Below are 57671 nucleotides of genomic sequence, written 5' to 3' on the forward strand. Positions count from 1 at the left end.
CAGAGCAGCAATAATACTTGCAAAAAACTGTCATACTCACACAATAAATTGTGAGCGTGACAGTTTTTCTTTTAGGAATGGCACATGTTGCCGATAAATGATATAGAGTGATAAAAGGGAGTAACATATGAAAACTATTAAAGAGATTACTACAGCATTGAAAACGGCCGAGGACTGGCACGAATGGATGACTGAGATTGCAACCGATGAACGTGCAGGTGTGCAAAAGGCTTGGCTAAGTTGGAAAAAGTGTCAGCACAAAAAACAACAGCTATTACTGGCACATCAAGCAAAAATAGACTTCGATCAAAGTTATGGCGAGGCAGATGCTTTGATTGCTGGTGTTGATGAGGCAGGGCGTGGGCCGCTAGCAGGGCCAGTTGTAACAGCAGCCGTTATTTTGCCAAAAGACTGTGAAGAACTTGTTGGTTTAAATGATTCAAAACAGTTATCGAAGGATAAACGCAATGCCTTTGCAGCACTTGTGAAAAAGCATGCTATCAGTTACTCTATTCATTTTCAATCAACGGAAAAAATTGATGCTTTAAATATTTATGAAGCTACAAAACAATCCATGAAGACGAGTGTGGAAACGTTGTCTGTAAAGCCAAATTATGTACTTGTTGATGCGATGACATTACCGATTGCTATTCCACAAGATGCCATTATTAAAGGAGATGCAAAAAGCCTAGCAATTGCAGCAGCCTCCATTTTAGCGAAAACTGCACGAGATGAGTATATGGAACTATTGGACAAGGAATTTCCTATGTACGGCTTTGCGCAACATGCAGGATATGGAACGAAGCAACATCTAGAAGCGCTTGTAACATACGGACCGACGATACATCATCGCAAGTCGTTTGAACCCATAAAATCAATGTAAGAAAGGAGTATCAATATGACAGCCACATCATTTAATCCGATACAAATGCAACAAACTGCATTAACGCCAGCTAACCAGCCCCTAGCATTAAAGCAAGGGCAAGTGTTTCATGGCACCATTAAACAACTATTCCCAGATCAAATGGCAGAGATACAAGTGGGCAACCAGAAACTAATTGCAAAACTTGAAGTACCTCTTAAAGCTGGTGATGCTCATTTCTTTCAAGTGACAGGTACAAGCTCTCAAACAGAGCTGAAGGTTGTCACAGGTCCCATGGCACAAACAACCTCTCCGACACAACAGATGAATCAGTTACTTGAATCGATGAATTTACCTAAAACAACTGAAATGCAGCAAGTGTTAGCGCATTTTATGAAGGCACAAATACCGATTTCTAAGGAACAACTTATACAAGCAGAGATGTGGCTAAAAGCATTGCCAGAAGGCATATCGAAGGCAGACGCATTACTAGCTTTGCAAAAAATGGTCGAGCTTAAAATGCCCATGACCAATGACATATTTCAAGCACTTGTCAGCGGGCAAAAAACAGCGGGAATGTCGGCTACAATGGATGCCTTTGCACAGTTGTTAGCTAAGGATACAATGTTAGCGGAAAACCTAAAGCAAAATTTAATGCAACAAGTACAAGCAATTGCCAAGCCGTTTGAAGTGGAAACTGGCAGCTTAATGCTTGCAAAATCTATACAAATAGTGAGTAATGATGCTGGCTCAATGAGTGAGCGCTTACAAGCTTTGCATGTTTTGAAAGATGCTGGCGTGCTACCACAGCAAGCGACATTACAAAATTGGTCTACGCTAATGGCAAACAATTCAAAGACACAACCAACTACAATGCATCAGGCAGGGCAGGCTATTCAAGCAATTTTAACAGCAAAGCCTGAAAATACAGCACAGCTCATTGAACAGCTAAAAACATGGACGACAGGCCAAAACTTATTAACGAATGAACAAAAGCAACAACTACATCAAATAATCGACAGATTTAGTCAATTGCCGCCAAGTAAGCAAGCACTTGAAGTTTTTGCAAAACAAATGCAAGAACATCTCATTAAGGCATTTGCCCAAAATACACCAGAACGCTTATTTACTCAAGATTCAAATGGTTTATCATCAAAAGATCAATTATTGTCCCTAGTAAACCGTGAATTAGTCACGCCTACCCAAAACGAAGCATTGATGCGTAATCTAGTGAAGGTTGGAATTGAATCCCCACAACCAATGATTCAGCAAATACTTACACAAGCAGATGCTCATGTACAAAGTTCAATGGATAGTAAAGCGATGGAACATGCACTTAAAACGGTCTTAAAAAGTCTGGGAATTAGCTATGAGGCAGCGCTTGCTAATAAGTCTGCTGATTTACAGTCGATTGCTCATCAATTAAAGCCGCAGCTTCATACATTGTTGCAGGAGGCGCAGGTTACTCCTCAACTGAGGGAAGCGGCAGAAATGTTAATGACACGTATGAATGGTATGCAACTTGCATCCGGTGAAAGTGGACATCAGCATCAACTAGTTATGCAAGTTCCACTTGAATTTTTTGGGAAAAAGATGGATGCAACCCTACAGTGGAACGGACGTATGAAGGATGATGGTAAAATTGATGCCAATTATGCGCGCATTTTATTCTACCTACAAATGGCATCAATGCAAGAGACAGTTATTGATATGCAAGTTCAAAATCGTGTCGTTTCTGTGACGGTATTCAATGAAAATGTTGATATCTCCCCGCTTGCAGAGCCACTAAAAGCGGCGTTAAAAGCAGGATTAGCAGAAAAAGAATATCAGCTATCAGGTGTTTTTATTAAACAATTTGAAAAAGCTAAACTTAAACCTGAAAAAATACTCACTGTAGTAGAACAGCAGGAGGGACATAGCGGGGTGGATTTCCGCATATGAGTGATGAAAAAATTATTCGAAAAGAAGCAATTGCCCTTACTTATCAGAAGGGTAGGTTTGATAGCCCGACGGTAGTGGCAAAAGGAAAAGGGAAAGTTGCGGAAAACATATTAGCACGTGCAAATGAGCATGATGTACCGATTTATGAGGATCCCAACCTTGTGCAATTACTTGGACAATTAGATTTAAATGAGTCGATACCTGAAGAATTATATCAAGCTGTGGCCGAAGTATTTGCATTTATTTATCGTTTAGACCAACAACATGGACAAAATAATAGAAAAAATAAAGTATTCTGATTTTTAGAATTCTCTGTTTTAGTACACAAAACAGAGAAAAACGTCATAATAAACAATAATATCCGAACAAAGGACAAAGTGTAGACTTTATCAGAATCTTTAGTTAGAATAGGTATGTTAGTAAAACAATTTTGTAAATGTTTGATGGGAGGATGTATTATGAATATCCATGAATATCAAGGGAAAGAACTTCTGAGAAAATATGGTGTAGCTGTACCCAACGGAAAAGTAGCTTTTTCCCCTGATGAAGCAGTGAAGGTAGCGAAGGAACTTGGCTCAAACGTTACTGTAGTCAAGGCGCAAATTCATGCGGGTGGACGCGGTAAAGCAGGTGGTGTAAAAATCGCTAAGAACCTTGATGAAGTGCGTACTTACGCAAAGGAATTATTAGGGAAAGTTTTAGTGACACATCAAACAGGTCCAGAAGGCAAAGAAGTAAAACGCTTGTACATTGAAGAGGGTTCTGATATTCAAAAAGAGTATTATCTAAGTCTAGTATTAGACCGCGCTACATCTCGTGTAACGGTGATGGGTTCTGAAGAGGGCGGCATGGATATTGAAGAAGTAGCGGAAGCACACCCAGAAAAAATCTTCAAAGAGGTTGTTGATCCAGTAATTGGCTTAACAAGCTTCCAAGCACGTCGCATGGCGTTTAATATGAATATTCCAGCAAACCTTGTAGGGAAAGCTGTTAAGTTAATGTTAGGCTTATATCAAGCATTTATCGACAAGGATGCTTCAATTGTAGAAATTAATCCACTTGTTGTAACTGGACAAGGGGATGTTATAGCATTAGATGCTAAATTCAACTTCGATGCGAATGCATTGTACCGTCATAAAGATATTGTCGAATTACGCGATTTTGATGAGGAAGATGCAAAAGAAATCGAGGCTTCAAAATATGACCTAAGCTATATTTCGTTGGATGGCAACATCGGCTGTATGGTAAATGGTGCTGGTCTTGCTATGGCGACAATGGATACAATCAGCTACTACGGCGGAAGTCCCGCTAACTTCCTTGATGTAGGGGGCGGCGCAACAGCTGAAAAAGTAACAGAAGCATTCAAAATAATCCTTTCTGATTCACATGTAAAAGGAATTTTTGTCAACATTTTCGGTGGTATTATGAAATGTAACATTATTGCTGAAGGTGTCGTAACAGCAGCAAAAGAAATTGGTTTAGCTGTACCGTTAGTAGTTCGTTTAGAAGGTACGAATGTAGAGCTTGGAAAAGAAATTTTAAACGCATCTGGTTTAAACATCGTAGCAGCGGATTCAATGGCTGACGGTGCACAAAAAATTGTGGAACTAGTAGGCTAAGGAAGGCAGGGAGAACAATGGCTGTATTTATTAACAAAGATACAAAGGTAATTGTACAAGGGATTACAGGCGAAACAGCGCTATTCCATACAAAGCAAATGCTTGACTACGGTACAAAAATCGTAGCAGGCGTAACACCTGGTAAGGGTGGTCTTGAAATAGAGGGTGTTCCTGTATTTAATACAGTGACAGAAGCTGTAGCGGCAACAGGCGCAACAGCATCGGTTATTTACGTACCTGCACCATTTGCAGCGGATGCGATTTTAGAAGCTGTGGACGCTGAACTAGAATTAACAATTTGTATTACAGAGCATATTCCTGTCCTTGATATGGTAAAAGTTAAACGCTATATGGAAGGCAAAAAAACACGCCTAGTAGGTCCAAACTGTCCAGGTGTTATTACAGCTGATGAATGTAAGATTGGTATTATGCCAGGATATATTCATACTAAAGGTCATGTAGGGGTTGTTTCTCGTTCTGGTACATTAACATATGAGGCAGTTCACCAATTAACACAAGCTGGTATTGGTCAAACAACAGCCGTTGGAATTGGAGGAGACCCAGTTAATGGGACAAACTTTATCGATGCACTTGAAGCATTCAACAATGACCCAGAGACATACGCAGTTGTCATGATTGGAGAAATTGGTGGTACAGCTGAAGAAGAAGCAGCTGAATGGATCAAAGCAAATATGACAAAACCTGTCGTTGGCTTTATCGGTGGTCAAACAGCTCCTCCAGGAAAACGAATGGGCCACGCAGGTGCCATTATTTCTGGTGGTAAAGGAACAGCAGCTGAAAAAATTAAGGCAATGAATGCAGCAGGCATTGAAGTTGCGGAAACGCCATCAGTGATTGGTGAAACACTTATTAAAGTAATTAAAGAAAAAGGGCTATACGAAAAGTGTAAAACCCATTAAAATGGAAGATGTAGCACATTGTGGCTACATCTTTTTCTCTGTCTAGGTATTTGCGCTGCCTAGGTCGTAACTTTTTTCGCAGGCGTGTATGCGAGCGGACGCAAATACACTTTTCTACTTTTATTGTGGTGAAATGAAAAATGCGGTCATTTAATTTCTTCTATTAAAAAAGGAGGCTTTTAAATGGTTTTTTCAGTAGATCTACAGAGACTGCTAGCTTTGCATTATATATATCCATTACCACTCCAAAAACTTCAACAGTTATTGTCCCCGGTGGATGTATTAAGTTATTTTGAAGAAGCGCATCCGACTGAGATTGCGAAAGCATTACAAATGCCATTGTCAAAAGCGCAGCGAATGTCTCAAAGTTTTCAGCGCATAATTAGCTTGTCGTTTGAAGAAGCCTATGCACAGGCTAATATTTTCCCCATACCCTTTCATCACCCTTATTATCCAGCGCAATTATTTGAAATACCAAGTCCACCTACTGTATTGTATGTGAAAGGTCAATATTCACTGTTAGCAAGTAATAAACAGGTAGCTATTATAGGCTCTAGAAAGGCTACAGCCTATACAAAGACTGCAATGGACTTAATTGTCCCGCCGCTTGTTGAACACGAATACACGGTCGTGAGTGGGCTTGCACGTGGAGCAGATACAATGGCTCATGAGGCAACAATTAAGGTGGGTGGAAAAACAATTGCTGTGCTGGGACATGGTTTTCATCATGTTTATCCAAAAGAAAACCAAGCTCTTGCTAAAAAAATGGCAGAGTGTCAATTACTTGTCACAGAATATCCACCTTATATAAAACCGGAAAAATGGCACTTTCCCATGCGCAATCGCATAATTAGTGGTCTGTCGCAAGCATTAGTAGTGACAGAAGCGGCACTGAGAAGTGGCACCCTTATTACAACTGAATGCGCATTAGAGCAAGGAAAGGATGTTTTTGTTGTGCCGGGGCCGATTGATGCTGAGCAGTCAAAAGGGACAAATAAGTTAATTTTAGAAGGAGCTATTCCTGTGTGTAACGGCTATCAAATCGTTGAAACACTAGCGCTCTTTTCTAGCAAAAATTGAAAAAAAGTTGCATTATCTTAAAATCTGTTATACATTTTGCAACAGGTAACATAAAAAAATTAGCATTAGACCTCGCTAAGGGGGAGACATAGATGGCGGATTATTTAGTGATTGTAGAATCACCAGCAAAAGCAAAAACAATTGAGCGTTATTTAGGAAAAAAATACAAAGTAAAAGCGTCGGTCGGGCATGTTCGAGACCTACCACGTAGCCAAATGGGCATTGATACTGAAAATAACTACGAACCAAAATATATTACAATTCGCGGTAAAGGTCCTGTTTTACAGGAACTAAAGTCTGCGGCTAAAAAAGTTAAGAAAATATATCTAGCAGCCGATCCAGACCGCGAGGGAGAAGCAATTGCTTGGCACCTTGCGACTGCGTTAAATATTGATATTCATTCGGATTGCCGTGTCGTCTTCAATGAAATTACAAAAGATGCAATTCTTGAATCTTTTAAGAACCCTCGTTCCATTAACATGGATTTAGTGGATGCCCAGCAAGCTAGACGTATGTTAGACCGATTAGTAGGGTATAACATTAGTCCGATTCTTTGGAAGAAAGTAAAAAAAGGTTTATCAGCAGGACGTGTACAATCTGTAGCACTGCGCATGATTATTGATCGTGAAAATGAAATTAAAAACTTTCAGCCAGAAGAGTACTGGACAATTGAAGGTTCCTTTGAAAAGGGAAAGAAAACTTTTGATGCCCTTTACTATGGAGATGGCAAAGACAAAATAAAATTAACAAATGAAGCGCAAGTAAAGTCCATATTAAAAAGCGTAAAAGGTACCGCATTTAACGTGGTGAATGTAACGAAAAAAGAACGTAAAAGAAATGCAGCACCTGCTTTCACGACATCTTCTTTACAACAAGAGGCGGCTCGTAAGTTAAACTTCCGTGCGAAGAAAACCATGATGCTTGCACAACAATTGTATGAAGGTATTGATATCGGTAAAAAAGAAGGAACAGTCGGTTTGATTACGTATATGCGTACGGATTCGACACGTATTTCTGAAACAGCCAAAACAGAAGCAATCTCATATATCGAATCAAAGTATGGAAAAGAATTTATCGCAACAGAGATCAAGCAGGCCAAAAAAGCGTCAAATGCTCAAGACGCCCATGAGGCAATCCGTCCGACAAGTACAATGCGCACACCAGAAGAACTAAAAGCTGTACTTAGCCGTGACCAATTACGCTTATACCGTTTGATTTGGGAGCGCTTTATCGCAAGTCAAATGGCACCAGCTGTACTAGATACAGTTGCTGTTGACCTTCAAAATGGTGACGTATTGTTCCGTGCAAATGGCTCACAAGTAAAATTTGCCGGCTTTATGAAACTATATATAGAAGGTACTGATGACCAAACGGAAGAAACAACAAAACTTCTACCTGAAATGGAAATTGGTGATCAAGTAAAATCTCTTGAAATCGAACCGAAGCAACATTTTACACAGCCACCACCACGTTATTCAGAGGCGCGCCTTGTAAAAACAATGGAAGAGATAGGTATAGGGCGCCCGTCCACATATGCACCGACCCTCGATACATTACAGCGCCGTGGCTATGTCGTGTTAGATACAAAGCGATTCATGCCAACAGAGTTGGGTGAAATCGTACACCAACTCGTACTAGAATTTTTCCCAGATATTATAAATATCGAATTTACTGCGAAAATGGAACAGGATCTAGATGATGTAGAGGAAGGCAGCCGTCAATGGGTAGATGTAATTGATGAATTTTATAAAGATTTCGAGGTTCATGTGAAGCATGCAGATGCTGAGATGGAAAAAGTCGTGATTAAAGATGAACCTGCTGGTGAAGATTGTGAAAAATGTGGTTCGCCAATGGTCTATAAATTGGGCAGATATGGGAAATTCATGGCCTGCTCAAACTTCCCAGATTGTCGCAATACAAAAGCCATCATGAAACCTATTGGTGTAAAATGTCCATCTTGTGAAACGGGCGAAATTGTAGAGCGTAAAAGTAAAACAAAGCGTTTATTCTATGGCTGCAACCAGTATCCTGAGTGCGAGTTTGTATCATGGGACAAGCCAATAAGTAGACCATGTCCGAAATGTAGTGCATTATTAGTAGAGAAAAAACTGAAAAAAGGTGTGCAAATTCAGTGCACGAAATGTGATTACGAAGAAACACCTACTCAATGATAGAAAGATGGTAAGAACATGACTGAACAAGTAGTAAATGTTATAGGTGCTGGTCTTGCGGGAAGTGAGGCAGCATGGCAAATTGCTAAACGCGGCGTAAAAGTTCGACTTTATGAAATGCGCCCAGTAAAGCAGACACCGGCTCACCATACTGATAAATTTGCAGAGCTTGTATGCTCAAATTCATTACGTGCAAATACATTAACAAATGCTGTAGGTGTTATTAAAGAAGAAATGCGTATGTTAGATTCCGTAATTTTAAAAGCGGCTGATGCGTGTTCGGTACCAGCAGGTGGAGCCCTTGCAGTTGATCGTCACGAATTTGCAGGCTATGTCACAGAAGCGGTCAAAAATCATCCTCTAGTGGAGGTTATTCACGAAGAAGTGACAAATATCCCGGAAGGTATTACTGTTATTGCAACCGGGCCACTAACTTCTAAAGCATTAGCTGAAAAAATTCAAGGTTTAACAGGTCTTGATTACCTGTATTTCTATGATGCAGCGGCGCCTATTATTGAAAAAGATAGCATTGATATGGATAAGGTTTATTTGAAATCTCGTTATGATAAAGGCGAAGCGGCGTATTTAAACTGCCCAATGACCAAAGAGGAATTTGACCGTTTCCGTCAAGCGTTAATCGATGCAGAAGTAGTGCCATTAAAAGAGTTTGAAAAAGAGATTTACTTTGAAGGGTGTATGCCTATTGAAGTCATGGCAGCACGTGGCGAAAAAACAATGCTTTTTGGCCCGATGAAGCCAGTAGGACTAGAAGATCCGAAAACGGATAAACGTCCATATGCTGTTGTACAATTACGTCAAGATGATGCGGCGGGTACACTTTATAATATCGTGGGCTTCCAAACACATTTAAAATGGGGACCACAAAAAGAAGTACTACAATTAATTCCTGGTTTAGAAAATGTTGAAATTGTCCGTTATGGTGTAATGCACCGAAATACGTTTATTAACTCGCCAAAAGTATTGGAAAAAACGTATCAGCTACGCGAGCATAAAAACATTTTCTTCGCTGGTCAAATGACCGGTGTAGAAGGATATGTAGAGTCAGCTGGAAGTGGGCTAATTGCCGGGATTAATGCGGCACGTTTAGCTTTAGGACAAGAACCGCTTATTTTCCCATTTGAAACAGCGATGGGAAGCATGGCGCGTTATATAACAGAAGCGCAGTCCAAGAATTTCCAACCGATGAATGTCAACTTTGGCATTTTCCCTGAATTACCACCAGGTCGTCGTTCAAAACCTGAGCGTGCTGAAATGCATGCGACACGTGCTTTGACAACGATTCAAAATTTTGTGAATTCGCAAACAATTTAATTGCTAAAAGCCTCTAAAAGTTGATATACTTTTAGAGGCTTTTTCTTTTTTTGTAGACAAAATGCTTAGTTACACGCATTTTATTATTTTGTATTGAGATTTTCTCAAAATACAACCTTTTTCACTTGCTATATTACGAAGATAGGTATAGTGTCAATATGTATGTTTTTTAAAGATTACTAAATCGGTTAGCAAACATGAGGGATGACAATGTTTTGTCCTTTAAATTTGTTGATGTTAGTAATGTAAGAAGGTTACGAATAATTCGTTGGTGGTGAATCTTTTATGATAGTTTCGTCCCAAGAAGCACTTGAACAGTTCATGCTTTACATCCAAGTAGAAAAAAACTTCTCTGTTCATACGGTGCGAGAATATGAATCAGACCTCCTAGAATTTTTAACGTTTTTACAGGCAGAGGACGTTAAAGATTTATCGAGTGTTGAGTATATACATGCACGTCTTTATGTTACGAAGTTGTACGATGAAAAAAAAGCAAGATCTTCTGTGTCAAGAAAAATTTCTTCAATTCGCTCCTTTTTTCGCTTCCTAAATAGACAGTACGGGTACGATGATGCCGCATTTCGTTCACTTTATCATCCGAAAAAAGAATCACGTTTACCAAGTTTTTTCTACGAAGAAGAATTGATGCAACTTTTTGATGCAAATGTAGGAGAAGATTTGAAATCGTTGCGAAACATGGCTATTTTAGAGTTGTTATATGCAACTGGCATTCGTGTGAGTGAGCTTACATCCATTATGATTGAAGATATAGATTTTCATTATTCTATTGTTCGGGTAATGGGTAAAGGACGAAAAGAGCGCATTATTCCGTTTGGTCAATTTGCGAGTGTAGCTTTGCGAGATTACATCGAGCAGGCTCGTCCGCGCTTGATGAAAAAAACAGTTCATCAGCAAGTGTTTGTCAACATGCGCGGTGGGGAACTTACACCACGAGGGGTACGTCATATTTTAAACGAAATGATTGATAAGGCCTCACTTCATACAAAAATATACCCGCATATGCTTCGCCATACATTTGCAACGCATTTACTGAATAATGGCGCAGATTTACGTACGGTACAGGAGTTGCTGGGGCACTCACATTTATCTTCTACACAAGTTTACACACATGTAACAAATGAGCATCTTCGTCAAACATATATGAATGCTCATCCACGGGCATAATAGAGGCTAAGGAGGAAGGCAAATGGGACAAATTCATGCGACAACGATATTTGCAGTTCATCATAATGGCGGGTGTGCTATGGCTGGAGACGGTCAAGTGACGCTTGGTAATGCAGTTGTGATGAAAGGTACAGCAAGGAAGGTCAGACGTCTGTTTAATGGGCAGGTGCTTGCTGGTTTTGCAGGCTCGGTAGCCGATGCTTTTACACTTTTTGAAATGTTTGAAGCCAAATTAAATGAATACAATGGTAATTTACAACGCGCGGCTGTAGAAGTTGCGAAGCAATGGCGTGGTGATAAAATGTTGCGTCAATTAGAGGCAATGTTACTTGTGATGGATAAAACTACGTTATTACTTGTTTCGGGTACAGGAGAAGTCATTGAACCAGATGATGGTATTTTGGCAATTGGTTCAGGTGGCAATTATGCATTATCAGCAGGTCGTGCCCTTAAAAAGTATGCGGGAGAAACAATGTCTGCCCGAGAAATTGCAGAGGCCGCATTAGAAACAGCGGCTGAAATATGTGTATTTACAAACCATAATATTATCGTGGAGGCGCTTAACTAATGACACAACACACCTTAACGCCAAGACAGATTACTGAGCATTTGGATCGTTATATCGTTGGACAAAATGAAGCGAAACGAGCAGTCGCAATTGCGTTGCGTAATCGTTATCGTCGTTCTCTCTTATCTGATGACATGAAGGATGAGGTCATTCCGAAAAATATTTTGATGATTGGACCTACAGGTGTTGGGAAAACAGAAATTGCCAGAAGAATTGCAAAGTTGACGAATGCTCCGTTTGTTAAGGTTGAAGCAACGAAATTCACAGAAGTAGGCTACGTTGGACGTGACGTAGAGTCCATGGTACGTGATGTTGTAGAAGCTTCCCATCGTCTTGTGAAGGAAGAAATGATGGAATCCGTACAAGAACAAGCTGAGGAATTAGCGAATGAGGCAATTGTTAAACTGCTTGTTCCTTCCTTACGTAAAAAGCAAGCTATGCAAAATCCATTTGAAATGTTATTTGGTGGCAAAGAACAACAGTCACAAGAAGATACATCTTCTGAGGAAACTGAAGTGCGTTCAAAACGTGCACAAATCGCTATTGATTTACGTAACGGTAAATTAGAAAATGAGTGGATTACTGTTGAAGTAACAGAGCAAAACCCTTCTATTTTTGATGCATTACAGGGGACGGGAATGGATATGTCAGCAAATAGCGGTATGCAAGATATGCTATCCAGCTTAATGCCGAAAAAACAGAAGAAACGCCGTTTACAAGTAAAGGATGCTCGACGTGTTTTAACAATTGAAGAAGCAAATAAGCTGATAGACGCAGACGAAGTAGCGCAAGAAGCTGTGTCTAGAGCAGAACAATCGGGCATTATTTTTATCGATGAAATAGATAAAATTGCAAGTAAAGAAAATAATTCTTCTGCGAGTGTTTCACGAGAAGGCGTACAGCGTGATATTCTGCCAATCGTAGAAGGTTCTACAGTAACGACTAAATATGGTGCTGTCAAAACGGACTATATGCTGTTCATTGCGGCTGGCGCTTTCCATATGTCTAAGCCTTCCGATTTAATTCCGGAATTACAAGGGCGATTCCCTATTCGTGTCGAACTAGAAAAGTTAACAAAACAAGATTTTGTGCGTATTTTGCAAGAACCAGATCAATCACTTATATTGCAATATAAAGCGTTGTTAGAAACAGAAGGCGTAGATATAAACTTTGCAGATGATGCCATTAATCGTATTGCAGAAATCGCAACTGAAGTTAATCAAGAAACCGATAATATCGGAGCGCGTCGATTACACACTATTTTAGAACGATTGCTTGAAGAATTATCATTTGAGGCGTCAGAGATTGCTCCGGCTAATATTGCGATTACAGCAGCATATGTGGACCAAAAACTGGCGGGCATAGTAAAAAACAAAGATTTGTCACAGTTTATATTGTAAGATAAGGCTGAATAGTATTATTCAGTTGTGAAAACCTTTAGAATATTAAGTAAATACTCTTCGGATTATTTATAGGAGGAACATATAATGAATTTATTAGAAAAAACACGTAAAATTAACTCGATGCTACAGGCATCTGCTGGTAAGCCAGTAAACTTTAAGGAAATGGCAGACACATTAGGTGATATTATTGATAGTAATGTTTATATTGTAAGCCGCAAAGGGAAACTTTTAGGTATATCAATCCACCAACAAATCGAAAATGAACGTATGAAAAAAATGTTCGAACAACGCCAATTTCCAGAAGAATATACACATAGCTTATTTACTATCTCTGAGACGTCATCGAATTTAGGTATTAACGATGAACATACTGCATTCCCGGTTGAAAACAAAGAATTATTCCAAAATGCATTAACAACAATTGTACCGATTGTTGGTGGTGGTGAACGTTTAGGTACTTTAATTCTTGCTCGTTTATCTGCTCAATTCGAGGATGATGATTTAATTCTTGCTGAGTATGGTGCAACAGTAGTGGGTATGGAAATTTTACGTGAAAAATCTGAGGAAATCGAAGAAGAAGCTCGAAGCAAAGCTGTTGTGCAAATGGCCATTAACTCCCTTTCATACAGTGAATTAGAAGCAATCGAACATATTTTTGAGGAACTTGATGGTAATGAAGGTTTACTAGTTGCTTCAAAAATTGCAGACCGAGTGGGCATTACACGTTCAGTTATCGTAAACGCATTACGTAAACTAGAATCTGCGGGTGTAATCGAATCTCGTTCTCTTGGCATGAAGGGTACTTACATTAAAGTATTAAACGATAAATTCTTAAACGCGCTAGCTGAAATTAAAATGAAATAAAATGATTAACTGATAGGCTCTCTCAAAGTTTTTTGAGGGGGCCTTTTTTTTTGCGTGTCAATGTACAACAAAAGTGGTAAAATTGGTTGTTATTTCATTCGGGATTTTTAAAGTGGTGAAATTAGTTGCTATTTCACTATTGACATTTATTTGGAGAAAATGTGTCGAAATTGGTGAAGTTAAAAATAGGGAATTTTTCAATACTAATATAGTAAGCACTGTCGAAATGGTGTTAAATAACTAGAAAAAGATAGAAAATGCGTGAAAACTAGTCCTGTAAAGGGTTAAGATAGTTTTGTCCTGGGTCGTCGGAATAAAAAATAGGGCGGATATACTATTAAAAAGTGACAAAAGACAATAGACACTACGTAGCATCTTAATTACAATTGTATTACTGGATAAATTAACAAGGAATAGAAGAAATAAAAGAGGTGAATGGTTTTGAATTTATTTGGAGGAACTATTAGTAGCCTGGAAAATGGACTTTCCTATGCCACTTTGAATCATAAAACAATCGCAAATAACATTGCGAATGTCGATACGCCGAATTATAAGGCGAAAAATGTAAGTTTTAAGGATATGTTGGAAACAGAGAAGGAAATCTCTATTTCGGCATATCGTACGGATAATAGACATTATGATTTCTCAATTAGACAATCTACGCCTGGTGTAAGTAACATGGATGGCTTACGCTATCGAAATAACGGAAATGGTGTAGATATGGATGCTGAACAAGCGAAATTAGCAGAAAATCAAATCTATTATAATGCCTTGATTGATCGTGTAAACGGTAAGTTAAATTCATTAAATACAGTTATTAAAGGAGGTAAGTAATAAATGTCTATCTTTCATGGGATGAATACCACTGCCTCTGCTTTAACGGCGCAACGATTACGAATGGATGTCATCTCTTCTAATATGGCAAATACTGATACAACACGTGCAAGACAGGTAAATGGTGAATGGGAGCCTTATCGACGTAAGTCTGTCACTCTTACTGCTCAAGAAAACCAATTTTCAAAATACTTTAATGTTGCACTTGGTAAAAATGCAAAAAGTGGTGTTGGGAATGGCGTGAAGGTTACGCAAATTAAAGAAGATAGAGAAACACCGTTCAAATTGGTGTATGATCCGACACATCCAGATGCCAATGCAGATGGCTATGTCAATATGCCGAATGTGGATCCATTAAAAGAAATGGTGGATTTAATGTCTGCCACTCGTTCTTACGAGGCCAACATAACAGTTTTCAATGCCAATAAATCTATGCTTACAAAAGCTTTAGAGATTGGTAAATAATACAATGCTAAGAAAGGATGATACATAATGACAATTTCGTCCGTTTCACTAATGACACCTACTCAGGTTGTAAACGAAACAAATAAATTGAATACGACACCTTATGAAGCACAGCAGAGCTTTGCAAATTCGTTAAAAGAAGCTATTTCAAAAGTAAATGATCAGCAGATTACTTCTGATAATTTTACTAAAAAGCTAATAACTGGTGGAGATGTAGAGTTGCACGAAGTGATGATTGCATCACAAAAGGCGAGCGTTACATTAAATGCAACATTAGAAGTTCGCAATAAGGTGATTGAAGCTTACCAAGAAATAATGCGAATGAGTGTCTAACTTTATTGAACAGGTGATGAGATGCACCATTAAATAAAGACAAGTTTCCCATAGTCAGATATTTTATGCCTGTATAGCTAGAATTTTGAACTATGGGATACCACTGTTATCGCGAATTATTAATTGCTAGGTTATTCACTATAACCGGAGGATTCATAATGAATGAACGATTGACGAAAATTAAAAACGACACCAGCCAATTTTGGACTAGTCGGAGTAAAAAACAAAAAGGTTTAATGATTGGTTCAGTACTAGGTGTTATAGCACTTGCAGCTATTATTACATTTTTCGCTACAAAAACTACATATGTTCCACTCTATAAAGATTTGTCGACGAGAGAAATTGGACAAGTGAAAGAGGCATTGGATACCCAAGGTGTGAAATATGAAATAGCACCAGGGGGAACTTCCATACTAGTACCTGAGCAACAAGCGGATGCTCTATTAGTGCAATTAGCATCTGAAGGGTATCCTCAAACAGGTACGATTGATTATTCATTTGCAAACAGCTCTGGCTTTGGGATGACAGATAACGAGTTTAACTTATTGAAAAAAGCAGCAACTGAAACTGAGATTGGCAAACTGATTAATAATCTAGAAGGTGTGAAAGATGCAAAAGTTATGATTACTCTACCTGAAGAGGGTGTATTCGTAACAGATGTAAAAGAAGAGGCAAGTGCTTCTATTGTTTTAAATACAGATCCTGGCTATAAATTTACAGAACAACAAATTGCCACAATGTACAACTTAGTATCAAAAAGTATACCGAATTTAAGCACAGACAATATCGTTATTTCCAATCAATTCTCTGAGTACTTTGATTTAAATGCTGCAACAGCTGATGCTTCATCAACAACTACAGCTGAAGGTCAATTACAGATGAAAAAAATGGTCGAACGTGACTTGCAACGTCAAGTGCAAAATATGCTGGGTACATTAATGGGGCAAGATAAAGTAATTGCTTCTGTTACAACAGATATTGACTTTAAAAAAGAAAACCGTGAAGAAAATTTAGTGACGCCTGTTGATGAAGAAAATATGGATGGCATTGCTATAAGCGCACAACGTATTACTGAGTCCTATTCTGGTTCAGGTGCAGCAGCAACGGGTACACCTGAAGCTGAAACAACAACAGATAACTTCACAACTTATAATGAAGGTGCAACGGGTGATGGAGATTACGAACGTACGGAAGAAACTATTAATAATGATGTCAACCGTATCCGAAAAGATATTCAAGAGGCACCTTATAAAATTCAAGATATCGGCATACAAGTAATTGTTGAGCCGCCGACAGCAGCAGACGCAGCGTCACTACCAGATGGGGTGCTAGAAGATATCGAGAAAATTTTAAGCACTATTGTTCGTACAACAATTTCCAAGGATGTAGCGGCTGAACTTACTCAAGAGCAAATTGATGAAAAAGTGGCTGTTTCAGTACAATCCTTAAATGGTAAAGCAACAGATGTGGGTAGTGAAACTCCAGTTATCCCATGGTGGGTTTGGGTTATTGGAGGCATTTTACTAGCTGTCATCCTATTACTAGCATTCTTCATCATTCGTTCTCGTAAACGTGCGAAGGAAGAAGAAGAACTTAGTATCCTAGAAGAACAAGAAGAACTAATGATCGATGATATTAATGAAGAAATTGAAACGGAAGCTACAATGCGTCGTAAGCAACTTGAAAAAATGGCAAAAGAGAAGCCAGACGATTTTGCGAAGTTACTGCGTAGTTGGATTGCGGAAGACTAACTAGGAGGTTCGGCTGTGTCCAAGAAAGATAAGGAATTAACCGGAAAACAAAAGGCCGCACTCTTGTTAATTTCACTAGGGCCTGAGGTTTCAGCTTCTGTCTATAAACATTTAACTGAAGAAGAAATTGAACGTTTAACGTTAGAAATTTCAAGTGTTAAAAAAGTAGAAGCGAACGTGAAAGAAGAAATAATAGAAGAATTCCATAATATTGCCCTTGCGCAAGATTATATTACACAAGGTGGTATTGGTTACGCGAAAACAGTACTTGAGAAAGCACTTGGCATGGAACAAGCCCAAACGATTATTAATCGTTTAACATCCTCTTTACAAGTGCGACCTTTCGACTTTGCACGTAGAGCTGACCCATCGCAAATTTTTAACTTTATTCAAAATGAGCATCCGCAAACAATTGCCCTTATTCTGTCTTATTTAGAAGCAGGGCAAGCAGGTGTTATTTTATCTTCACTTCCGCAAGAGGTGCAGGCAGATATCGCCAAACGTATAGCAATGATGGAGTCAACTTCACCAGAAGTAATTAGTGAAATTGAGTCTGTATTAGAACGTAAATTATCATCTACTGTTACGCAGGATTACACAGAAACAGGTGGCATCGATGCTGTCGTTGAAGTATTAAATGGCGTGGATAGACAAACAGAAAAAACCATTCTTGATGCACTCGAAATTCAAGATCCTGAACTTGCTGAAGAAATCAAAAAACGCATGTTTGTATTCGAAGATATCGTGACGCTCGACAACCGCTCAATTCAGCGTGTTATTCGGGATTGTGAAAATGAAGATTTACTGCTTTCAATGAAAGTGTCAAGTGAAGAAGTAAAAGATATAATTTTCCGCAATATGTCACAACGAATGGCTGATACGTTTAAAGAAGAAATGGAGATTATGGGACCTGTACGTTTACGTGACGTAGAGGAAGCACAATCAAGAATTGTAGCTGTAATCCGTCGCTTAGAGGATGCTGGTGAGATTATTATTGCACGTGGTGGAGGAGATGACGTCATTGTCTAGAATCATCCGTTCTGTTTACACACAGTCCAATGGCGAAAATGTGAAAGAGATACAAATTCGTGACATGTTTGAAATACCTGAGATTGAGACAGATGAAATAGCTCACACTCGAATTACGATGGAAGACATGCTTGAAGAACGTGATCGATTGCTTGCAGAAGCAAGATTCACTCTTCAGAACGAACGTGCAGCTTTTGAAGAAGAAAAACAATCATACCTCCAAGAGATTGAGCACATGAAACAAAGTTGGAAAGAAGAACGACCTAATCGCGTACAAGAAGCTTATGATGAAGGCTATGGTCAAGGATATGAGGATGGCACAAACAGAGCTAATGAGGCAATGACACAATCTCTACAAACAGCCAACGAAGTTATTGTCCAAGCTAGGGAAAATGCTCGGAAATATATTCAAGATCAAGAGGCCATCATTTTAGAACTTGGATTGACAGCGGCAGAGCGAATAATAGGTGCTTCATTAGAACGAGACGATGAATTGTTTGCATCAATCGTCAGAAGAGGGCTAAAAGAAGCGAGAGAAATGAAAGAAATAAAAATCTACGTTTCGCCAACCTATTACGGGTTAATTACTGCAAATCGTGATGAATTAGCTGAAATGTTCCCGGCGGATGTACCATTTATGATTTTTGTAAATGAAGATTTAGATAACGAAACAGATTGTTTTATCGAAACGAATCATGGCCGTATCGTCGTAAGCATCGACGAGCAACTAAACGAATTAAGATTAAAACTGCATGAAATATTAGAAAGTAAGGAATGATCTAGATGAAAACGGCTCAATTAATCGAACAAATTCCTAATATACCTACTTTTAAAAAGTTTGGTAGAGTGACGAGAGTTGTCGGCTTGATGATTGAGTCGCAAGGTCCGGATAGTTCCATCGGTGATGTATGTAAAATACACGTTGAAACATCAAAAAATGGCCATCAAATAATTTTGGCAGAAGTCGTTGGTTTTAAAGATGAAATAGTAGTTCTTATGCCATTTACCTCGTTGCGAGAAATTTCGATTGGTTGCTTAGTTGAAGGTACAGGCGCGCCACTTGAAATAAGGGTGGGGCCAGAGCTCATTGGTAAAGTCCTTGATTCTATGGGAAATCCTATTGATGGCACATTATTGCCAAAAGGACTTATGACAGTGCCGACAGAGCAGGACCCTCCGAATCCACTTACACGTCCACCAATTGATGAAAGGCTTGAAGTCGGTGTAAAAGCAATTGACGGCATGCTAACAGTAGGGAATGGACAACGTGTAGGGATTTTTGCCGGTTCAGGAGTCGGAAAAAGTACCTTACTTGGTATGATTGCCCGTAATACGCAGGCTGATTTGAACGTAATTGCTTTGGTTGGAGAGCGTGGTCGTGAGGTTCGTGAATTTATTGAACGGGATTTAGGACAGGAAGGCTTGAGTCGTTCAATAGTTGTAGCAGCTACCTCCGATCAGCCGGCACTCATGCGGATAAAGGGTGCTTTTACAGCAACAGCTATTGCAGAGTATTTTAGAAATCGTGGCTTAAATGTCATGTTAATGATGGACTCTGTGACACGTGTAGCAATGGCACAGCGAGAAATTGGGCTTGCTACTGGTGAACCACCTGCTCAAAAAGGTTATACGCCATCTGTATTTGCAATTCTACCTAAGCTATTAGAGCGTACAGGTACAAATGAGAAGGGGTCTATTACGGCCTTTTACACAGTTTTAGTAGACGGGGATGATATGAATGAGCCCATTGCTGATACAGTGCGAGGGATTTTAGATGGACATATTGTGCTAGATCGAAATCTTGCAAACAAAGGACAGTATCCGGCCATTAATGTATTGAAAAGCGTTAGTCGTTTGATGAATCATGTAGCAGAGCCTGAACATAAAAAAGCAGCGGAACGTTTACGAGAGCTCTATTATACATATGACAAGTCAGAGGACCTAATCAATATCGGTGCTTATAAGCGTGGAACATCTCAAGAAATTGATGAAGCGATTTATTATGAACCGCTTATAACCGCTTATTTAAAGCAGGGATATTTAGATAAGGTGACCCTTGAAGAGAGCATGAATGAGTTAATTACATTATCAAACGGCGGTGGCAAATAGATGGTCAGTTATATATATCGTTTTGACAAAGTGTTAACTATTCGTGAGCAAGAAAAGAATGAAACCGAAATCGCCTATAAAGAATCTGTACGTTCTTTTGAAGAAATTGCAACGAAGCTCTATGGTTTGCTAAAAAAGAAAGAAGATTTATTAGAATTTCAGCAGCAACGTTTAGCTATAGGTTCATCGATAGAGGAGATTCATCATTATGCACGCTTTATTGACAGCCTTGAAAAAACAATAGCAGATGTGCAGCAAAAGGTTGTCCAGGCACGTGCAAAAATGAACTGGCATGAAGAAAAATTATTAGAAAAAAACTTGGAAGTACGTAAATTTGAAAAAATGCGCGAAAAGGATTTTAAATTGTATCAGCAAGAACAAGATCGTATTGAAAGCATTTTTTTAGATGAAATTTCATCACTTACGTACTACAAGAAAGAAATCAGGTGATTTCATGGCAAAAAACAATAGAATTGTAAAAGAATTAGAGGACCAGCAACCAACACGGAAATCAGGTGGTTTTCAAAAGTTTTTCATGTGGGTATTGCTACCAATTATGTTCGTTGTAGCTGTTTTACTTATTGTAGCTACGCTGATGAATACGAATGTTTTTGATTTAAGCAAAAAAGCACTAGGAAGCTTACCTTTTGTTGAATCAGAAGAACAACAAGCAAAAGAAGCGGTTGTTAGTAACGATTCAAAGGTAGTCGGCTTACAAGCTGAAATTCAAGAAAAAGCAGCTGAAATTTCACAGCTGCAAAAGAAATTGGATACATCAACGACTGAAAAAGAACAGCTATTGACGGAGAAAGAACAATTACTCTTTGAAATTGAAAAATTAAAAAGAGAACAAGACGACGTTAAACGAGATTTTAATGATATTTTAACAACCTTTGATAAAATGTCTGCTAAAGCAGCGGCACCAGTCCTCATTAAAATGAGCGATGCAGAGGCACTACGTATTCTATCTAATTTAAAACCAGATAAATTAGCAGCCATCCTAGAAAAGATGGATCCACAAGATGCTGCTAAATATACAGAAATGATGTCGAAACAATAAGGACTGAAAGGGGGTGAAAACATGAATATTGCAATGATGCAAATGATGTCTTCTAAAGTAGCTACACCAAAAAATGTAGCAACGAGTAGTACTGATATTAAGACAAATGAAGTAAAGGCCAAAGATCATTTATCAACTTTTGGATCTGTCTTTGGACAAGTAATGTCCTCTACAAACCAAGCAAATCAAACGACTCAATCTTCGGGCACGAAAGAGGAGGCAGGTCTTGCTGAGTTAGCGGCTGTATTGGATGCAGAATCAATCGAGGAACTACTAAATCTATTGGATATTCCACACGATGATGGCTTGTTAATGCTTCAAGTGGGAGAAGATGGCAAAGCAGTTGCTATTGATGAAATGTTAAATCTGGATGATTTAATGGCTGCATTGAATATTGATGCAGAGCAATTGCAAAAATTGGTGCAACAGCTATTAGGTGAAGAACAGCAAGCAAGTGATGTTTGGGAGCTACTGGCATTAGTAGATGCTCAAGCACCGTTGCTTCAAACACAGATAGTATCTGCTTTACAAGGTGAAGAAGAAGTAACACCAAAAGAAGTAACGCAGTTATTACAGGTGTTAAAGCTAGCTGAATTAGTTGGACAGAAAACCGATTTAACGGTAGCGCAAGAAAACTTGCTAGCAAATAGCAAAAACTTTTTAACAACGATGCAAACACAGATTGAAACAATTCAAACTGCACTGCAAGTAACAACAAAAACAACGGTAACACTGCCGTTACAGGGCTTCCAACAAGTTGTCCAGCAAGTGCAGGTAACGAAACAGACCGATACAAGTGCTAACGAGATGGTCACATCAAATACAGTACAAACAAAGGCAGACACATACCAAGTCACTTTACCAGCAGCAAAACCAGCACAGTCTGAGGCATTACTAAAAGAGATGCAAGCTATTATCAACAAAGCTCAAATCTCTAATGCACAAGGTATTACGCGCTTAACATTGAAATTATATCCAGAAAACCTAGGGACAATTCGTATCGAACTTGTACAAAATGATGGTGTTTTAACAGCACGTCTTCTTGCTTCTACTGCGCATGGACGTGAACTACTTGATAGCCAATCACATCAATTAAAGCAAGCCTTTGTCCAGCAGAACATTCAAGTCGACAGGCTTGATATTGCGCAGTCATTGCAGGATGCAGATCGTCAACAACGTGATCAAAGCTTCTTTAATAACTTCTTTAAGCAACAGCAAGAAGAAGAACAAGAGCAAAAAAATGACGATGACGATGATAGCAAGTCCTTTAGTGATTACCTAGTAAATGAGGAGGTGTAAGCATGGCAGAAGAAAAGAAAATTTCAAATGACCTTTACTACTCAAGCTATACTCCACCTACAAGGCAAACAGGAAATAGTGAGCTTGGTAAAGATGCATTTTTACAATTATTAATTACCCAGTTACAGCATCAAGATCCAACGAACCCTATGGATGATCGTGAGTTTATTGCTCAAATGGCGCAGTTCTCTTCTCTTGAGCAAATGCAAAATATGACCAAGGCAATTGAATCCTTACTGCTTTCACAACAACAAACACAGCTCATGAACTATACAACATTTGTTGGAAAAGAAGTGAAATGGCATGAAATTACCGAAGAACTAGATGAGAATAGTAAGCCAATTGTAAAAGAAGGTACGGGCGTTATACAATCCTTAAAGTTTGTTGATGGTGAAGCAGTGTTTGTTTTAGAGGATGGCAAGGAGATAAACCCTGGTAACATCTCAGCAATTTTAAATAATGCTGAAACAAGCACAGATGGTAACAACTCATCCACCGAATCACCACTTGTACAAGCAAGTCAGCTGATTGGTAAAAATGTTACTTATAATGATGGCGAACAAGCGCTACAAGGACGGATTGTCTCTGTGACAAGTAAAGATGGTATTATTTACTATGTTTTAGACAATGACAAAAAACTAACAGGAAAAGAATTCACAGTAATAAGCGAATAGAGGTGGCAATAAAGATGGATAAGTTTTCAATTCATCGTGTACCATTGCATCCAACTATTCGTCAAACGCAACCTACGCCCGTTAGATTACAGCAATCATTTAGTGCACATTTACAGGAGGCTACCCAGCAACAAGAGCTTAAAGTAAGTAAGCATGCGCATGAACGCATAGTCGAGCGTAATATTACGATTACTGAACAAGAATGGCAGGTTGTATCTGACAAAGTATTTGAGGCACACTCAAAAGGTGTCAAACAACCATTAGTCTTGATGGACCAAGCAGCTTTAATTGTCAGTGCTAAAAACGCCACTGTCATTACAGCAATGGATCGCACGGAAGCAAAACAACAACTGTTTACAAATATTGATGGCACTATTGTGCTTTAAGGCTGGACCTTCTGATGTAAGGGAGCCTTATGTGTAGCTGACTGATTGAAGCACACAATTTTCATTAAAAATCTCGAGGCTATTTGATAAAAGAAGGGAGAACGACAATTATGTTACGTTCTATGTATTCAGGTATTTCAGGTTTAAAAAACTTCCAAACGAAGCTTGACGTTATTGGTAATAACATCGCAAACGTTAATACACATGGCTTTAAAAAGGGTCGTGTAATTTTTAAAGACCTTATGTCTCAAACACAAGCAGGAGCTTCAGGGCCTACTGGTACACGTGGGGGTACAAATGCTATGCAAGTAGGTTTAGGAACGACTATGGCAGCAATTGATACGGTGCACGGCACTGGGTCTCGTCAAAATACTGGACGTGTCCTCGACCTTGCTATTCAAGGTGAAGGTTTCTTCATGGTTGCTGATGCAAATGCAGCACCTGTAGACGGTGTTATTGATGAAGAAGGATTTTCTAATACCGTTTATACACGTGCAGGGAATTTTTACATGGATGAAAATGGCTACATTGTAAATACAGAAGGTAAATATCTTGTAGGACATGCAATTGATCCAGCTGATCTCATTACAGAGGTAAATCCAGATGGTGTAAGTACAGCTGATGAAGATAAAGAGGCAAATGGTTTAGCTGACAATACGGAGAATTTATATGTAGACGGTGCGATTGATTTAGACGGTGTACGCCCAATCAAAATTCCAACGACGGCACAATCTATGAGTATTGGACAAGATGGAACAATCAATTATGTAGATGTTAATGGTAAACGCCAATATGCGGGACAAATTATTATGGCGAAATTCCCGAATGCGGAAGGTCTTGAAAAAGTAGGCAGTAACTACTTCCAAACAACTGCTAACTCTGGCGACCCTGTTGTACAAATTGCAACTCAGGCAGGTATCGGTTCTGTTAATCCCGGCGCTTTAGAGATGTCTAACGTAGACCTTTCTGAGGAGTTTACAGAGATGATTGTTGCACAACGTGGGTTCCAAGCGAATACGCGTATTATCACAACTTCAGATGAAATTCTTCAAGAACTTGTTAACTTAAAACGATAGTTTCAAGTAATTGATTAAATTAGATTTAGCTCTGAATGCCAAACCTTTGAGGTCATTTTAACCCCACAGGTGAAATCAAGAAAAATATTTTTACATTAGTACTCTAGTGTTAATAATACTAGTGTTGCAACTGCCACAGGACGTGCTTGTTAGGTGTAAACGGCGTTCTGCACTAAAGAAACATAAAATCAATATGAGGGAGGGTCGGGCCGGCTCTCTTGCTAGACCCGGCCCTATTTCAATGATTGAACTATCACGTCTAAATGGCAAAGCATTCACATTAAATGCTTTATACATAGAAACAGTCGAATCTTTTCCAGATACGACCATTACTTTGACGACAGGAACAAAACTCATTGTTTTACAGAGTGAAGACGAGGTGCGACAAAAGGTAAAAGCCTTTTATAAAAATATACAAATACTATCAAACCCGCATCTACGAGGTGAAGAAGATGAAGAATAATAAAATGTTAACGATGCTCATTATTGTATTAGTGACCATCATACTTATTGGGGTTATCGCGTTTGTTTTACTTACTCAATTCAATAAGCCCGCAGCGTCACTTGAGCCAACGATTGATGAGGTAGTAGAAACGCTGGTGGATGTGCCAGAAATTACGACAAATCTTGCCGATAAACGAGTTGTTCGTATGACGTTAAAAATTCAAACAACAAGTAAGGATGCTGCAGCTGAATTAACAAAACGTCAATACCAAACAAATAACATCATTATTGAGGAACTTTCTGAAATGACGTTAGAAAATTTGGAAGGTAAACAAGGTAAGCAATTGTTCCAAAAGGCAATAAAAACAAAATTAAATGAACTGATGCAAGAGGGAGAAATTCAACAAGTGTATATTACCTCCTTCATCACCACTTAAAAAAACAGAAACTGCTTGAAATGGAGGTGGGCAAATGGCAGGAGATGTGTTATCCCAATCTGAGATAGATGCGCTTCTTTCCGCAATATCGACCGGTGAAATGTCAGCGGATGATATTAAAAAAGAAGACGAGGGGCGCAAGGTTAAAGTATATGACTTTAAACGAGCGCTACGTTTCTCAAAAGATCAGATCCGAAGTTTGACCCGAATACACGAAAACTTTGCACGACTATTGACTACTTTCTTTTCTGCACAGCTAAGAAGCTATGTGCAGATTACAGTAGCATCAGTAGACCAAATACCATTTGAAGAGTTTGTACGTTCGATTCCGAATATGACACTCATTAATGTGTTTGAAGTACCACCACTTGATGGTAATATATTGATGGAAATAAATCCTAATATTGCTTATTCAATGCTAGATCGTCTAATGGGCGGTAGTGGGGCGAGTCATAGTAATGTTGATAACCTAACGGAAATAGAAACTAAAATTATGACAAACCTTTTTGAACGCTCATTCGATAATTTACGCGAGGCATGGGAAAATGTCGCTGAAATCGACCCGATTTTAGTAGAACTTGAAGTAAATCCTCAATTTTTACAAATGATTTCACCCAATGAAACGGTCGTCGTTATTTCATTAAATACGATTATCGGTGAGACAAGCGGTATGATTAATATTTGTATACCGCATGTTGTTTTGGAACCAATTGTACCAAATCTTTCGGTACGCTACTGGATGCAGACGAATACAAAAGAGATGTCTCCAGAGCAAACTAAAATGCTTGAAACACGTGTGAAACAAGCACAGTTACCACTTTCTGTAGAGTTAGGTATTACAGATATTACTATTGAGGATTTCCTAATGATGCAAATTGGTGATGTGATTCAATTAGAGCAAAAAATTGAAGATCCACTAATGCTTAAAGTAGGAACACTACCTAAATTCACAGTACAACCCGGTAAACAAGGTAAAAAATTAGCAATCCAGATTATCGACCCTTTGAAAGGAGGAGACGAAGATGAGTGATGAAATGCTCTCCCAAGAAGAAATTGAAGCGTTATTAAGGGGCGAAACGTTGGAAGATAAAAACAGCGACACCGAAGCTTCTGAACATGATGAAATGAATGAAATACGAGTAGAGGATTACCTAGACTCGTTTGCTCAAGATGCACTAGGTGAAGTAGGAAATATATCTTTTGGTAGCTCTGCTACGGCACTTTCAGCGTTATTAGGTCAAAAAGTAGATATTACTACCCCAAGTATCTCAATGATAAATCGCAATAAATTAGAAGAGGAGTTTCCTCATCCGTATGTAGCTGTACAAGTGGAGTACACGATTGGTTTAACAGGCATGAATTTACTTGTTATTAAACAATCAGATGCAGCTATTATTGCAGATTTAATGTTAGGTGGGGATGGCTTAAATCCAAAACCTGACTTAGGCGAAATTCAGCTAAGTGCAGTACAAGAAGCAATGAACCAAATGATGGGTTCAGCTGCAACATCAATGTCGACAGTATTTAACAAAAAGGTGGATATTTCACCACCAACTATAGATTTAATGAATATTTCTCAAAATGAAGGTCGAGATAATATTCCGGAAGATGATTTACTTGTGAAAGTATCATTCCGACTGCGAATTGGTAATTTAATTGATTCGAATCTAATGCAATTATTACCACTGAGATTTAGCCAAAACATTGTTAAGTCATTATTAGGTGAAACGGAGGCGATTGAAGAACCTGTGGCTGCAACAATTGCACCCGAAGCGCCACCTGTAGCACCGCCACCTGTTCAACAAGCGCCGCTACAGCAACAGCCGGTATATCAACAACCTGAAGCGCCTGTGCAGCAACCAATGTATCAACAACCTGTACAACAACCAATGCAGCAAGAACAACCGATTCAAATGTCTGCAAGACCGGCACAACCTGTCAATGTTCAACAAGCACAGTTTGCTAGCTTTGATCCAAATGTAATCTCGCAATCTGAAGCTAGAAATTTAAATATGCTACTTGATATTCCATTGCAAGTTACTGTAGAGTTAGGACGTACGAAACGTTCTGTTAAAGAGATTTTAGAACTTGCAAGTGGATCGATTATTGAACTAGATAAATTAGCTGGGGAACCAGTCGATATACTAGTAAATAGCCGTTTAATCGCTAAGGGCGAAGTAGTTGTTATTGATGAAAACTTCGGTGTTCGCATTACAGATGTTTTAAGTCAAGCAGAGCGTTTAAATAATTTAAGATAGTTTCAATTGGAGGAGTTAACCATGTCTAAAAGAATTTTGATTGTAGACGATGCTGCATTCATGCGCATGATGATCAAGGATATTTTATCGAAAAATGGATTTGAAGTTGTAGGGGAAGCTGCTGATGGTTTACAGGCTGTTGAAAAATACAACGAGTTAAAACCGGATTTAGTAACAATGGACATTACGATGCCTGAAATGGATGGTATTGCAGCTCTTAAAGCCATTAAGGGGACAGATCCAAGTGCTACTGTAATCATGTGTTCTGCAATGGGACAACAAGCAATGGTAATCGATGCAATTCAAGCTGGTGCGAAAGACTTTATCGTTAAGCCTTTCCAAGCGGATCGTGTAATTGAAGCGATTCAAAAAGCACTAGGATGATTGCATGCAAATGTTAAAATCATTTCGTATAACGATGATTTTTGCATTTCTTGTACCCTTCCTGTTTTTGTACCCAACATCAACTTCTGTTTATGCTAACACCGATACGAACAGTATTGAGTATTGCATGAAAAATCCAGAAGAATGTAAAGATGACTCAGACCCAGCTGCTAAAGAAGATACAGTTGTCTCAGCAGCTGGGGACGTGTCTGCATGGGAATACATAAAAATGGTTTTGGCGCTTATTTTTGTTGTAGCTTTATTTTATGGGTTAATGAAGTTCTTAAATAAAAGAAATCTAACCTTTCAACGGAATCAAATGGTACAAAACTTAGGCGGTTTATCGTTAGGTGCACAAAAATCTGTGCAACTTCTACAAGTTGGAAAATCACTATATTTAGTTGGTGTTGGTGAGGATGTACAACTGTTACGTGAAATTACAGACCCTCAGGAAGTTGAGGCACTACTAGCACTCTATAATGAACGACAAGAATATGCAGCAACATCACCTTATATCACTGAATTATTTTCTAAGTTTAAGAAAAAAAATACGCAAGGTTCAACAACACAGCAAAATCAGGATACGTTTGGTGAACTATTTGAAAAAAAGATATCTGAAATCAAACAGGAGCGTAGTGAAGAACTGGAGAAATGGAAACAAAAGGAGAATGATGATAAATGAATGATGTAGTCGACATCCTTTCTGGTAGTGATCCGACCAATGTTTCCACCTCTGTTAAACTACTATTATTATTAACAGTATTATCACTTGCCCCAAGTATTTTAATATTGATGACATCGTTTGCGAGAATCGTAATTGTGTTGTCGTTTGTACGTACAGCATTAGCGACCCAGCAAATGCCTCCTAACCAGGTCATTGTCGGTCTTGCATTGTTTTTAACATTCTTCATCATGGCTCCAACATTCCAAGAAGTTAATAAGGAAGCATTACAGCCATTATTTGATGAGGAAATAGGGTTAGAGGAAGCATATGATCGTGCAAGTGTACCTTTTAAGGAATTTATGAGTAAGCATACAAGGCAAAAGGATCTAGATTTATTTTTAAAGTACAATCAAGCAGAAAAACCAGCATCTGTGGAAGAAATTCCATTAACAATGCTCGTTCCTGCCTTCGCCCTGAGCGAAATAAAAACAGCATTTCAAATTGGTTTTATGATTTTTATTCCATTCCTTGTTATCGATATGATTGTGGCAAGTACGTTAATGTCGATGGGGATGATGATGTTACCACCGGTTATGATTTCATTGCCGTTTAAGATTTTATTATTTGTACTTGTCGATGGCTGGTATCTCGTAATGAAATCCTTACTACAAAGTTTTTAGGGGATGATACAGTATGACAGGTGAAATGGTCATTTCAATTGCAGAGCGTGCCATTATGATTATCCTTCTAACATGCGGACCGCTATTATTAGTTGCTTTAATCTCTGGTTTAGCGGTGAGTATTTTTCAAGCAACAACTTCGATTCAAGAGCAAACATTAGCATTCGTTCCAAAAATCGTCGCTGTATTAGTGGCTATTGTATTCTTTGGGCCATGGATGTTATCACAAGTAACAAGCTATGCGAGAGATATTTTTGAGAATTTAACGCGTTACATAGGGTGAGTATATGAATGAATTAATCCCTCAAATAACGGTTTTCTTATTAGTACTTGTACGTGTAACAGCTTTTTTTGTCACTGTACCTTTTTTTTCGTACAGAACAATTCCACAGCAGGTGCGAATAACTCTCGCATTCGTTTTAGCTTGGATGATGTATTATACAATCGACGTAGAGCCATTTCTTTTTAATGGTGATTACATACTTTTAGTGATGAAGGAAGCACTAATTGGGCTATTACTTGGTCTAATAGGCTACATCGTCATGTCGGCGATTCAAATCGCCGGAAGCTTTATCGATTTCCAAATGGGGTTTGCCATTGCTAATATTATTGATCCGCAGACAGGAGCACAGAGTCCATTAATTGGTCAATTTTTCAATACGCTAGCTTTACTATTACTAATAGCGATTGATGGACATCATATGATTCTAGATGGAATTTACTATAGTTATCAATTCTTACCGATGGATCAAGGATTCCCTAATTTTGCAAATGAAGATTATATCCAGTTTATCATGACAACATTTACCGCCGTCTTTGCTATTGCTTTCCAAATGGCTGCGCCGGTTATAGCAACATTGTTTTTAGTCGATTTGGCGCTAGGGATAACAGCAAAAACTGTCCCACAATTGAACATTTTCGTTGTAGGTTTCCCAATTAAAATCAGTGTCAGCTTTTTAGTGCTATTTACAATGATGGGCGTTATGATACAAGTCATTCAAAAGCTTATTACAATTATGATCTACGCTATGCGTGATTTAATGGCAATTTTAGGTGGTGGATAAAATGTTGCTACTACTGGATTTAGACTTACAGTTTTTTGCAGGTGAGAAAACAGAAAAGGCGACCCCTAAAAAACGGCAAGATGCACGTAAAAAAGGTCAAGTCGTCAAGAGTCAGGATATATCAAGTGCTATTGTTATGCTCATGGTATTTATCTTTCTCTTCTTTTTTGCAGGCTCACTAAGAGACGATATTTTAGCTTTCTTTAGACAAACATTCATTCATAACATACGTGTAGAAACACTAACCATTGACAGTGTCATGCGCTTATTCACAGAAACATTAACGGAAATGGCTTTTATTATCGTACCAATAATGGCTATTGCATTTGTCGGTGCATTGGCGGGTAACTTTTTACAATTCGGCTTCTTATTCACATTAGAGCCGATGAAATTCGATTTAAAAAAAATGGACCCAATCAAAGGGTTGAAAAAAATATTTTCTGTTAAAGCGATTGTTGAACTTTTAAAATCAGTATTAAAAATCTCCTTTATCGGTGGGGTTACAACAATTATTATTTGGACAAATCTACCTGAAGTTTTAGCCTTATCCTTTAAAAGCCCGTGGATGACCCTTATTACAGTTGGGAAACTTACCGGTATTATGGGAATTGCAGCTTCGCTTGTCTTACTTTGTGTATCCTTATTGGACTGGATGTATCAAAAACATGATTATGAAAAAAATCTTAAAATGTCCAAACAAGACATTAAAGATGAATATAAAAATAGTGAGGGTGACCCGCTTATTAAATCGAAAATCAAACAACGTCAGCGCGAAATGGCGATGCGTCGGATGATGTCAGAGGTACCAAGCGCAGATGTGGTCATTACAAACCCAACTCACTATGCGATTGCTCTTAAATATGATGAAGAAAGTATGGATGCCCCGCGAGTAGTCGCAAAGGGTACAGACTTTGTTGCTCAAAAAATTAAACTGATTGCGAAAGAACATGATGTCGTAATGGTTGAAAATAGACCATTAGCGCGTGCGATGTATGATCAGGTAGAAATTGGCGATCAAGTACCAGATGAATTTTTCAAAGCAGTAGCAGAAGTACTCGCTTATGTTTATCGTATTAAGCGAAAAATTTAAAGCTTTTATGTAGGAGGGACACAAATGAAGGTTCGCGATATAGGGGTTTTAGGTGCGGTTATTTTAATCGTAGCGATGCTCATCATCCCTCTTCCTCCATGGATGTTAAGTTTCTTAATCGTCATTAATATTACTTTAGGATTAATAGTGCTTTTAACAGCAATGAGTATGAAGGAAGCGTTAGACTTTTCTATCTTCCCATCAGTTATTTTACTGTTAACCTTGTTCCGACTTGGATTAAGTGTATCCACAACGCGTGCTATTTTAGCAAACGGGGATGCTGGTTCAGTAGTTGAAACCTTCGGGGATTTCGTAGTCGGCGGGAATGTTCTTGTTGGTCTTGTTGTATTCTTAATTCTTGTGCTAATTCAGTTTATCGTTATTACAAAAGGGGCAGAACGTGTAGCAGAGGTAGCAGCACGTTTCACACTCGATGCGATGCCAGGTAAACAAATGAGTATTGACGCAGACTTAAACGCAGGGGTTATTTCAGAGCGTGAGGCACGTGAACGTCGCGATAAAGTAGCTGGTGAAGCGGATTTCTATGGGGCAATGGATGGTGCCACGAAATTCGTAAAAGGGGATGCCATTGCCTCTATGGTCATGGTTATTATCAACTTATTATTTGGTATTGTCATTGGAGTGGTGCAAATGGGCTTACCGTTTGCGGAAGCTGCAACTCATTTCTCCAAGCTGACAGTAGGAGATGGAATCGTTTCACAAATCCCAGCATTACTCATCTCAACAGCAACAGGGATTGTTGTAACACGTGCATCTTCAAAAGGTAGTTTGGGCGAAGATATTATGGGCCAGCTATTTGCTCAAGCAAAGCTACTCTATGTTGCCGGAGGTACAATTATCCTACTGGGCTTATTCACACCAATTCCTGACTGGATCACGCTACCTATTGGTATTGCGTTAATTGCGGGTGCGTACATGATGGAACGTAAGAAGCCTGAGGATGAAGAAGAATTACTTGAAATTGAGGAAGAAGTGGCAACAGACGGCATGAAGAGCCCTGAAAATGTTGTGAATTTATTAAATGTGGACCCAATTGAATTTGAATTTGGATATGGCTTAATTCCTTTAGTGGATGCTGCTCAAGGTGGAGACTTATTAGACCGTGTCATTATGATTCGCCGTCAGCTAGCGTTAGAACTAGGCATTGTCATTCCAGTTGTTCGTATTCGCGATAATATTCAGTTACAGCCAAATGAATACCGCATTAAAATTAAAGGAAATGAAATGGCCAGAGGCGAACTGTTACTTGATCACTATTTAGCCATGAGTCCAGGAGACGATGATTCAATTGAAGGTATCGATACAGTTGAGCCGTCATTTGGTCTACCAGCAAAATGGATTACAGAGCAAGTAAAAGAGGATGCAGAAATGTTTGGTTATACCGTTGTGGATCCACCGAGCGTTGTGTCAACACACTTAACAGAAATGATTCGCGCAAATGCACATGAATTATTAGGACGCCAAGAAGCGAAGCAATTAATCGATCATTTACGCGAAACACATCCAATTTTAGTCGAAGAATTAACACCTGCTCCGCTATCGACAGGAGAAATCCAAAAGGTACTGGGCAAACTACTACGAGAAAATGTATCTGTGCGTAACTTGCCAATTATTTTCGAAACACTAGCAGACTATGCAAAATTAACGAGTGATACCGATATATTAACTGAGTACGTACGTCAGTCATTAGCGCGCCAAATTACATCGCAATATGTAGGGGACAGCTCGTCATTGAAAGTCATTACGGTTTCAGGAAAAGTAGAAAAAATGATTGCTGATAGTATTCAGCAAACGGATCATGGGAATTATTTAGCGATGGATCCACAAGATTCTCAGATTGTGTTAGAGTCCATAGCAGCTGAGGTAGAACGTGTCTCCTTTATGGAACAATCAGCTATTATATTATGTTCGCCAGCAGTGCGTTTGTATTTACGACAGCTGACGGAACGTTATTTCCCGCAGATTCCAGTTCTATCTTATAACGAACTTGATGCTACGGTTGAAATTCAAAGTGTTGGAGTGGTGAATGTTCAGTGAAAATGAAAAAATATTACGCATCTTCCATACCAGAAGCGATGAAACTTGTACGTGCTGATTTAGGCGAAGACGCCGTCATTTTGAATTCAAAAGTAGTGGTGACAAAGAAGTTTTTTGGACTAGTAAAAAAGAAGAGTTTTGAAGTTTTAGCAGGTATTGACGCAATGGAGCCAAGCAATGTGGCTCCAAAAACTGCTGTCACACCTGTCGTTCCATCTAGTAAAGAAAACGCAAATTTACATGACATTACAAATGCTGTGCAAGCAAAGGTTCACTTAGCACAGCCAAAGCATGAAACAACCTTGCAAGAGGATACAGGCATTCCAGAAGAATTGAGAAAGGAAATTGCAGATTTAAAATCGTTAATGCAATCGATGCATCAGAAGACGACCCAAGCTCAATATCCCGATGAACTCTTACCCTTCATTGAATACTTAAGACAGCAAGAGTTAAATGAGGAGCTCATCTCAACGATCGGTGATGAGCTTTTTATGCATTTCAAAGAAACATCCGAAATCAATTTCTCACAATGCAAGCTGATCACGAAAAATTTATTGCGCAAAAAATTTGAAGGCCTTCCCATAGGCGGATTATCGTATGACAGAAAGTATATTAATGTCTTAGGCCCAACAGGAGTAGGAAAGACAACAACCATTGCTAAAATGGCAGCAAGGGCAGTTTTAGAAAAAAAGAAAAAAATAGGCTTTATTACAACGGATACTTACAGAATAGCTGCAATTGAGCAGTTAAAAACGTATGCAGGTCTTTTACAGGCGCCTGTTGAAATTGCCTATAATGCAACGGATTTTGAACAGGCTATCCAACGATTGTCCCATCTGGATTTAGTTTTTATCGATACAGCTGGTCGGAATTATAAAGAAGTAAAGTATGTAGATGATTTACAGCGCCTTATTAAGTTTGACGATCAAGCTGAATCCTTTTTAGTGCTTGCTATGACAGCAAAAGAAAAAGATATGACAAATATTATTGACCAGTTTAAGCAGTTACCAATTGAAAAGATAATCTTTACAAAGATTGATGAAACAAATTCTATTGGCACAATGATTAATTTAATGATTAAATATAATAAAGGACTTGCTTACTATACGAATGGTCAAGAAGTACCAGAAGATATTGAAGAAGCAGAATTAGAAGAAGTTCTTAATTTGTTTTTCCAAGGTGAAGAAAAATGAGAGACCAAGCAGAAACATTGCGCTTGAAAATGCTAAGACAGCAAGGCGAATTAGGTAGAGCTATCGCTGTTGTAAGCGGAAAAGGTGGAGTTGGTAAAAGTAACTTTTCCATGAATTTTGCAACTACATTAGCTAGTAAAGGAAAAAGAGTTGTAATCGTAGATATGGATATTGGCATGGGCAATATCAATATACTAATTGGAAAAAATGTTTCTTATAGTTTAAAAGATTACTTAGAAGGAAATAAGGTACTAGATGAGGTAATGTTCGAAGGTCCTTACGGTTTACGGTATATTTCCGGGGGATCAGGTATGTCAGGTGTACTGGAATGGTCAGATGTAATGTTTGAACAATTGATTCATGCTTTTGAACAACTACAAAAAAACTTCGACTATATTTTATTTGATATGGGCGCAGGTGCAACAAACTGGTCACTCGATTTACTAACATCAATAGATGAAATTATTGTTATCTCAACAGCCGAACCAACCTCTATTACCGATGCCTATTCGATGATGAAATATATTCATGGAAGAGATGCGGATAAGCAAATGTATATTCTTTGTAATCGTGCTTTTTCTAAAGAAGAGGGGATGGAAACAAATGAACGTTTAAAACTTACCATGAAACGTTTTTTGGACAAAGAGGTCACTGTGTTAGGCTCATTACCTGAGGATACTGTTGTGCGTAAAGCTGTACGCGAGCAAGTGCCATTTTCAATTGCGTACCCGGATGCCACCATTTCAAAGACACTTCAACTGATAGCGGCTCGTTTTATGGAACACCGTGTGGAGGAAGTGCATGGGCATGAACAGTCAGGGAGTAAATTCTTATCTAAACTTAGAAGTATTTTTACGAAAGGGCGTGATTAATTGGACTTTTTACATAAAAGCAAGTTATTAGTCGTAGATGATTCTGCTTTTATGCGAAAGCTAATTAGTGACTTTTTTGTTGGAAATTCGAAGGTTGAAGTAGTTGGAACAGCACGAAATGGTAAAGATGCGATTAAAAAGATTCAAACATTAAAACCAACTGTCGTGACAATGGACATTGAAATGCCTGAAATGAATGGACTTGAGGCTTTAAATGAAATTATGGCCATTTGTCCTGTACCTGTGGTCATGCTTTCAAGTACAACCCAACGAGGGGCAGAAAATGCATTAACGGCCATTGAATACGGAGCAGTTGATTTTGTCGCAAAGCCTAGCGGAACAATTTCTCTCGATTTACATAAAATCCAAACGGAACTTGTCCACAAGGTTGAACAAGCATCATTGGTACCTATTTCCAAGCTGAAGAAGCCTTCTGGTAGCAAAAAACAACAAGGATTAACGTTAACAGCGAGTATCATAAAAAAAGAATTAGTAAATGACCGAAAAGTGGCTCATTCAGTCAATGTATCTTCAGTAGTACCCGAAGTAAAAAAGCCACAAATAGAGTGGAGTAGAACAAGTAAGAAAATTGTGCTTATTGGTACATCTACAGGTGGACCACGCGCTCTACAGGAAGTGATTACAAAAATTCCTAAAACGATACAAGCACCTATTTTAATTGTCCAACATATGCCGGCTGGTTTTACAAAATCACTGGCTTCCCGCCTCGATCAATTAAGTGAGATTACTGTAAAGGAAGCAGAGCAAGGCGATATTTTACAAAATGGAGTGGCGTATATCGCACCTGGTGGGTATCATCTAAAATTAAGAAAAGTAGGTACCTCTTTTGGTGTCGTCCTTGATAATGATGAACCACCACGATCCGGACACCGTCCATCTGTAGATGTGATGTTCGAAGATGTGAGTCAAATTAAAGATTTTGATAAAGTAGCAGTCATTATGACGGGTATGGGCCATGATGGCTCTAAAGGATTAAAAGCATTAAAAAGTACTGGGAATGTGATTGCTATCTCAGAGTCAGCTGATACTTGCATAGTGTATGGTATGCCGAAAGCTGCGGTGGAAACGCAGCTTGTCGATGAAGTTGCTGATGTGGATGATATTGCACAAATAATTATGAAATATTTGCCTTAAAAGGGGTGTCCTCTTATGGAAGTCAATCAATATTTAGAGATGTTTATCGAAGAAAGTAAAGAGCATTTACAAGCTTGTAGTGAACATTTATTAGAATTAGAAAAAAAACCAGATGATTTGGCCATCGTTGGTGAAATTTTCCGCTCTGCCCATACATTAAAAGGTATGTCAGCGACAATGGGCTTCGAAGATTTAGCAGATTTAACGCATAAAATGGAAAATGTCTTAGATGCCATTCGAAATGAAAAAATTCATGTATCACCGGAAATTCTAGATGTTGTTTTTGAATCTGTAGACCATTTAGAGGAAATGGTGATGGATATTGCAAACGGTGGAGATGGAAAACGAGATGTTTCTTCTACCGTAGCACAATTAAAGCGCATCGAATCAGGAGAGGAAGCGACTCCAGAAGTTGTTGCAACAACAGTTGAAACGCCAGCTGTAGCAAGCGTATTAGAATATGACGGTTTTGAACAAACGGTTATTAGTCAATCTGCTGAACAAGGTTTTAATGCTTTTGAAATTTCGATACGCCTTCGTGAAGATTGTCTATTAAAGGCAGCACGAGTGTTTATGGTGTTTGAGATTTTAGAAAAAGACGGAGATGTCATTAAATCTTCGCCAACAGTAGAGAAGCTTGAAGACGAACAGTTTGATCAACAATTTTATGTGGCCTTCGTAACAAAAGAACCTGCTGAAGATATGCAGAAAAAGTTAATGAAGGTTTCTGAGGTTGAAGAAGTAATCGTCACAGCTATCAATCAAGATAAATTCAGTGAAAAAGAGTATGAAGCTCACAAAGAAGTAGCAGCGACAGCAACGTTAGAAGAGGTAGCAACACCAACGCCGACACCTACACCTACACCTACACCTGTACCTGCAAAAACAGCTACTCCTGTTAAAGCTGAAAAAAGTCATGCCCCTGTTGGCAATAAAACAATTCGTGTTAATATCGAACGTCTAGATATATTAATGAACTTATTTGAGGAACTTGTCATTGATCGTGGACGACTACAATCAATTGCGACTGAAGTAAATCATGGTGAGCTAAATGAAACGGTTGAGCGTATGAGCCGTGTAATGGGTGATTTACAAACTATTATTTTGACGATGCGAATGGTTCCTGTTGAAACAGTATTCAATCGTTTCCCAAAAATGATTCGTCAGCTATCGCGTGACTTAAACAAAAAAATTAATCTTGAAATTATTGGTGCTGAAACTGAACTGGATCGTACAGTAATCGATGAAATCGGGGATCCACTCGTTCACTTAATCCGTAACTCAGTCGATCATGGCATTGAAAATCCAACAGCGCGTCGTGCTAAGGGCAAGCCAGAGGAAGGAACAGTTGTATTACGTGCTTATCATAGTGGTAACTACGTCTTCATCGAGATAGAGGATGATGGAGCAGGCATTAATCGCGATAAAGTACTAGCAAAAGCGATTTCAAAAGGGATTGTCACACAAGAACAATCCTTCTCAATGTCTGATAAACAAATCAATGAACTAATTTTAGCTTCGGGCTTCTCGACAGCCGATGTCATTTCTGATGTATCAGGTCGTGGTGTTGGTTTAGATGTTGTTAAAACTACCATTGAATCATTAGGCGGAAATATTTCGATTGAATCTACACAGGATGTGGGCTCTATTTTCTCTATTCAATTACCTCTAACATTATCAATTATCTCAGTAATGCTAGTGGAAATCGAAAAAGAGATTTATGCAATTCCGTTATCATCGATTATTGAAACATCTATTATCCGTTCATCAGATATTATGAATGCGCATAACCAAAAAGTAATCGACTTCCGCGGCAAAGTTGTACCACTTGTATTTTTAGAGGAAATCTTTGAGGTACCTCGTAAAGAGCTACAAGATGATGAATTCCATTCAGTAGTCATTGTTCGTAAAGGTGAGAAACTTGCTGGTTTAGTTGTAGATTCATTCATTGGCCAACAAGAAATTGTACTGAAATCATTAGGAAATTACTTAACAAATATCTTTGCAATTTCTGGTGCAACAATTTTAGGTAATGGTAAAGTGGCCTTAATTGTGGATTGCAACGCACTTATTAAATAAGGTGAATGAATAAGAGAGGTGTTAACGATGACAAACGCAGTTGAACAAGAAAGTATTAAGGTGATCGTCTTCCAATTGGCAGATAAGGAATATGCAATTCCTGTATCACACGTTCAAGGAATAGAGAAGTTAATGCATATTACGCGCGTGCCTAAAACGGCAAATTATGTGAAAGGTGTTATTAACCTACGTGGTGTTGTAACACCAATTGTGGATTTACGTGAACGTTTTGAATTACCAATCTCTGAACATGAAGAAACAACTCGAATTATCATTATTTCATTAGAGGATATGGAAGTAGGGTTTGTAGTAGACTCGGCGAATGATGTTTTAGATATTCCAGCAAGTGCAATTGAACCACAGCCAGAAGTAGTTGGCTCACTTGAAGAAGAGTTTATTTCAGGTGTGGCAAAAATAGACAAGCGATTATTAATTTTATTGCATTTAGAGAAAGTATTAAATCCACTAAAGTAGGGATCGATGATGACATTTAATCAAAAGATTACATCACTACATTTAGATGTATTAAAGGAAATTGGAAATATTGGTGCTGCGCATGCTGCGACAGCACTTTCCAATTTACTTGGTAAAAAAATCGACATGCGTGTACCGAAAGTTGAAATGGTATCGTTTAATGACATGATGGAACTCGCTGGAGGGTCTGAAAATGTCGTTGTTGGGATCTTTTTACGCATCGAGGGTGATGCTGAAGGAAGTATGTTCTTTATCCTTCCTATTGAGCAGGCTAACCGTTTTATCCGACGGCTAATATATGATGAATCGTTCGACTTTAAAAAACCTCCTGTTTCAGAATTAGGGTTATCAGCCATGCAGGAAATGGGTAATATTTTATCGGGTTCATATTTATCAGCATTGTCAGATTTTACAAATTTAAAAATATATCCAACTGTTCCAGGGCTTAGTGTCGACATGTTTGGTGCTATCATCAGTATTGGCTTAATTGAATTATCACATGTCAGTGATAATGTTATCGTAATAAATACATCCATTTATGAAGACGGGGTTGAGGATCATGAAACGGTAAGAGGACATTTCTTCTTACTACCAGATCCTGATTCATTTGATGCTATTTTTAAGGCATTAGGAGTATCATAGACAATGTTAAATAGTAGTGGACAAGTAATAAAAGTTGGAATTGCACAAATGGATGTAGCAAAACTACCAAATACGATAAGAACTTCAGGTCTTGGTTCTTGTGTGGGTGTTATTTTATACGATGAGTCAAAAAAAATTGCTGGTTTAATACATGTGATGCTACCAGATTCAAGCCTTGCTAGATCAGAGTCGATTAATGTGGCGAAATTTGCTGATACAGGCATTTTGGGCATGATTGATTTATTGAAACTAGAAGGTGTTCAAAAGTTCAAGCTAAAGGCGAAAATCGCGGGTGGTGCGCAGATGTTTCAATTCTCTTCGGACAAGGATTCAATGCGCATCGGTCCACGTAATGTAGAGGCTGTAAAGAGTGAATTGAAGCGTCAAGGAATTCCTTTAATTGCTGAAGATACTGGTGGTAATAGCGGTAGAACAATTGAATTTAATCCTGCGACGTCGACATTACATATCCGAACGGTTAACCAAGGAGTGAGCGAAATATAATGTTTGGTTCTATTTTTTACAACCTATGGGGAGCATTAATTGCCTTTTCTATTTATTTCTTTATGACATTTCAAAAGCCTTTAACGCCATTACGTATTATCATCGGCTCATTTGTAGCTGCGCTAATTGTCTTTTTCGTTATGTACCTTGTACGATTGCTAATCACCTATATTTTATATACACCAGGTGCAACCCAAGAGCTAACAGACGATGAGTTTGAAAAGACTGAGTTAGATGAAGACGATGACGAGAATCAGCAAGCGCAGAATACGAACTCAACTGTGGAGTTTCAAGATGAAAACTCAGAAGACATTGCACAGGTTGTACGTACGATGATGAGTCGTGAAGATGAAAAACAAGTAAATGCATAAAAAACCAGGCAACTTCGAACTGTAACCAATGTTAGATACTAACTAACAATTGTTTGCAGTTTTTCTTTTGTCAAAAGAGGGAATAGGAAGAATCATATAATAGTGTTAGAGAAACATATGAAATTATAGCGAATCTTGCTATAATATAGGAAAGAACGGCAATCGGTTTAGCAATGTCTACGCATTCACGTTGCACGCTTGGGGTCGCTTCAATTGCTCGTGCAAAATTGGGTAGAACATATACTTTCGCTTCGAGCTCGGAGGTAGCTTTCACATGTGAAAGGGCTCGAATGCGCTTTTCTTAAAAGAGAGGTGGATTTCATGACACAACCAAATCTGAACGAAGAAAAAAAGCTGTGGACTCGCTGGATTAATGAGCGTGATCCTGATGCGGGTGATTTACTTATAAAAAAATATATATCTCTTGTGTCTTACCATGTACAGCGAATTGGTGCAGGTTTACCGAAGAGCGTTTCTCGAGATGATTTAACGAGCTTAGGCATGTTAGGTCTTTTTGATGCTTTAAATAAATTTGATATTAATCGAGACTTGAAATTTGATACATATGCTTCTTTTAGAGTAAGAGGGGCGATTATTGATGGCTTACGTAAGGAAGATTGGTTGCCTCGTTCTGCACGAGAAAAGGCAAAAAAATTGGATGCTCAGATCGAACAGTTAGAACAAAAGTATATGCGTCATGTAACACCCGAGGAGCTTGCAGAACAGATGGAATTACCGGTAGAGGAAGTGTACCAAACCGTCCAAGAGCATTTCTTTTCAAATGTATTATCTATTAATGAACAACAAGATCAGGAAGAAGCAGAAGGAAAAGCGTTTATCATCCGTGATGATACAACGAAGACCCCAGAGCAGGTTGTTATTAAATCAGAATTGCTTGGCGACTTAGCCTTAAATATACAAAAGCTAAATGACAAAGAACAGCTTGTGCTTAGTTTATTTTATACTGAGGAATTGACATTGACAGAGATTGGTGAAATGTTGGAATTGTCAACATCTCGTATTTCACAGATACATTCGAAGGCATTGTTAAAGCTACGAAAACTGCTGTCGAATGAGATGTTAAATGTGTAAGTAAAACGAATAAACACATAACTTTGAAGGAGGGAGTCATATGAGTTTAAAAGGTGTCGAGTTACAAATAGCTATTCCGAAAACATTTGAAGCGGGTAAAATGGCAGATCAGGCACAACAACAAACCTTGGCTCAGCAAGCACATGCAAATGAGGCGCTAAAAAAAGAATTAGAGCGTAAGCAGAAAGTGGTCAATACTTCAGAGGGTATGGTAGAGATTAGTGAAGAGGAAGAAGCGGGAGGAGAGTATATTAAAGGTACTCGTAAAAAGAAAAAGAATAGTAACGAAAATCCAGAAAAACAGGCACAGCACCCGTTTAAAGGGAACTTCGTAGACTTTAGTGGATAGGAGTTTACTATGACAACCATACTAATAGCTGTTCTATTTGTTTTACAGCTACTTTCGTTTTTCTACATAATTATACTGAATACGAAACTTGCAAAATTCAAGGACTTAGAACATAAACAAGAACGTTTAATGCGAGAAATGGATGATACCATTAGTCTCTATTTAGTAGACATGAAGGATGAAAATAATCGCTTGATTCAAGCGTTGCAGGTCGTACCTAAACCTGAAGTGAAAACACATACGGTACAACAAGATGAGGAAATTGTTCAGCCAAAAGAGCAAGATCACAAACCTGGTCAGACGGAGGTTGATGAAGCTCTATTACCGCCTACTAGTATCGATAGTGAACCGCGTGTTTTTGTTTCTAAAAATATCGTAGCCAATGCTTATTCTCGTCAAAAGCAGGCGGGAGTGACCGTACAAACTGTTTCTCAAGCAAAGGATGTTACGCTAAAAGAAGAGCCACAGCCAGTAACCTTGGAACAGCAAGTCGTGCAACTAGCGAAACAAGGAAAAACAGCTGAGGAAATAGCTAAACAGCTTCAAAAAGGTAAGACAGAAATCGAGCTTTTATTGAAATTTCATAGCTAGAATAGTTGCTAATGCAAATAAACTGTGATATAGTAGCAAATGGTGTTATTATTACACACGCATTTTGATGTAGTAAGTGGTGCTCTAAGATTAGGGTAGCTTGTTGCAGGTGATAAATGCGGAGGAAAAAAACCAAACATTCTAGGAGGAAATTCACATGTCAGTAATTTCTATGAAACAATTACTTGAAGCTGGTGTACATTTCGGTCACCAAACTCGTCGTTGGAACCCAAAAATGAAGAAATATATCTTCGTTGAACGTAACGGGATCTACATCATCGACTTACAAAAAACGGTTAAAAAATTAGAGGAAGCTTATGACTTCATGCGTCAAGTTGGTCAAGACGGTGGTAAAGTTCTTTTCGTTGGTACGAAAAAACAAGCACAAGAAGCGATCAAAGACGAAGCTGAACGTTCAGGCAACTACTACATCAACCAACGTTGGTTAGGTGGTACTCTTACTAACTTCGGTACAATTCAAAAACGTGTTGCACGTATGAAAGCTATCGAAAAAATGGAAGAAGAAGGAACTTTCGAAGTTCTTCCTAAAAAAGAAGTAATCCAACTTAAAAAAGAACACGAACGTCTAGTAAAATTCTTAGGCGGTATCCGTGATATGCACAATCTTCCGGATGTTATGTTCGTGGTTGACCCACGTAAAGAGCGTATCGCTGTTGCTGAAGCTCGTAAACTAAACATTCCACTAGTAGGTATTGTTGATACAAACTGTGATCCAGATGAAATCGACTACGTAATCCCTGCTAATGATGATGCTATTCGCGCTGTTAAACTTTTAACTGCTAAAATGGCTGACGCTTTAATCGAGTCAAAACAAGGTGAAGAAGAAGCTCCAGCTGTAGAAGCTGCTGCTGAGTAATTCACGTTTACAAAAAGGTGATAAGTGGCTCAGACCCCCTTATCACCTTTTTTAGAACCTTATCACTATAATCTCTACCAATTCGAGGAGGAAACACTAAATGGCAAACATTACTGCACAATTAGTAAAAGAATTACGTGAAAAAACTGGCGCTGGTATGATGGACTGTAAAAAAGCGTTAGTACAAACTGAAGGCGACTTAGATGCTGCAATCGATTTCCTGCGTGAAAAAGGTCTTTCTTCAGCTGCTAAAAAAGCTGATCGTATCGCTGCAGAAGGCACAACTTATATTTTAGAACAAGGTAACGAAGCAATTATTCTTGAAGTAAACGCTGAAACAGACTTCGTTGCGAAAAACGATAAGTTCCAAGTACTAGTTTCTTCTTTAGCTGAGCAATTACTTGCTGCTAAACCAGCATCAGTTGAAGCTGCATTAGAACTTGCAAATGCTGAAGGCGTAAAAATCGCTGACCAAATTTCAACTGCTGTTGCAACAATCGGAGAAAAAATTACACTTCGTCGTTACGAAATTAAAACTAAAACAGATGCAGATGCATTTGGTTCTTACCTACACATGGGCGGCCGTATTGGTGTATTAGTAGCTTTAGAAGGTTCTACTGATGCTTCAGCTGCTAAAGACGTTGCTATGCATATTGCAGCTATTAACCCAACTTACGTTTCTCGTGAAGAAGTTTCTGCTGAAGAAGTTGAACGTGAGCGTAAAGTGTTAACTGAACAAGCTCTTAACGAAGGTAAACCAGAAAACATCGTAGCGAAAATGGTTGAAGGTCGTCTTGGTAAATACTTCGAAGACGTTTGCTTACTTGACCAATCATTCGTTAAAAACTCTGACCAAAAAGTACGTGACTTCGTTGCTTCAACTGGTGGTAATGTAACAGGCTTCGTACGTTACGCTGTAGGTGAAGGTATCGAGAAACGTGAAGATAACTTTGCTGAAGAAGTAATGAACCAAGTTAATGGTAACTAATTTTTTGTAAAACGAGTTCATTGATGGACCGGCTTACATTTGATCCTAACCAAATAATATCTAGATTTTTCTAGACAAAAAAATGGGGAACACAACATAACGTGTTCCCTATTTTTCCGAAAAGAGAAAGAAAACTATAGAATTTTCTATTCTTCTTATTCATAACTAGTAATTATTGTTAGTTATACTATAATGGAAAAGGAATAGAAATGTTTTAAATAAATGTCTGACGGAGGTTTACAATGAGTGTGCCACAATATAAACGAGTAGTCATTAAATTAAGTGGTGAAGCGTTAGCGGGAGAAGCTGGCTTCGGTTTATCACCAAAAATTATCAAATCTGTTGCAGAAGAAGTAAAAGAAGTAGTAGATCTTGATGTAGAAGTTGCTGTTGTTGTAGGTGGCGGTAACATATGGCGTGGAAAAATCGGTAGTGAAATGGGAATGGATCGTGCAGCAGCTGACTATATGGGTATGTTAGCGACGGTTATGAACTCATTAGCATTACAAGATGCACTTGAAAAATTAGGCATTGAAACACGTGTGCAATCTTCTATCGTGATGACACAAGTAGCAGAGCCCTATATTCGTCGTAAAGCAGTTCGTCATTTAGAGAAAAAACGTGTAGTTATTTTTGCTGCCGGTACGGGTAACCCGTTCTTCTCTACAGATACAACTGCAGCTTTACGAGCAGCGGAAATTGACGCAGATGCGATTTTAATGGCAAAAAATAATGTAGATGGTGTCTATTCAGCAGATCCAAAGGTAGACTCAACTGCCGTTAAATATGATACACTCACATACTTAGACGTTATTCAACAAGGTTTACAAGTCATGGACTCAACAGCTTCTACTTTATGTATGGATAACGATATTCCGTTAATTGTCTTCTCAATAACGGAACCAGGTAACATTAAACGTGCCGTGCAAGGCGAGAAAATTGGAACAGTTGTTAGGAGGAATATATAATGGCTAAACAAGTTTTAGAACAAGCTAAAGATAAAATGAACAAAACAATCGCTGCTTTTTCGCGTGAATTAGCATCAATTCGTGCAGGGCGTGCAAATGCATCACTACTAGATCGTATTACTGTCGATTACTATGGAGCGCCAACACCTATTAATCAACTTGCAGGTGTATCTGTGCCAGAAGCCCGCCTATTAGTAATCACACCTTACGATAAATCAGTTTTAGGTGAGATTGAAAAAGCGATCATGAAATCTGATATTGGTATTACACCAACAAATGATGGGACAATCATTCGTCTAATGATTCCTGCTTTAACGGAAGAACGCCGTAAAGACCTAGTGAAGCAAGTGAAGAAAGAAGCAGAGGATGCAAAAATTGCTGTCCGTAACGTACGTCGTGACGCGAATGACGATTTGAAAAAACTTGAAAAAGCTGGCGAAATCACAGAAGATGACCTACGTGGCTACGGTGAAGATATTCAAAAATTAACGGATGATTACATCGTAAAAGTAGATCAAGTAACGAAAGAAAAAGAAAAAGAAATTTTAGAGGTGTAAGCAGACGCTTTACACTCTTTGATGGAACTTTTTGATGAGATGAAGGCGTCCTATACATAACAGGACGTCTTTTCTCTTTTTAACTTATTTCAGTCGTAGTTTACCATCTTTTTGGTGAGAATTAATTTTTAATTTTTGCCAGTTGGCGTACGGATGCGTACTGAATAATGTTTAAGCCTCGGATAGATGTAGATTTTGAAGTAAGAAACACATAGGAAGTTAACCTCAAGTCCGCGTATTCACGTGATGATGGGTAACGTACGATATTGGTGAAAACGCCGCTTTTAGTGGTTTTAGCGAAATGTCTGACAGGGAGTCGGCCTAAGTGCAATTCAAAATCTTAGTCAAAATATAATTGATGAGGTGTTTTTGTTCTAAAATCAGCTAGTTCATACATAGTCAATTTAGAGGGAAAAAAAAGACAAAAAGCACTTTTGTTTGTTATGATAGGTGAGTATACGTCCGATTAGTTGTAGTGGGGGAGTTAGCATGTTTAAGAAGCTATTAGGTAAACAAGTAAATATTAATACACTATCATTGGAGGAACGAGTTGCCCTTTCTAAAAGCGAGCCAATTCCTGCCCATGTAGCGATTATTATGGACGGAAATGGACGTTGGGCAAAGAAGCGTGCAATGCCACGTGTTGCTGGGCACCATGAAGGTATGAAGACGGTACGAAAAGTAACGAGATTTGCGTCAGATCTTGGTATTCAAGTATTAACGGTCTATGCGTTTTCTACAGAGAACTGGAAACGACCAAAACCAGAGGTCGATTTCCTCATGCGTCTACCTGTAGAATTTTTAGGATCTTTTTTACCGGAAATGATGGAACGCAATGTACGTGTTGAAATGATTGGTGATCCGTCTCTACTACCAGCACATACGCAAAAAGCACTGTTTGAAGCGATGGAAGAGACAAAGCATAATACGGGACTAATTTTAAATTTTGCCTTGAATTATGGGAGTCGTTCAGAAATGGTCAGCGCTATGAAAATGATGCTTCAAAAAGTGCAGGACGGTCAATTAACGATGCAAGACATTAATGAGGAATGTATGTCGTCTCATTTAATGACAGCCCATTTACCAGAGCCAGACTTATTAATTCGTACAAGTGGTGAAGTACGATTAAGTAACTTTATGTTATGGCAACTCGCCTATACGGAATTTTGGTTTACAGATACATTGTGGCCAGATTTTAGTGAGGAAAACCTACTCGAAGCGGTGGAAAACTATCAGAAACGTAATCGCCGTTACGGTGGGTTGAAGGGAGAAGAAACAACTTGAAACAACGAATCATCACAGCAATAATTGCTGCAGCACTATTCATTCCATTTGTAATTTATGGGAAGGTACCATTTACACTACTTGTGCTAGCAATGGCTGTTGTCGGATTTTATGAAATACTAAAGATGAAAGGTATTTCAATTTTTTCAGTACCAGGCTTTATGGGCCTACTAACACTTATTATGCTTGTTATACCTAAGGACTGGGCAAGCGAGGTAGTGCATGCGATGGGTTATTCATCCGTTTTAATGGTTGTTTACGGATTGATGATGTTATTGCTTATTTATGTAGTACTTGTGAAAAATAAAATTACATTTGATGAAGTAGGCTTTATCTTATTAGGTGCATTTTATGTTGGTCTAGGTTTCCATTATTTAATTGAGACACGTAATTCTGGACTACAGTATGTTGTTTATTGTTTGCTTGTTGTTTGGACGACAGACTCAGGCGCCTATTTTGTCGGAAGAAAATTCGGCAAAAATAAGCTTTGGCCAGAAATATCACCAAAGAAAACAGTGGAAGGCTTTGTCGGCGGGATTGTTATTGCCGTCATCTTCGCTGTTGGCATGCAAGCGATTTATCCAATCGTAGATAGTTATGTGTCGTTGATTTTCATCACAATTTTCGCTTCCATTATTGGTCAAATGGGCGATCTAGTGGAATCTGCAATAAAGCGTCATTTTAACGTGAAAGATTCAGGAACTATTTTACCTGGGCATGGCGGCATTTTAGACCGCTTTGATAGTCTGTTATTCGTCGTGCCTTTACTACATTTTTTATATCTTATCGGTAACTAGAAAACCGTGATCTTAATGCTAAAGATTTCACCTCCTCTATAAGTGGTAGGCGAAAACCGGTTGTAGTTTTTCTTTATTTGCTTAGATAGAAAAAGGGGACGTTTTGTCGTGAAAAAAATTAGTTTATTGGGTGCCACTGGCTCTATCGGTTGGCAAACCTACGATATTTTAAAAGAACAACGTGATGCATTTCATCTTGTAGCTTTCTCTTCAGGAAAAAATATAGAGAAAACACGTGAGATGATTGAAGCGTTGCAACCTGAGCTTGTATCTGTTCAACTAGAACAAGATGCACTTACGCTCGCAAAAGACTATCCACATGTGCACTTTACATTTGGTGAAAAAGGACTTGTGGAAGTTGCTACACACCCTGATTCAACAGTACTAGTCAATGCAGTGCTTGGTAGTGTTGGATTAGAATCGACGCTTGCCGCAATTCGTATGGGTAAAACGATCGCCATCGCTAACAAGGAAACGCTTGTAACAGCAGGGCACTTAGTGATGGCTGAGGCGAAGAAGTACAATGCACCAATTTTACCGGTCGATAGTGAGCATTCGGCTATTTTCCAATCAATGAACGGTGAGAATCGAAAAAATATTGAACGCTTAATTATTACAGCGTCGGGAGGTAGCTTCCGTGACAAAACACGTGATGAACTAAAACATGTAACGGTAGCTGATGCACTAAATCACCCGAATTGGTCAATGGGCGCGAAAATTACCATAGATTCAGCAACAATGATGAATAAAGGGCTAGAAGTCATAGAAGCACATGTGTTGTTTGATATGCCTTATGATAAAATTGATGTACTTTTGCATAGAGAAAGTATTATTCACTCCCTAGTTGAGTATCATGATACTAGTGTTATTGCACAGTTGGGTACACCGGATATGCGTGTACCCATTCAATATGCATTAAGCTATCCAGATCGTATGCCGCTACATAATGGTCAACGACTTAATTTAGCGCAGATGGGTCAGTTGCATTTTAAAGACATGGACTTTGATCGCTACCCTGCATTGCGACTTGCCTATGAGGCAGGTCGTACAGGTGGTACCATTTTAACAGCGATGAATGCAGCGAATGAAGCGGCAGTTGCGGCATTTTTACAAGGGAAAATAACATTCCTTGAAATTGATGACACAATTGAGCGTGTGATGCATGCACATCACAATATTTCAGTGCCAGATTTGCAAACAATTTTACATGTGGACAGTGAGACAAGAAAAATAGTATTAGACATGGTAAAATAACGAACGAGAGTAAGATGACGTTAACTATTCGCTATTAAAGGTGGGGTATTATGCAAACAGCCATTGCATTTATTTTTATATTTGGATCCCTTGTGTTCTTCCATGAACTTGGGCACTTCCTATTTGCGAAACGCGCAGGAATTATGGTTCGGGAATTCGCGATTGGTATGGGTCCAAAAATTTATGGCAAGACACATGGTGAGACAATCTATACTATACGTTTATTGCCGATTGGTGGTTACGTTCGTATGGCAGGCGAGGATATGGACGGCTCGGAATTACAGCCAGGCTACCGTGTAGGGCTCATTGTCAATGAAGATAACATTGTTAAAAAGATAATCTTCAATCAAAATAATAGGCAATTACCAGACTTATTATTTTTAGAAGTTGAGCGTGCAGATTTAGAACAAGAGTTATTTATTGAAGGTTATGATGAAGAAGAAAAACTAGTTCGTTATAATGTCTCTCGAGATTGTGTACTCGTTGAAAATGGCAGAGAAACTTTAATAGCACCATATGATCGCCAGTTTAACGCAAAAACGGTTGGTCAACGTGCTATGACGATTTTTGCAGGGCCTTTGTTTAACTTTATTTTAGCATTTTTCATCTATTTGCTAATTGGTTTATTTAACGGTGTACCTACAAATGAGCCGATTATTACAGAAGTAGTAGAAAATGATCCAGCTGCACAGGCAGGTATGCTTGCAGGGGATAGGGTAACATCCATCGACGGACAAGTAGTTGAAAAGTGGCAGGATTTAGCTGCGATTGTCCAGGATCGACCAGGTCAAACAATTGATGTAACTGTTGAGCGTAGTGGCCAGTTAGTAAACTTGAATATGATGGTAAAAGAAGTCAAACAAGATGGCGAGAAATATGGTCAAATTGGTGTTCGTTATGAGAGCCCACGCGAATATAATCCGCTAAAGGCAGTCGTATTCGGTGCACAACAAACGTACAATATGACGATGAAGATTTTTGAGCTTCTGGGCATGCTTATTACTGGACAATTTACGATAGATGCTCTTTCAGGTCCAGTTGGTATATATAAAGCGACAGAGCAAGTAGCGCAGTATGGTTTCGTTAACTTAATGAATTGGGCCGCAATGTTAAGTATCAACCTTGGTATTATGAACTTACTACCTCTACCAGCACTAGATGGTGGCCGTTTGCTATTTTTTGGTTTCGAGGCGCTTCGAGGCAAGCCAATCGATCGCCAAAAAGAAGGCATCGTTCATTTTGTTGGCATTGTATTATTGATGATTTTAATGGTCGTAGTTACATGGAACGATATCCAACGATTTTTCTTTTAATGTAGATGGAGTGACCATTCAAATGGTAACTTCATTTACATTAAGCTTGGCGTCAAATATCTAAAGATACAAAGACAGCCAAGGTAAAATTGACTGTAAATATTAGCTTTGAGCGCAATTATTTTGGAAACATTGCGTTCAAAGCTAAATTTGATTATGCTAGAGAAGGAAACTTATCTATTTAACTTCCTTCAACATTTTCCCCACGCTACTAGAAGTGGGAAGAATGCGAAGTGAAGTTAACTTCAGTAGGATACGAACCCCTACTGATTAAAGTTAAGCCCCTGGTGATGCCATAGATAAAAGAGTGTATTGCGTTTATACAATGTTAAATCTAGACACACGCCGAGGCAAATTGATAAAAAGGTGGAACACTGAATGAAGCAAAGTAAAACATTTATCCCAACGCTACGTGAAGTACCTGCTGATGCAGATGTTAAATCACACAAGCAATTACTACGTGCAGGGTTTATTCGTCAAAATACAAGTGGGGTATACTCGTATTTACCGCTTGCAAAACGTGTCTTAACAAAAATAGAAAATATTATTCGTGAAGAGATGGAAGCTATCAATTCTATCGAATTATTAATGCCAGCCTTACAATCTGCAGAGCTTTGGCAGGAATCTGGTCGTTGGGAAAAATACGGACCAGAATTAATGCGTTTAAAAGACCGTCATGATCGTGATTTTGCATTAGGACCAACGCATGAAGAAGTGATTACAACTTTAGTACGTGATGAAATTAAATCATATAAAAAATTACCATTAACACTTTATCAAATTCAAACAAAATTCCGTGATGAAAAACGTCCTCGCTTCGGTTTGTTACGTGGTCGTGAATTTATTATGAAAGATGCTTATTCTTTCCACGCATCTCGTGAAAGCTTAGATGAAACATATGAAGATATGTATCGTGCTTATTCAAATATCTTCTCACGTCTGGGCTTAAACTACCGTGCAGTTATTGCTGATGCAGGTTCAATTGGTGGTAAAGGAACGCATGAATTCATGTGTCTTTCTGAAATCGGGGAAGATACTATTGCCTATTCGGATAGTTCTGACTATGCAGCGAACATTGAGATGGCTGAAGTAATTGTTGACTATCAAACATCTGCACAAGCATTAAAAGACCTTGAAAAAGTGGCAACACCAGATCAAAAAACAATAGAAGAAGTATCAGCTTTCTTAAATGTTGAAGCTTCAAATGTTATTAAATCATTAGTATTTGATGTTGACGGTGAATTAGTTGTTGTTCTTGCTCGTGGTGATCACGAAATTAATGACATTAAATTGAAAAATGCATTAAATGCAGGAACGGTTGAACTTGCGAGCGAAGTAGCTATTCGTGAACTACTTGGCTGTGGTATAGGCTCAATTGGTCCAGTTAAATTACCAGTTGACGTGAAAGTGGTAGCCGATCAGGCTATTAAATCCATTCGTAACGGTGTAGCTGGTGCGAATGAAGACGGTTTCCACTTAGTAAATGTTAACCCAGAGCGTGATTTCGCGGTGAATGAATATTTAGATATTCGTTTTATCCAAGAGGGAGATCCATCTCCAGATGGACAAGGTACGATTAAATTTGCAGAAGGTATCGAGGTAGGTCATATTTTCAAATTGGGTACAACATACTCTGCAAAAATGAATGGCACATTCCTAGACGAGCAAGGGAAGGCACAGCCATTTATTATGGGTTGCTACGGCATCGGCGTTTCACGTATTTTAGCAGCTGTAGCCGAACATTTCCAAGATGACAAAGGATTTACATGGCCAATACAATTAACGCCATATGATATCCATGTCGTGCCTGTTAATACAAAGGATGAGGCACAGGTTACGTTAGCAGATGAGTTATACGGCCTATTGAAATCATACCGCTATGATGTACTTTTAGATGATCGTGCTGAACGCGCGGGCGTTAAATTTGCGGATGCAGATTTGATTGGTCTACCTGTTCGAGTAACAGTTGGTAAAAAGGCATCTGAAGGTGTTGTCGAAGTGAAATTCCGTCAAACAGGCGAAACGTTTGAATGGCAAAAAGAAGAGGTCATTGATCGCTTAAACGAATTTTTCCGCAAGAACTAATATCCTTTTGAACGTGTTATCTCTAAAAGGATGTAGATGCTCCAAAGCGAAGCAATCTTTTTAAATGAGATAGGACAAGTAAAAAATTCGCGACAATCCTGCGGGAAAGCGAGCCATTCAAGACTTTACAGATGCTATGACATCTGTGAGCCTTGCGGATCGCCCGTGGAAAAGGAGCGAATTTTTTTGCATCAATTTTTAGTATTATGCGCTAAATAGAATATAGAACAAGAGGCTCTTCATACTGCCTCTTTCTTTTCATTAAAGTAGAAAGTAGGTGTCAACCGATTGGAACAGCAACAAGAGGCAAGAATGAAATTCCAAATGCTTTTGCAGCAATTAGAGTTAACTGATGATGTGTATATGTCCTTTTTTGAAGAAGGTGAGTTATCACGTTTAACCGTGCATAAAAAAAATAGGCTGTGGCATTTTACGATTAAATTACGTGATATTCTGCCGTTTCCGTTATATCAGCTTTTTCACACACATTTAGCTGAAAAATTTGCTGCTATTGCCCAAATCAATACTACCTTTGAAACCGTAGAAAAAAATGTAACAGAGGAACTAATTCAAGCATATTGGTTAACGGTTGTGGAACAAATCGATGATATGGCGCCGACATTGAAAAATTGTCTTGTATCGCAAATTCCTACATGGAACGGTCAAAAGATTACCTTATCATGCATGCAAGAAATGGAATTCATGATGCTAAAAACGAAGTATGCGGAGAAATTATCAGCGAGCTATAGTCAATTTGGCTTCCCGCCGATAGCGATGGATTTCATGCTACAAGATGCCACTGAAGAAATGCGTGCAGCACAAGAAGCCTTTATAGAGCAGAAGCGGTTAGAAGAAGCAGCAATGGCGCAACAAGCCGTGCAAGACTTCCAAAAACGTGAGCAGGACAAGAAAGATAATCCAGCCTTGGCGGCACTGGGGGATCGACCGTTCCAACTTGGTATGCATATTAAAGACGATGAAATCATGGAAATTAAGCGCATTGTTGAGGAAGAACGCCGTGTCATCGTAGAAGGCTTTGTGTTTGATACAGAAATTAAAGAACTAAAAAGCGGCCGTTCATTGTTACAAATTAAAATTACCGACTATACAGATTCCATCATTGTGAAAATGTTCTCACGTGATAATGATGATGCAGAACTCATGCAACATTTGAAAAAAGGAATGTGGGTAAAAGTACGTGGCTCGGTGCAAACCGATACGTTTATTCGTGATTTAATCGTCATGGCAAATGATATTAATGAAGTGAAAAAAGAAACGCGTCAGGACAAAGCACCAGAAGGCGAAAAACGTGTGGAGTTACATTTGCATACTCCGATGAGTCAAATGGATGCAGTGACACCCGTAGAGAGACTTGTGGCACAGGCGGCGAAGTGGGGACATCCGGCGATTGCCATAACTGATCATGCTATTGTACAATCTTTCCCTGATGCTTATGGAGCGGGGAAAAAACATGGCATTAAGGTCATTTACGGTTTGGAAGCAAATTTAGTAGATGATGGTGTACCCATTGCTTACGCCTCTGAGCATCGAGCATTAGAAGATACAACCTTTGTTGTCTTTGACGTGGAAACAACGGGCCTTTCTACAGCATACGATACGATCATTGAGCTTGCAGCTGTAAAAATTAAAGGTGGCCATGTGATTGACAAGTACGAAAGTTTTGCCAATCCGCATCATGCCCTTTCAGCAACGACCATTGAACTGACAGGCATTACAGATGACATGGTACGCAATGCCCCAGAAGTCGAGCAAGTCATCCATGAATTCCATGCATTTATAGAGGACGCTATCGTTGTGGCACATAATGCTTCCTTCGATATGGGCTTTTTATATACCGGATATAAAAAATATGGTCTAGAAGATACTGTTCATCCAGTAATTGATACGCTAGAGCTTGCACGTTTACTATACCCAACAATGAAGAATCATCGCTTAAACACACTTTGTAAGAAATTTGGGATTGAATTAACCCAGCATCACCGTGCTATTTATGATACAGAGGCAACAGGCTATTTACTATTGCATCTGTTAAAAGAAGCGGATGAACTGGGTATTAAATATCATGATGATTTCAACAAGCATGTCGGTGGTGGTGATGCCTATAAAAAAGCACGACCAATGCACTGTACAATTTTAGCAGTCAATAATGATGGCTTGAAAAATCTGTTTAAAATCGTGACACATGCCCATACAAAAACCTTTTACCGTGTACCCCGTGTAACACGCGCAACGCTTGAACAGTATAGAGAGGGGCTATTAGTCGGCTCAGGCTGCAGTAATGGTGAATTGTTTGAAACGATGATGAATAAATCACCAGAAGAAGCGGAACAAATAGCGAGATTTTATGATTATATTGAAGTGCAACCGAAAGCTGTCTATGCACCATTAATCGAACGTAATGTAGTGCGGGATGAATGGACGATCGAGGATATTATACGTAAGCTTGTAAAGCTTGGGAAAAAGCTTGATAAGCCAGTTGTTGCAACTGGCAATGTTCATTACTTAGATCCAACAGATGCAATGTTTAGACAAATATTGATTGGTTCCCAAGGGGGCGCCAATATTTTAAATAGATCGAAGTTACCGGAGGTTCATTTTAGAACGACGGATGAGATGCTCCATGAATTTGATTTTTTAGGGCCAGATATTGCGAAAGAAATTGTTGTGACAAATTCCCAAAAAATAGCGGATATGATTGGGGATGTAAAACCGATTAAGGATGACCTCTATACACCGAAAATTGAAGGCTCTGATGATGAAGTAACAAATTTAACGTATGAGATGGCCCATCGCATTTACGGTGACGAGTTACCAGAAATCGTCAAGGCTCGTATTGACAAGGAATTAAAGTCGATATTGGGACATGGTTTTGGTGTTATCTATTTAATTTCCGCGAAGCTTGTGAAAAAGTCATTAGCAGATGGCTATTTAGTAGGGTCTCGTGGTTCGGTTGGTTCTTCCCTTGTCGCTACTTTTATGGAAATTACCGAAGTAAATCCACTGCCACCTCATTATATTTGTCCAAATTGTAAGCATGTGGAGTTTTTTGATGATGGTTCGGTTAGCTCAGGCTATGATTTGCCAAATAAGGACTGTACGGAATGTGGCACAGCGTATAAAAAGGACGGTCAAGATATTCCATTCGAAACTTTCCTAGGCTTCAAAGGAGATAAAGTCCCTGATATTGATTTGAACTTCTCAGGGGAATATCAACCGCAAGCACATAACTATACAAAGGTATTGTTTGGAGAAGATTATGTATTCCGTGCAGGGACAATCGGTACAGTTGCGGAGAAGACAGCTTATGGCTACGTAAAAGGCTATGCAAACGATCATAATCTACACTTTCGTGGTGCTGAGGTAGATCGTTTAGTTCAAGGCTGTACAGGAGTAAAACGTACGACAGGGCAACACCCAGGTGGTATCATCGTAGTACCAGATTATATGGATATTTATGATTTCTCACCAGTGCAGTTTCCAGCAGATGCACAAGATTCAGAGTGGCGTACAACACACTTTGATTTCCACTCCATTCACGATAATATTTTAAAGCTCGATATACTCGGGCACGATGATCCGACCGTTATTCGGATGTTGCAGGATTTATCGGGTATTGACCCAAAAACCATTCCAACAGATGATCCGGTCGTGATGAAAATTTTTAGTTCGCCTGAATCCTTGGGTGTTACTGAGAAACAAATTGGTTGTAAGACAGGAACACTTGGAATTCCAGAGTTTGGTACACGTTTCGTGCGTCAAATGCTAGAGGACACAAAACCATCTACGTTCTCAGAGCTTGTGCAAATATCAGGACTCTCTCATGGAACGGACGTTTGGCTGGGTAACGCACAAGAGCTCATTCAAAATGGCACTTGTGTACTGAAAGAAGTAATAGGCTGTCGTGATGACATTATGGTCTATTTAATCTATCAAGGGCTTGAACCATCGTTGGCCTTTAAAATTATGGAATCCGTTCGTAAAGGGAAAGGGTTATCGGGGGAATTTGAAGCCGAGATGCTCGCAAATAAAGTGCCAGGCTGGTATATCGAATCATGTAAAAAAATTAAATACATGTTCCCGAAGGCCCATGCCGCCGCTTATGTCTTAATGGCGGTACGGATAGCTTGGTTTAAGGTTCATTTCCCGATTCTCTATTATGCAGCGT

The 57671-nt window shown here is 38.8% G+C and carries 58 protein-coding genes (2 of these 58 running past the window's edge); all 58 read left to right on the top strand.

The window, feature by feature from the left end; all coding sequences use genetic code 11:
* A protein-coding gene (ylqF, locus tag H131_RS07165; protein WP_010858424.1) for a ribosome biogenesis GTPase YlqF crosses the window boundary here: on the top strand, positions 1-14 show its final stretch. 862 nt of this gene lie to the left of the window's left edge; 14 of the gene's 876 nt are visible here — the last part of the coding sequence; its start codon lies beyond the left edge, outside the window; the stop codon is at positions 12-14.
* 113 nt (positions 15-127) lie between these two features.
* The gene (locus H131_RS07170) at positions 128-883 is read left to right on the top strand and encodes a ribonuclease HII (protein WP_010858425.1); all 756 of its coding nucleotides are present in this window, start codon (positions 128-130) and stop codon (positions 881-883) included.
* 15 nt (positions 884-898) lie between these two features.
* Complete coding sequence (locus H131_RS07175; protein WP_010858426.1) at positions 899-2803, top strand: hypothetical protein; 1905 nt, start codon at positions 899-901, stop codon at positions 2801-2803.
* Complete coding sequence (locus H131_RS07180) at positions 2800-3102, top strand: EscU/YscU/HrcU family type III secretion system export apparatus switch protein (protein WP_010858427.1); 303 nt, start codon at positions 2800-2802, stop codon at positions 3100-3102. Before H131_RS07175 ends, H131_RS07180 begins: the two co-directional genes overlap by 4 nt.
* Positions 3103-3261: 159 nt before the next feature.
* Positions 3262-4422 (top strand): ADP-forming succinate--CoA ligase subunit beta, encoded by a 1161-nt coding sequence (sucC, locus tag H131_RS07185; protein WP_010858428.1) that lies wholly within the window; start codon positions 3262-3264, stop codon positions 4420-4422.
* A 17-nt stretch (positions 4423-4439) separates the two neighbouring features.
* Positions 4440-5342 carry a succinate--CoA ligase subunit alpha gene (gene sucD / locus H131_RS07190; protein ID WP_010858429.1) on the top strand — a complete coding sequence of 301 codons (903 nt, stop codon included), beginning with the start codon at positions 4440-4442 and terminating at the stop codon, positions 5340-5342.
* Between the two features lie 183 nt (positions 5343-5525).
* Entirely contained in the window at positions 5526-6422 is an 897-nt protein-coding gene (gene dprA, locus H131_RS07195) for a DNA-processing protein DprA (protein ID WP_010858430.1), read from the top strand.
* Between the two features lie 92 nt (positions 6423-6514).
* On the top strand, positions 6515-8593 hold the full coding sequence (gene topA, locus H131_RS07200) for a type I DNA topoisomerase (RefSeq protein ID WP_010858431.1): 2079 nt from the start codon (positions 6515-6517) through the stop codon (positions 8591-8593).
* An 18-nt stretch (positions 8594-8611) separates the two neighbouring features.
* Complete coding sequence (trmFO, locus tag H131_RS07205; protein WP_010858432.1) at positions 8612-9925, top strand: FADH(2)-oxidizing methylenetetrahydrofolate--tRNA-(uracil(54)-C(5))-methyltransferase TrmFO; 1314 nt, start codon at positions 8612-8614, stop codon at positions 9923-9925.
* 285 nt (positions 9926-10210) lie between these two features.
* Positions 10211-11110, top strand: coding sequence for a tyrosine recombinase XerC (xerC, locus tag H131_RS07210; protein ID WP_010858433.1), 900 nt, complete (start codon positions 10211-10213; stop codon positions 11108-11110).
* Between the two features lie 22 nt (positions 11111-11132).
* The gene (gene hslV / locus H131_RS07215) at positions 11133-11678 is read left to right on the top strand and encodes an ATP-dependent protease subunit HslV (RefSeq protein ID WP_010858434.1); all 546 of its coding nucleotides are present in this window, start codon (positions 11133-11135) and stop codon (positions 11676-11678) included.
* Complete coding sequence (gene hslU, locus H131_RS07220; RefSeq protein WP_010858435.1) at positions 11678-13078, top strand: ATP-dependent protease ATPase subunit HslU; 1401 nt, start codon at positions 11678-11680, stop codon at positions 13076-13078. Before hslV ends, hslU begins: the two co-directional genes overlap by 1 nt.
* A gap of 87 nt (positions 13079-13165) precedes the next feature.
* Entirely contained in the window at positions 13166-13945 is a 780-nt protein-coding gene (codY, locus tag H131_RS07225; protein ID WP_010858436.1) for a GTP-sensing pleiotropic transcriptional regulator CodY, read from the top strand.
* Positions 13946-14386: 441 nt separating this feature from the next.
* A complete protein-coding gene (flgB, locus tag H131_RS07230) occupies positions 14387-14779 on the top strand; it encodes a flagellar basal body rod protein FlgB (RefSeq protein WP_010858437.1) in 393 nt (130 codons plus the stop codon).
* 3 nt (positions 14780-14782) lie between these two features.
* Positions 14783-15244, top strand: a complete 462-nt coding sequence (gene flgC / locus H131_RS07235; protein WP_010858438.1) for a flagellar basal body rod protein FlgC — start codon at positions 14783-14785, stop codon at positions 15242-15244.
* Positions 15245-15271: 27 nt separating this feature from the next.
* Positions 15272-15577: a flagellar hook-basal body complex protein FliE gene (gene fliE / locus H131_RS07240; protein WP_010858439.1), complete on the top strand. Its 306-nt coding sequence runs from the start codon at positions 15272-15274 to the stop codon at positions 15575-15577.
* Between the two features lie 158 nt (positions 15578-15735).
* A complete protein-coding gene (fliF, locus tag H131_RS07245) occupies positions 15736-17328 on the top strand; it encodes a flagellar basal-body MS-ring/collar protein FliF (protein WP_010858440.1) in 1593 nt (530 codons plus the stop codon).
* Between the two features lie 15 nt (positions 17329-17343).
* Positions 17344-18357 (top strand): flagellar motor switch protein FliG, encoded by a 1014-nt coding sequence (gene fliG / locus H131_RS07250; protein ID WP_010858441.1) that lies wholly within the window; start codon positions 17344-17346, stop codon positions 18355-18357.
* On the top strand, positions 18350-19135 hold the full coding sequence (gene fliH, locus H131_RS07255; RefSeq protein ID WP_010858442.1) for a flagellar assembly protein FliH: 786 nt from the start codon (positions 18350-18352) through the stop codon (positions 19133-19135). Before fliG ends, fliH begins: the two co-directional genes overlap by 8 nt.
* 5 nt (positions 19136-19140) lie before the next feature.
* Positions 19141-20466 carry a flagellar protein export ATPase FliI gene (gene fliI, locus H131_RS07260; RefSeq protein WP_010858443.1) on the top strand — a complete coding sequence of 442 codons (1326 nt, stop codon included), beginning with the start codon at positions 19141-19143 and terminating at the stop codon, positions 20464-20466.
* The gene (gene fliJ, locus H131_RS07265) at positions 20467-20916 is read left to right on the top strand and encodes a flagellar export protein FliJ (protein WP_010858444.1); all 450 of its coding nucleotides are present in this window, start codon (positions 20467-20469) and stop codon (positions 20914-20916) included. It abuts the gene before it with no gap.
* Between the two features lie 4 nt (positions 20917-20920).
* Entirely contained in the window at positions 20921-21526 is a 606-nt protein-coding gene (locus H131_RS07270) for a MotE family protein (RefSeq protein ID WP_010858445.1), read from the top strand.
* 21 nt (positions 21527-21547) lie between these two features.
* Positions 21548-22825 (top strand): flagellar hook-length control protein FliK, encoded by a 1278-nt coding sequence (locus tag H131_RS07275; protein ID WP_010858446.1) that lies wholly within the window; start codon positions 21548-21550, stop codon positions 22823-22825.
* Between the two features lie 2 nt (positions 22826-22827).
* Positions 22828-23499 carry a flagellar hook assembly protein FlgD gene (flgD, locus tag H131_RS07280; protein ID WP_010858447.1) on the top strand — a complete coding sequence of 224 codons (672 nt, stop codon included), beginning with the start codon at positions 22828-22830 and terminating at the stop codon, positions 23497-23499.
* Positions 23500-23513: 14 nt separating this feature from the next.
* Entirely contained in the window at positions 23514-23885 is a 372-nt protein-coding gene (locus tag H131_RS07285; RefSeq protein ID WP_010858448.1) for a TIGR02530 family flagellar biosynthesis protein, read from the top strand.
* 110 nt (positions 23886-23995) lie between these two features.
* Entirely contained in the window at positions 23996-24961 is a 966-nt protein-coding gene (gene flgG, locus H131_RS07290) for a flagellar basal body rod protein FlgG (RefSeq protein WP_010858449.1), read from the top strand.
* A gap of 241 nt (positions 24962-25202) precedes the next feature.
* A complete protein-coding gene (locus H131_RS07295) occupies positions 25203-25424 on the top strand; it encodes a flagellar FlbD family protein (RefSeq protein ID WP_036131183.1) in 222 nt (73 codons plus the stop codon).
* The gene (fliL, locus tag H131_RS07300) at positions 25414-25842 is read left to right on the top strand and encodes a flagellar basal body-associated protein FliL (protein ID WP_010858451.1); all 429 of its coding nucleotides are present in this window, start codon (positions 25414-25416) and stop codon (positions 25840-25842) included. The genes H131_RS07295 and fliL overlap by 11 nt, the downstream gene beginning before the upstream one ends.
* A 34-nt stretch (positions 25843-25876) precedes the next feature.
* Entirely contained in the window at positions 25877-26872 is a 996-nt protein-coding gene (fliM, locus tag H131_RS07305; RefSeq protein WP_010858452.1) for a flagellar motor switch protein FliM, read from the top strand.
* The gene (gene fliY / locus H131_RS07310) at positions 26865-28100 is read left to right on the top strand and encodes a flagellar motor switch phosphatase FliY (RefSeq protein WP_010858453.1); all 1236 of its coding nucleotides are present in this window, start codon (positions 26865-26867) and stop codon (positions 28098-28100) included. Before fliM ends, fliY begins: the two co-directional genes overlap by 8 nt.
* Positions 28101-28121: 21 nt before the next feature.
* Positions 28122-28484: a response regulator gene (locus H131_RS07315; protein ID WP_004269288.1), complete on the top strand. Its 363-nt coding sequence runs from the start codon at positions 28122-28124 to the stop codon at positions 28482-28484.
* Between the two features lie 10 nt (positions 28485-28494).
* A complete protein-coding gene (locus H131_RS07320; protein WP_230491829.1) occupies positions 28495-29166 on the top strand; it encodes a flagellar biosynthetic protein FliO in 672 nt (223 codons plus the stop codon).
* Positions 29163-29828 carry a flagellar type III secretion system pore protein FliP gene (fliP, locus tag H131_RS07325; RefSeq protein WP_010858455.1) on the top strand — a complete coding sequence of 222 codons (666 nt, stop codon included), beginning with the start codon at positions 29163-29165 and terminating at the stop codon, positions 29826-29828. The genes H131_RS07320 and fliP overlap by 4 nt, the downstream gene beginning before the upstream one ends.
* A 13-nt stretch (positions 29829-29841) precedes the next feature.
* Positions 29842-30111, top strand: a complete 270-nt coding sequence (fliQ, locus tag H131_RS07330; RefSeq protein ID WP_010858456.1) for a flagellar biosynthesis protein FliQ — start codon at positions 29842-29844, stop codon at positions 30109-30111.
* A 4-nt stretch (positions 30112-30115) separates the two neighbouring features.
* On the top strand, positions 30116-30892 hold the full coding sequence (gene fliR / locus H131_RS07335; RefSeq protein WP_010858457.1) for a flagellar biosynthetic protein FliR: 777 nt from the start codon (positions 30116-30118) through the stop codon (positions 30890-30892).
* Between the two features lies 1 nt (position 30893).
* Positions 30894-31982 carry a flagellar biosynthesis protein FlhB gene (gene flhB / locus H131_RS07340; protein WP_010858458.1) on the top strand — a complete coding sequence of 363 codons (1089 nt, stop codon included), beginning with the start codon at positions 30894-30896 and terminating at the stop codon, positions 31980-31982.
* 24 nt (positions 31983-32006) lie between these two features.
* Entirely contained in the window at positions 32007-34040 is a 2034-nt protein-coding gene (gene flhA, locus H131_RS07345; RefSeq protein ID WP_010858459.1) for a flagellar biosynthesis protein FlhA, read from the top strand.
* Positions 34037-35233 (top strand): flagellar biosynthesis GTPase FlhF, encoded by a 1197-nt coding sequence (gene flhF, locus H131_RS07350; protein WP_010858460.1) that lies wholly within the window; start codon positions 34037-34039, stop codon positions 35231-35233. Before flhA ends, flhF begins: the two co-directional genes overlap by 4 nt.
* Positions 35230-36105, top strand: coding sequence for a MinD/ParA family protein (locus tag H131_RS07355; protein WP_010858461.1), 876 nt, complete (start codon positions 35230-35232; stop codon positions 36103-36105). Before flhF ends, H131_RS07355 begins: the two co-directional genes overlap by 4 nt.
* Entirely contained in the window at positions 36106-37260 is a 1155-nt protein-coding gene (locus H131_RS07360) for a protein-glutamate methylesterase/protein-glutamine glutaminase (protein ID WP_010858462.1), read from the top strand.
* 15 nt (positions 37261-37275) lie between these two features.
* Positions 37276-39339 carry a chemotaxis protein CheA gene (locus H131_RS07365; RefSeq protein ID WP_010858463.1) on the top strand — a complete coding sequence of 688 codons (2064 nt, stop codon included), beginning with the start codon at positions 37276-37278 and terminating at the stop codon, positions 39337-39339.
* Between the two features lie 27 nt (positions 39340-39366).
* Positions 39367-39813, top strand: a complete 447-nt coding sequence (locus tag H131_RS07370; RefSeq protein ID WP_010858464.1) for a chemotaxis protein CheW — start codon at positions 39367-39369, stop codon at positions 39811-39813.
* A 9-nt stretch (positions 39814-39822) separates the two neighbouring features.
* Positions 39823-40455, top strand: a complete 633-nt coding sequence (locus H131_RS07375) for a chemotaxis protein CheC (RefSeq protein ID WP_010858465.1) — start codon at positions 39823-39825, stop codon at positions 40453-40455.
* 3 nt (positions 40456-40458) lie between these two features.
* Positions 40459-40959, top strand: a complete 501-nt coding sequence (locus H131_RS07380) for a chemotaxis protein CheD (protein ID WP_010858466.1) — start codon at positions 40459-40461, stop codon at positions 40957-40959.
* Positions 40959-41330, top strand: coding sequence for a multidrug resistance efflux pump (locus H131_RS07385; RefSeq protein ID WP_010858467.1), 372 nt, complete (start codon positions 40959-40961; stop codon positions 41328-41330). Before H131_RS07380 ends, H131_RS07385 begins: the two co-directional genes overlap by 1 nt.
* A gap of 321 nt (positions 41331-41651) precedes the next feature.
* A complete protein-coding gene (locus H131_RS07390) occupies positions 41652-42422 on the top strand; it encodes a FliA/WhiG family RNA polymerase sigma factor (RefSeq protein WP_010858468.1) in 771 nt (256 codons plus the stop codon).
* A 40-nt stretch (positions 42423-42462) separates the two neighbouring features.
* Positions 42463-42771 (top strand): hypothetical protein, encoded by a 309-nt coding sequence (locus H131_RS07395; protein ID WP_010858469.1) that lies wholly within the window; start codon positions 42463-42465, stop codon positions 42769-42771.
* Between the two features lie 9 nt (positions 42772-42780).
* A complete protein-coding gene (locus tag H131_RS07400) occupies positions 42781-43362 on the top strand; it encodes a hypothetical protein (RefSeq protein ID WP_010858470.1) in 582 nt (193 codons plus the stop codon).
* A gap of 157 nt (positions 43363-43519) precedes the next feature.
* A complete protein-coding gene (gene rpsB / locus H131_RS07405; RefSeq protein WP_010858471.1) occupies positions 43520-44239 on the top strand; it encodes a 30S ribosomal protein S2 in 720 nt (239 codons plus the stop codon).
* A gap of 100 nt (positions 44240-44339) precedes the next feature.
* A complete protein-coding gene (gene tsf / locus H131_RS07410; RefSeq protein ID WP_010858472.1) occupies positions 44340-45227 on the top strand; it encodes a translation elongation factor Ts in 888 nt (295 codons plus the stop codon).
* 242 nt (positions 45228-45469) lie between these two features.
* Positions 45470-46195 carry a UMP kinase gene (gene pyrH / locus H131_RS07415; protein WP_010858473.1) on the top strand — a complete coding sequence of 242 codons (726 nt, stop codon included), beginning with the start codon at positions 45470-45472 and terminating at the stop codon, positions 46193-46195.
* Positions 46195-46752 carry a ribosome recycling factor gene (frr, locus tag H131_RS07420; RefSeq protein ID WP_010858474.1) on the top strand — a complete coding sequence of 186 codons (558 nt, stop codon included), beginning with the start codon at positions 46195-46197 and terminating at the stop codon, positions 46750-46752. The genes pyrH and frr overlap by 1 nt, the downstream gene beginning before the upstream one ends.
* 489 nt (positions 46753-47241) lie before the next feature.
* A complete protein-coding gene (locus tag H131_RS07425; protein ID WP_010858475.1) occupies positions 47242-48036 on the top strand; it encodes an isoprenyl transferase in 795 nt (264 codons plus the stop codon).
* Entirely contained in the window at positions 48033-48833 is an 801-nt protein-coding gene (locus H131_RS07430; RefSeq protein WP_010858476.1) for a phosphatidate cytidylyltransferase, read from the top strand. Before H131_RS07425 ends, H131_RS07430 begins: the two co-directional genes overlap by 4 nt.
* Positions 48834-48941: 108 nt before the next feature.
* Entirely contained in the window at positions 48942-50087 is a 1146-nt protein-coding gene (gene dxr, locus H131_RS07435) for a 1-deoxy-D-xylulose-5-phosphate reductoisomerase (protein WP_010858477.1), read from the top strand.
* A gap of 50 nt (positions 50088-50137) precedes the next feature.
* Complete coding sequence (rseP, locus tag H131_RS07440; protein ID WP_010858478.1) at positions 50138-51400, top strand: RIP metalloprotease RseP; 1263 nt, start codon at positions 50138-50140, stop codon at positions 51398-51400.
* A 378-nt stretch (positions 51401-51778) separates the two neighbouring features.
* Positions 51779-53485: a proline--tRNA ligase gene (locus H131_RS07445; protein WP_010858479.1), complete on the top strand. Its 1707-nt coding sequence runs from the start codon at positions 51779-51781 to the stop codon at positions 53483-53485.
* Positions 53486-53773: 288 nt separating this feature from the next.
* A protein-coding gene (locus H131_RS07450; RefSeq protein WP_010858480.1) for a PolC-type DNA polymerase III crosses the window boundary here: on the top strand, positions 53774-57671 show its 5' portion. Its footprint extends 434 nt past the window's final position; 3898 of the gene's 4332 nt are visible here — the first part of the coding sequence; the start codon lies at positions 53774-53776; its stop codon lies off the right edge, out of view.

This window comes from Lysinibacillus sphaericus OT4b.31 (assembly GCF_000392615.1).
Classification (GTDB): Bacteria; Bacillota; Bacilli; order Bacillales_A; family Planococcaceae; genus Lysinibacillus; species Lysinibacillus sphaericus_B.

Bases quoted from the DNA above. Each gene is read 5' to 3' on its own strand.
- fliL (WP_010858451.1), top strand. From the start codon at position 25,414: ATGAAGAATAATAAAATGTTAACGATGCTCATTATTGTATTAGTGACC.
- fliE (WP_010858439.1), top strand. From the start codon at position 15,272: ATGACAATTTCGTCCGTTTCACTAATGACACCTACTCAGGTTGTAAAC.
- H131_RS07365 (WP_010858463.1), top strand. From the start codon at position 37,276: ATGGAAGTCAATCAATATTTAGAGATGTTTATCGAAGAAAGTAAAGAG.
- sucD (WP_010858429.1), top strand. From the start codon at position 4,440: ATGGCTGTATTTATTAACAAAGATACAAAGGTAATTGTACAAGGGATT.
- fliI (WP_010858443.1), top strand. From the start codon at position 19,141: ATGAAAACGGCTCAATTAATCGAACAAATTCCTAATATACCTACTTTT.
- H131_RS07270 (WP_010858445.1), top strand. From the start codon at position 20,921: ATGGCAAAAAACAATAGAATTGTAAAAGAATTAGAGGACCAGCAACCA.
- fliP (WP_010858455.1), top strand. From the start codon at position 29,163: ATGAATGATGTAGTCGACATCCTTTCTGGTAGTGATCCGACCAATGTT.
- rpsB (WP_010858471.1), top strand. From the start codon at position 43,520: ATGTCAGTAATTTCTATGAAACAATTACTTGAAGCTGGTGTACATTTC.
- flgG (WP_010858449.1), top strand. From the start codon at position 23,996: ATGTTACGTTCTATGTATTCAGGTATTTCAGGTTTAAAAAACTTCCAA.
- H131_RS07380 (WP_010858466.1), top strand. From the start codon at position 40,459: ATGTTAAATAGTAGTGGACAAGTAATAAAAGTTGGAATTGCACAAATG.
- topA (WP_010858431.1), top strand. From the start codon at position 6,515: ATGGCGGATTATTTAGTGATTGTAGAATCACCAGCAAAAGCAAAAACA.
- flgC (WP_010858438.1), top strand. From the start codon at position 14,783: ATGTCTATCTTTCATGGGATGAATACCACTGCCTCTGCTTTAACGGCG.
- hslV (WP_010858434.1), top strand. From the start codon at position 11,133: ATGGGACAAATTCATGCGACAACGATATTTGCAGTTCATCATAATGGC.
- pyrH (WP_010858473.1), top strand. From the start codon at position 45,470: ATGAGTGTGCCACAATATAAACGAGTAGTCATTAAATTAAGTGGTGAA.
- H131_RS07400 (WP_010858470.1), top strand. From the start codon at position 42,781: ATGACAACCATACTAATAGCTGTTCTATTTGTTTTACAGCTACTTTCG.
- H131_RS07370 (WP_010858464.1), top strand. From the start codon at position 39,367: ATGACAAACGCAGTTGAACAAGAAAGTATTAAGGTGATCGTCTTCCAA.
- fliY (WP_010858453.1), top strand. From the start codon at position 26,865: ATGAGTGATGAAATGCTCTCCCAAGAAGAAATTGAAGCGTTATTAAGG.
- fliR (WP_010858457.1), top strand. From the start codon at position 30,116: ATGAATGAATTAATCCCTCAAATAACGGTTTTCTTATTAGTACTTGTA.
- flhA (WP_010858459.1), top strand. From the start codon at position 32,007: ATGAAGGTTCGCGATATAGGGGTTTTAGGTGCGGTTATTTTAATCGTA.
- frr (WP_010858474.1), top strand. From the start codon at position 46,195: ATGGCTAAACAAGTTTTAGAACAAGCTAAAGATAAAATGAACAAAACA.
- H131_RS07175 (WP_010858426.1), top strand. From the start codon at position 899: ATGACAGCCACATCATTTAATCCGATACAAATGCAACAAACTGCATTA.
- sucC (WP_010858428.1), top strand. From the start codon at position 3,262: ATGAATATCCATGAATATCAAGGGAAAGAACTTCTGAGAAAATATGGT.
- codY (WP_010858436.1), top strand. From the start codon at position 13,166: ATGAATTTATTAGAAAAAACACGTAAAATTAACTCGATGCTACAGGCA.
- trmFO (WP_010858432.1), top strand. From the start codon at position 8,612: ATGACTGAACAAGTAGTAAATGTTATAGGTGCTGGTCTTGCGGGAAGT.
- fliM (WP_010858452.1), top strand. From the start codon at position 25,877: ATGGCAGGAGATGTGTTATCCCAATCTGAGATAGATGCGCTTCTTTCC.
- H131_RS07295 (WP_036131183.1), top strand. From the start codon at position 25,203: ATGATTGAACTATCACGTCTAAATGGCAAAGCATTCACATTAAATGCT.
- hslU (WP_010858435.1), top strand. From the start codon at position 11,678: ATGACACAACACACCTTAACGCCAAGACAGATTACTGAGCATTTGGAT.
- fliF (WP_010858440.1), top strand. From the start codon at position 15,736: ATGAATGAACGATTGACGAAAATTAAAAACGACACCAGCCAATTTTGG.
- fliJ (WP_010858444.1), top strand. From the start codon at position 20,467: ATGGTCAGTTATATATATCGTTTTGACAAAGTGTTAACTATTCGTGAG.
- rseP (WP_010858478.1), top strand. From the start codon at position 50,138: ATGCAAACAGCCATTGCATTTATTTTTATATTTGGATCCCTTGTGTTC.
- flhB (WP_010858458.1), top strand. From the start codon at position 30,894: ATGTTGCTACTACTGGATTTAGACTTACAGTTTTTTGCAGGTGAGAAA.
- H131_RS07320 (WP_230491829.1), top strand. From the start codon at position 28,495: ATGTTAAAATCATTTCGTATAACGATGATTTTTGCATTTCTTGTACCC.
- H131_RS07180 (WP_010858427.1), top strand. From the start codon at position 2,800: ATGAGTGATGAAAAAATTATTCGAAAAGAAGCAATTGCCCTTACTTAT.
- H131_RS07445 (WP_010858479.1), top strand. From the start codon at position 51,779: ATGAAGCAAAGTAAAACATTTATCCCAACGCTACGTGAAGTACCTGCT.
- H131_RS07395 (WP_010858469.1), top strand. From the start codon at position 42,463: ATGAGTTTAAAAGGTGTCGAGTTACAAATAGCTATTCCGAAAACATTT.
- H131_RS07170 (WP_010858425.1), top strand. From the start codon at position 128: ATGAAAACTATTAAAGAGATTACTACAGCATTGAAAACGGCCGAGGAC.
- fliQ (WP_010858456.1), top strand. From the start codon at position 29,842: ATGACAGGTGAAATGGTCATTTCAATTGCAGAGCGTGCCATTATGATT.
- dprA (WP_010858430.1), top strand. From the start codon at position 5,526: ATGGTTTTTTCAGTAGATCTACAGAGACTGCTAGCTTTGCATTATATA.
- H131_RS07275 (WP_010858446.1), top strand. From the start codon at position 21,548: ATGAATATTGCAATGATGCAAATGATGTCTTCTAAAGTAGCTACACCA.
- H131_RS07425 (WP_010858475.1), top strand. From the start codon at position 47,242: ATGTTTAAGAAGCTATTAGGTAAACAAGTAAATATTAATACACTATCA.
- H131_RS07315 (WP_004269288.1), top strand. From the start codon at position 28,122: ATGTCTAAAAGAATTTTGATTGTAGACGATGCTGCATTCATGCGCATG.
- xerC (WP_010858433.1), top strand. From the start codon at position 10,211: ATGATAGTTTCGTCCCAAGAAGCACTTGAACAGTTCATGCTTTACATC.
- H131_RS07285 (WP_010858448.1), top strand. From the start codon at position 23,514: ATGGATAAGTTTTCAATTCATCGTGTACCATTGCATCCAACTATTCGT.
- tsf (WP_010858472.1), top strand. From the start codon at position 44,340: ATGGCAAACATTACTGCACAATTAGTAAAAGAATTACGTGAAAAAACT.
- H131_RS07375 (WP_010858465.1), top strand. From the start codon at position 39,823: ATGACATTTAATCAAAAGATTACATCACTACATTTAGATGTATTAAAG.
- H131_RS07355 (WP_010858461.1), top strand. From the start codon at position 35,230: ATGAGAGACCAAGCAGAAACATTGCGCTTGAAAATGCTAAGACAGCAA.
- flgD (WP_010858447.1), top strand. From the start codon at position 22,828: ATGGCAGAAGAAAAGAAAATTTCAAATGACCTTTACTACTCAAGCTAT.
- H131_RS07390 (WP_010858468.1), top strand. From the start codon at position 41,652: ATGACACAACCAAATCTGAACGAAGAAAAAAAGCTGTGGACTCGCTGG.
- H131_RS07385 (WP_010858467.1), top strand. From the start codon at position 40,959: ATGTTTGGTTCTATTTTTTACAACCTATGGGGAGCATTAATTGCCTTT.